Below are 57,671 nucleotides of genomic sequence, written 5' to 3'. Positions count from 1 at the left end.
TTTATTCAACTTGTCGTTGAAAATGTAGGCGGTTATATTAACCCCGGCTACAAAAAAAGCCACAGATAAGAAGCTGATCAGCAACTTGCTTCGGATCGTAAACCTCATGTACGCACCTCGCCTATTATTTCCTATATTTTACTACCCCTCCACAGTTGTGAATATAGCAAAAATTAGAAGTAAACATGCAAATTTCAATTGTCACAAAGTTGTCACATTTAACCAAGGGGTTTCGACATACAACCATATCGTCCCTGAACTATACTGGCTGTGTTATCCAATATCAGGGAATGCTTACTTCTCATAAATGGATTAAGGAATAAAGAACAATGGAGGGATATTGAAGTCATGGCCATGCTAATGATGAAGGATAACATGAACCAGCTCTTCGCTGATTATGAACACCCGGCTTTTTACGACGAAATGTTTGAAGGGCGCGGGAAAGGCAGAGTTCATTACGGTACGATGCTGCAGAGGCTGGCCAAAATGGGGCTGGAAGAGTTACAGGAACGCGACGCGATGATGCAAGCTGAGATGGTTACCCAAGGCATCACCTTTACCTTATATAGCCATAATCCCGAGGAATCCGCCCGGGAAAGAACGATTCCTTTCGATATACTGCCAAGAATGATTACTTCCGAGGAATGGGCTCACATGAATGACGGCCTGAAGCAGCGGGTCAAAGCCTTGAATCTATTTATTTGGGACATCTATCATGAGCAAAATATTTTGAAAGCGGGCCTGATCCCAAGCGAGATGGTTCTGAACAATCCTTACTACCTGCAGGAAATGGTAGGCGTTGACGTTCCGAACGGCAACTACATCCCTTTGTCCGGCATCGATATTATCCGCGGACAGTCCGGAGAGTTTTATGTACTCGAAGATAATTTAAGGACTCCCTCGGGATTGTCCTATGTCTATAAGAACCGCGAATTGATGACCAACTTGTTCCCGGAATTATTTTACGATCATCGGATTCGCAGCATTGATCCCGGCATAAATGCCCTGCTCAGCAGCCTTCGCAGCTTAGCTCCGGATTCCAATCCAGACCCCCTTGTTGTCTTGCTAACCCCCGGCATCTATAACTCGGCTTATTACGACCATTGCTTTCTGGCGCAGGAAATGGGCATCGAACTGGTGCAAGGAAGCGACCTAATCGTTCGGGACCAAACGGTCTATCTAAAGAACCGGGATGGACTGCGGAAGGTAGATGTTATTTACCGGCGGATCGATGACGAGTATTTGGATCCGCAAGTGTTCCGCAAAGATTCCTTGCTTGGCGTGCCGGGTCTTATGGCGGCTTACCTCGCAGGCAATGTTGCGCTCGCGAACGCGCCGGGCACCGGCGTTGCCGACGATAAAGCGGTGTATGCTTTTGTGCCGGATATGATCCGCTATTATTTGAAGGAAGAGCCGATCTTAAGCAACGTGCCGACCTATATCCTGACAAGACCTCATGAACGAGAATACGTCTTGTCCCGCCTCGGCGAAATGGTCGTCAAGGAGCGTTCCTTATCCGGAGGATACGGGATGCTGATTGGACCTACGGCTACGGAAGAAGAGATCAAAGCTTTTGCCGATAAGATCGTTCAGCATCCGGAGCGGTATATTGCCCAGCCGACGGTGAAGTTATCCTGCAGTCCTTCGCTTACCGGCGGAACGGTAGCTCCGCGCCATATTGATCTTCGCGCTTTTACCTTTATGGGCCCCGATACGTATGTCGTTCCGGGCGGACTTACCCGCGTTGCCCTGAAGGAAGGTTCTCTTGTCGTCAATTCCTCGCAAGGCGGCGGAACCAAAGATACGTGGGTACTTGCCTAATCTTATTTGATTCCAAGAACTCCATCCCAATATGAGGTGATCCAGATGATAAACCGCTATGCGGAATTGCTGTTCCTGATCGGGCGCTGCCTGGAAAGAGCGGATCATTATGCCCGTGTCATCAATATCTATTACGGCATGCGCCACGAGTTAATGGAGGATGAACAAAGTTACGCCTGGGAACGGCTTGCGGCAGCCGTTGGCTACAGCCATGAGCTTCAGTATTCTCCCGCTAATGAATGGGCGGTCCTGAATGATTTGACCTTTGACCGCGCCAACTCGGATAGCATTTACTCTAGCATTCAGCAGGTTCGCGATTATATCCGTACGTTAAGGCCCCAGCTTCCCGGCGAGCTCTGGGATATTATTAATACCTTCTACTTATGGCTCAAGGAACAGGATGTCAGCAAGCTGATGCTTCAATCGCCTTATTTGTTCTACAAGCACATTAGCGAATCGCTCGCTTTGTTTAACGGCGCAGCCGATTCCACCATGGTCCGGGGACAGTATTGGAACTTGATCCAGACCGGCAAATTCGTGGAGCGCATGAGCGGTACCGTTCGGATTATTTATGCCACATACCGCAATATGAAACAAGACGAGCGGTTGCTAGATGACGAACTTCGCTACAACCGGTTTGTCGTTCTGCTGAAGTCTTGCGGCAGTTACGAAGCTTTCCGCAAGTTTCATGCCCACGAGGTCAAGCTCGCTCAAGTGACCGAGTTCCTTCTCTTGAACGCGGAATCACCGCGCTCCGTCCGATTCGGAATTCATACCTTATCCGGTTATATCGATAGCAATCCCCTTCTGCATCAATCGATCAGAACCTTATCCATCCAGACTAGCGATGTGCTGGCGAGCATCCGGGCGGGCAAACAGCGTTATGGCGAACAGATCACAGATGAAGCACTCACGCTGCTTCGGCAATTAATGCTGTCGCTATCTAGCTTTGCGTTCGCCGATTTCAGCTTTGAGGAAGAGGAACCGGTTACAGCGGAGGTTTGAAGGGGCGATCAATAGACGGATAGCAGAAAGGCTCGGGCAGCGTAGAAGCCCGAGCCTTTTTTGTTCCTTTCATTTTAATCCGCCTGAGGACGGATGACGCTTCCTTCGCATGGGCGATTAACTTGCTACCCGGTTATTTTATAATGAGGGGCAAGTAAAGGCGTTCAAGAAAGGATGGATGATCATGAACGATCATCATGAAGATATTCAAGCCATACACAATGTGTTTCGCAAGCTATATCGGGCTTGGGATCAAGGCGACGGCAAAGCTTACAGCGAGTTGTTCACGCCGGATGCGGATTACGTCACTTTCTTCGGCGAACATCTGAAGGGGCGCAGCGAGATCAATAATGCCCATCAAGCCTTATGGGAAGGTCCGCTACGCGGCTCCAGAATGCTTGCCGATCTAAGGGACATGGAACTGCGTTTCCTCTCGGCGGATACAGCAATAGCCCACGTAACGGGAGCCGTGCTTATGCGATGGCAGAAAAAAGCGCCGGCCAGCCGCGATTCCATCAACACCAACGTGCTCGTGAAGCAGAATGGACAATGGACAATCGCCGCCTTCCACAATTGCCGGATCAAAAAATTCAACTGGCTTACCCGACTCTTGTTCCAACCCAAGCGAGCTCAGACCTAACAAACGAGGCTGCCCCCAAAGGGACAGCCTCGTTTCATCTTACCTCTTGCTATGGAAGGCGTTATGCCAACGCCGAGCTTGTTTCTTGTTTTTTCGCTTTCAGACCAAGCGCTTCATTGGTTGTTTCATTAATCTTTTCGATCAGCGCCGGGTTCTGGAGCAACTTCACGCCGTAAGAAGGAATCATTTCCTTGATCTTAGGTTCCCACTCTTTGATTTGCTGCGGGAAGCATTTGCCGATGACTTCAAGCATAACCGATACAGCGGTGGATGCGCCAGGCGAAGCGCCGAGAAGAGCCGCGATTGAACCGTCCGCCGCGCTGATAACTTCCGTACCGAACTGCAGAGTACCTTTGCCGGCAGCTGTTTCTTTAATAATCTGTACCCGTTGGCCTGCTACAAGCAGCTCCCAATCATCGCTTTTTGCGTTCGGGATGAACTTGCGCAAAGCTTCCATGCGTTGTTCCTTCGACAGCATCAGTTCTTTGATCAGGTAAGTAGTCAAAGACATGTTTTTCGCGCCAGCCGCAAGCATGTTCGTCAAGTTATGCGGTTTGACGGAAGTAATAAGATCCATGTTGGAACCGTATTTCAGGAACTTTGGCGTAAAGCCGGCAAAAGGACCAAAGAACAACGACTCCTTGCCGTCGATGACGCGCGTATCCAAATGCGGTACGGACATCGGAGGCGCGCCAACCGGAGCTTGACCGTATACTTTCGCGCGGTGCTGAGACACAACTTCCGGCTTCTTGCACACCATGAACAAACCGCTTACCGGGAAGCCGCCGATGCCTTTGCCTTCTTCAATGCCGGATTTCTGCAGCAGATGCAAGCTTCCGCCGCCGCCGCCGATAAAGACGAATTTCGCATTGATGCGCTCTGCGCTGCCGCTTTGCAGATTGCGTACTTTCAATTCCCAAGATCCGTCGTTCGCACGTTTAATATCATCTACATTATGGTTGTAGTTTATGTCTACGTTTTGCTTCTTCAGGTGACTGAACAACATACGTGTCAAAGAACCAAAGTTGACGTCCGTCCCGGACTCAATTCTGGTTGCTGCGATCGGGCTGTTTACTTGACGATCTTTCATCATAAGCGGAATCCACTCTGCCAGCTTCGCAGGGTCATCGGAGAATTCCATGCCTTCAAACAATGGATTGCCTGACAAAGCTCCAAAACGCTTCTTCAGGAACGTAACGTCTTTTTCCCCTTGCACAAAGCTCATATGAGGAACGGGTACAACAAAATCCCGAGGATTACGGATCAGATTGCTGTTCACCAGGTAAGACCAGAATTGCTTCGATACCTGAAACTCTTCATTGACTTTGATCGCTTTGCTAATGTCGATGGAACCGTCCGGCTTCTCCGTCGTGTAGTTCAGTTCGCATAGGGAGGAGTGTCCCGTCCCGGCATTGTTCCACTCGTTGGAGCTTTCTTCACCGGCTGTTGCGCGGCGCTCGAATACGGTAATTTCCCACTCTGGTTTCAGTTCCTTCAGCAAAGCTCCCAGAGTAGCACTCATAATTCCGGCACCGATCAAGATTACGTCTGTTTTCGTTTGTTTGCTCATGTTAACCGTCCTTAACCTTTCGATTTGCAGAAAAGATGTTCACGCTCGTGAAATTTCTCACACATCTTCCTGTATCAAAAAATGTACTGCCTCTATTGTTACAAATCTGATAAATAGATAAATGTCTTTTTCTATTATACGACAGTTTGAAGCTAGAATCGACGTTATTTGCTTATGATTTTTTATCCATTCCCTGAACAATTCTCCACATAAGGGGTGTCTAGTTTATCGCTTCATTCGGAATATTCCAGATAAAGTAATGTTTCTCCTCTTACATAACTATTCAGACGGATAGTTATGCGTTAAGGTTCCGGCTATTTATTGCGCACCCCATATTTCTTGCCCCATTCCCCCATCTTTTCAAGGATAGGAAAAAATTGCAGCCCCGCTTCGGCGAGGGAGTACTCTACCTTTGGGGGAACCTCTTGATACACCTGTCTGTGGATCATCTGGTCCCTTTCCAGTTCTCTTAACTGACTGGTCAATATGGCTTTGGAAATGCCGGGAACAAGCCGTTGAAGCTCGCCAAACCGTCTGGTCTCCCTCAAATGCCATAAAATAATAATTTTCCACTTGCCGGCAATCATATTTTGGGCGTCCGTTACAGGGCATACCTCGATTTGCTCCGCCGGAATTTCCCCTTCAAATGAACTGCGTGCCATTCTTATCCCACCATTCGTCTATGGTTATGTTTTTATGACTAGGTAATATAATTATGCCTACTTTAAAAAATCGAACTAAGGAAATAATATAAGAATAGCACGAAACGCACAACTAAATCTTGCAGAAAAGGAAGGGAATTATATATGAAAATCGGTGTTATCGGAGCAAACGGACAAGTCGGAAGCCTGATTCTGAAAGAAGCTGTAGACAGAGGTCATGACGTGACCGCAATTGTAAGAAATGCTTCCAAATTAACGGACGCCAGCGTCAACATTTTGGAAAAGGATATTTTCAGTCTTACGGGTTCCGATCTGAATGCATTTGACGTAGTGGTAAGCACGTTTAAAGCGGCTGAGGGCGAAGAGCATTTGTACGTCGATGCCGGAAAAGCTCTGACGCAAGCCCTTAAGGATGCGCCGGGAACAAAGCTGATCGTGGTTGGCGGCGCGGGCAGTCTGTTCGTGGACGAACAAAAAACAACCAAGCTGATGGACACTCCCGAATTCCCGGCTTTCGTCTACCCGACGGCTTCCAATGCCGGCAAGCAGCTGGATGACCTAAAGAACACGGATTCCATTGCGTGGACTTATATCAGCCCGGCCGCTTTCTTTGATCCAAACGGAAAAAGAACCGGCGCATATACGAAAGGCCTCGATCATGTCATCGTCAACAGCCAAGGCCAAAGCTACGTCAGCTATGCCGACTATGCGATCGCCGTGCTGGATGAAATCGAGAATCCGCAGCATGTCAACGAGCGCTTTACTCTTGTAAGCGAAGCAGAATAAGCGGTTCCTGTTCAGCTGCGAAAAATTCAGAAAAAAAATAAAGAAAGCACCCTAAACGGGTGCTTTCTTGCGAATGATATAAGTAAAGTGATGATTACTTAAAAGCAACGAACGTTAAGTCTTTGCTTTTCAAATATTTGATGATAGCGGGAAGCGCTTCTAGCGTGTTTTTGTCCTCGTGCAGGACATAGATCCCGCCTGCGGCTTCAACACGATGGAAGTAGCGGATAATGTCCTCCGGCTGCTTCGCATTCCAGTCTTCCGGATCCCGATTCCAGAGCAAGGTCTTCATATCCTGCCCGTCGGCCGCGGTGACCAAATTGTCGTTAACCGCGCCATACGGCGGACGGAATAACGTAACCGGCTTATGGGTCAGCGCCTCAATAGCCTTGTTCGCTTTGGACAGATTCTCGCTCTGCTCCTCTAACGTGAACTTGGTCAACACGCCATGGTCCCAGGAATGATTGCCGATGGACATGCCGTGCCCGGCTGTGTATGTAACGGCGTCTTTATGGTGCGCAACATTTTGCCCGATGAATAGAAACGTTGCCGGCACCTTCTGTTCCGTCAGAATATCGACAATTTGTTTGGTTAGCTTGGAAGGACCGTCGTCAAAAGTTAAAGCGACGTATTCCTTCTGCAGCCCGAAAAACTTCTTGTCCCCGTCAATATCGATAACGGTGTACGCGGATTTCTCCTCGGGAGCTTTCGTATGCACCGGCTCTTGTGCGGAAATCTTCTGATCGGCCGTAACAATAACTGCAGCTGACTGGGAGTTATCCCCGCCCGTTACAGCTTCGGAGACCTGCGCATCCGTATTCGTATTTGTGACCTCTGCTTTTGCAACTTGACCGCCAAACAATCGGGCGGAGTCTACCTTGCCTCCTGTTGCGATGGACAAGATGGCAAGCAGGCCAAACATGATAAGCATAGCTACCGCAATCCTTGGCAGTCTTGATGACAGTCGGCTTCGGAGTAGCGGCTCTTTGTTCATAGACGGCTGCTCTGGCGTTATGGCTTCAATCTCAGGCTCTTCCGGTTCGGGTTGCAATTCTCCCTGCCTGAGTTGTTTGATCGACTGGATATAGGCTTCGCTGCTAGCAAAATATAGCGGCACCTTCGTATGGCCCGTCGTGCGAATGATAGAACTATAATACGACTTGCGGAAGGGATCCCACTTGGAGTAGGGAGAGATGCGAATCCTGTCTCCATGCAATGGCCCCAGTGCTTCAATTTCAAGGAACGTTAACTCGTCAATTTCGATCACGTATGTTGCATACTTGTCGTCTTGGGTGACGGCGATCTTCATTTGGCAACTACCCTGCGTGGTCCTCCCAAGAGACAGCAGCTCCATTACCTGCGTGCTGTATGTCTCCATCCCCATCGTCCTTCTTTTCCCGTTTCCGGCCTAACTTTAATCGGATGAACCTCCATCTATGGAGCCTGATTGCGGTGCAAACGGAGACGTCAGCCGGTTCGTAAAGTCATTTACAATGTTTAGAAGATGCGTCTTCTCCTGGCGGAGAGCATCGAATTTCTGTTTCATTTGGGAGAGCTCGGCTTCCAGCCTTGTATTCTTCTCCTCGAGATCATTGATTTTCTTGTTCTTATCGGCAGTCGTCTCGTTGTGTTTCTGCAAGAGTCCCGCATAGTTCTGGCGCTCCAGTTCGATAACGCCTTTAAGCTCCTCTATTTCGCCGGATAAAGCGGAATGAAGCTCGCGGTAGTCATCCATCATCTGGTCGACTTTCAGATTCTTGTCGCTAAGTCTTTTTTCCAGATCGAGAATGCTCTTCTCACGCTCTTCAATAACCTTGCCGAGGTTCTTCAAATCCCGGTTCAACCGGTCGATCTGACCATTCGCGTGACCTAGACGGTCCTGCAGATCGTTATGGCTCATTTCGACAGTCTGCTTGGCCTTAATCATCTGCTCAACGGCAAATACGAGATCAAGCGAACGCTTGTCCAAATGGCCCTTATTGACCAGAACCGAGCTTGTTTGCTCTTCGTTATATTCGGCGCTAGCCGAACTGACCGACACTTCCTCCTGAGATTCCTCCACGTCCCTCCTTACCCCAAGGTCCTCACGCGTCTGCTGTTGCTCTTTCTTCTTTTGGAAAGGAGAAAACATAGATCAACTCACCTTTTCTGAGAAAATATGTCGATTACTATCGAAAAATGTTTCCTTCATTATAGATTAATTTTCCAAGTTAATATGCGGGGCTAAAGTACCTAATTGCGACAATGTAACTAGGCTTAAAGGAGTGGTAATGCAGGAGGATATACACAATTCGTGTTCCACGTGAAAAAAATGCAGAAAAAAGGCACCTCCTGTAGGTGCCTTTTTCTGCTTAATAAATTATTTTTGCGGAACCATATTATTGTAAATACGAGTGGCATTTACTTTACCCGTGCTCAGATCGTCCGTCGTAAAGCCGGATACCACATTGCCCACTTTAAATTCCTTTTGCAGCAGCTCATCCGAAGGTTCTGCTGCAGTCGGGCCGTCGATCCCCATAATCGTATCCGGCGTTACGGTTACCCATACATCGTTTACTTTGAAGCTTTTGCCGTCCTCGCTTACTTCGCTAATAACGCCGTCAATGTTAACTTGTACTTTACCCGTTGTAGCAGGCTTCGATGTGCTCGATGCGTCTGGCGTGTTAGCTGCCTGCTCCTGCTGTGTTGGCACCGATGCAGGAGCATCGTGTTGTTGGTTGACGCTAATAATTCCTGCCGCAATAAAGGCGCATGCCGCGATTCCTACTGCCCAGCCGGTTAATTTCTTTTTGCTTTTTTCCATTTGTATCCGCTCCTCTTTAATTGTAGGGTTATGTGAATTGTTTTCTTGTTCCATCATTAATTTCTGATAGGTTGCCTCTTTGAAGTCCTCGCTCGTTCGCACGCGGGACATCGCGGATTTATAAACAGATTTCTTCATCCTCCAGGCCTCCAATCTTATCTTTTAAGAGGGCGCGTCCCCGGGCTAGCCAGGTTCCTACCGTTGCGGATTTAGCCTGCATAATCTCCGCAATTTCCTGGATGGAATATCCCTCATAATAATGCAGATGAATCGGAATTCGATACTTCTTGTCCAAGGAGAGTACGGCCTGCAGAACCTCGGTTTCTTCCTTGGGGAGGTAGCTCAAGTCTTCGGGAACAGGATTTCTGCTTCTGAACCAGCCGGTCTTCAGCATATTTTTACTTTTATTGATGGTCGTTCGAATCAACCATGCTTTTTCATGTTCGCTGTTTTCAAAGACAGGGCGCTTTTGCAAATACGTCAGAAAAACCTCCTGCGCAATTTCTTCGGCGTCCGCTATGTTTTTCAAATAGGCAAAAGCAACTTTGATCATACTTTGCGAATATAGATCCAAGGCCCTTCGCACAGATTCATTGAGCTCATATGAATTGTACACTTGAAGTACCTCCTTTCACTTGTAATACAACTGAGCACCCTGTTATTTTTCACTTGGTCCCATTTATTTTTTAGTAGACGTAACGAAGAAGGGAAATGACTGCAAGAAACAGCAAAAAGACAAATTCCTCTTTCTGCCAATGCCTGCAGAAATGGAATTTGCCTTTTCTTATAATAGCTCTCTATTATCGAGTACCGCGTTCAGCAATAGCTGCCTTCAAAACCTCTTTCATTCCGATTGGCTCCCGGCCGAGCAGCTGCGCCAGAGTTTTGTCCGTACGGTCAAACTCTCCGTTTCGCGTAGCTAGGAATAGCCCTACAAACATATCCGCTCTTTCTTCCGGAAGTCCGTGCGCAAGCAGCCCCGCCCGATACTCCTCATCGGTAATTACCATTCGGCGAATCGGACGGCCGGTTAATTCCGATGCCATCGCTGCAATTCCCGCCAGATCAACCGTTGCGGAACCGGTTAGAACCGGAGTAATGCCCTGCGGTCCTTCTTCACTCATCATAATTGCAGCCGCCTCCGCCAGATCCGCGTGCGTTGTCCAAGCTACCGGACCGTCCTCCGGCGCTGCGAGCACTCCGGTCTCCAGAGCATCGCCAAGCATCATAAGCGCCGAACCTGCGTAAAAGCCGTTGCGAAGCGAAGTGAATGCCACGCCCGAAGTTCGGAGTACCTCCTCGGTAACAGCATGGTCCACCATTGGCGGGAACAAAGACGCCTTAGAAGCTCCCATTTGGCTGGAGTAATAAATGTGCTTGGCACCTGCCTTTGTCGCTACCTCAATGGCTGTCCGATGATGCTGAAGTGCCGTTTCGCCAAGACTGTCGGATGACACAATAAGAAATTGCGAAGCACCCTCAAAGGCATGCATGAGACTGTCCGCATCATTATAGTCACCGCGTCGTACCCGTACTCCCCGCTCTTCCAGCTCTTTTACCTTACTCGTATCCCTAACGCTTACCCCGAGTTGCTCCGCAGGAACGCGTTCCAGCAATTGATTGACGACAAGCCGGCCAAATTGACCGCTTGCTCCTGTAATAATTATCATGATAATACCTCCCGTTTGTTCTACTATAATGATCAATGCAACACTGTTGTTTAACGGACATCGTTGTGTATACTACATTGTAGTTATCATAATAGGCGGTCTAAACACCCCGAACAATCAGCAATAAGGCGTTTTGGTTGCTTACGCAACACGGGTGCCCGTTTGTTGGTTTTTGACCAGATAGGAGGCCTGGTGAAGGTTGCCGGTTAACATGAATGACCCGCGCGTTAAACGTACGCGCCAGCTGATGATGCACGCTTTTATGGAAATTCTTGAAGAAAAAAAGAACATCTATTCTATCTCCGTGCAGGATATTGCGGCAAGGGCAACGGTCAACCGCGCCACTTTTTATGCACACTTCGAAGACAAATACGCGTTTTTGGAAAGCTGGATGAGGGAGAAATTCCAGAAAAAACTCGAGAACGAGCTGCCAAACGGCCTATTATCAGATATGTTAAGCCTAAGAGCACTGATTACATCGGTATTTGACTTCCTTGTCCGTACCCGGCAATATATGACCCCCGCGGACAGTCAGTTTGAACCTCTATTTGAGGTAGCGATGCACAAAGAGCTGTATCAGCTTCTGTACAACTGGCTGAATAAAGAAAAAACAGCTGCTTCAACACAAATCGTTGAAACAACTGCATTAGTTGTCAGCTGGGGTATATTCGGATCAGGAGTACAGTGGAGCCGCAGCCCGCAAAGACGCCCAATGGACGCCATGGTACAAGATGTCCTTGTTGTAGCGGCGGCAAGTCTTGCTCCGGTTATCGAATAGCTCGCTCTTGCTTGCGCAGTTCACGGTATTCGGTAGGCTGCATGCCCATTACTTCCCGGAATGCCCGTGTAAAGCTTTTATAATTTTCATAGCCGACCATATCGGTTACTTCCACGATCTTGTACTCGGTATCGGCGAGCAGCCGCCGAGCTTTATCAAGACGCACGTCACGCAAGTATTCGGCGAACCCTTTGCCGACATTTTTTTTGAACAGGTTGGAGAAGTAAGCGTAATTGAGCGACACATGGTTCGATACCATCGCAAGGTCTAGCGGCTTGTGGTAATTCTCATGAATAAACCGGATCGCCTCATTTAAATCCTGCGTATTGCGATAGCTGCATTTATAATCATAATAGAATTGATTCAGCCTAAGCAGCTGCTGCTGCAGCGCCTGAATATAGTCCCGGATGCCCGGGTAATCGAACAAATTGCGCAAGCAATCCAAATCAAGAGCTTCTTCTCCCATATAGGGACGGATGAAGCGTTCATATTCTTCTAGCATCTCCACGGTCGCGCGGCACAGCTGCTGGGTATACCGGACGTGGTAACGCCGCAGCACGTTTTTATGAAAAATTTTGGAGATGCCTTCTGCGATTTTGCCGCTGTTCTTCGTACCGATCTGATGAAAGAGCTCATACAGCTCCTCATAAGGAAGCTGCCATTGCTGCTCGAGACCTTCTATATGTGCGGGCGTGATGCAGCGCTTATCCGGGAACAAGTAGCTATGACGATGCAATTCCATTAAGCCAGCATAGCCGTCCGGGAGTGATTGGAGCCCCTGCAGCGGCGCTGTCATAGCCAGGATTGCATCAATCTGATCAGCCTGAAGCGCAGCTTGCAGAACACTAGAATCGACAGACGCGTCAACGGCTAGAATCAAATGGCGGCCATGCTGAAGGCACAAGCATCCTTGCCGCCCATACACCCCGTAAGCTACCGCTTCCATGCCATGCGTGCTGCTTGCGCCCGACTGGTTGATCCACCGTTCCTCCCGCAACAAGCATAACCGATAGCTGTTCCACAGCCGCGGATTGTGCCGCTCGGTTTGATCAATCCAAGCCTCGTCATAACCTGCTCCCTGCATGAACGTTAACAGTTCCTTACGGTCCGTCTCTTGGGCGCGCAGCGTTATGCTGCTTGAGATTTCCTGCCTCGTCCGCGCCTCCTGTAATACATGTCCAACAACCGTCTGCAGATCATCCCGTTTCACCGGCTTGAGCAGATAGCCCTTTGCCCCGAGCTCGATCGCCCTTTGCGCATAGTTAAACTCCCCGTACCCGCTCACGATAATGAAATCGACCTTCATATTATTTTCTTTGGCCGAAGCCATAAGCTCAAGTCCGTCCATATCCGGCATCCTAATATCCGTAATCACCAGCTGAATGGGATGATCCCGCAACAGCTGCAAGGCTTCAAGACCGTTTGCTGCGGTAAAAAGTTGGTTAAATTCGAACGGAAACTGGCTTATCATAGCTTGCAATCCTTCGCGGATGTTCTTTTGATCGTCGATGATCAGCATGTTTGTCATCTTTACCAGCCTCCCAAGTTCTCGTTTTCCCAAGGCAAGCGGACGGTTACGCAAGTATATTCGCCTTGTACGCTGTCAATCCAAAGCCCGCAGCCGCTGCCGTAATGAAGCTGTAACCGCTTATGTACGTTTTCTAGGCCAAGACCATTTTTGCTTGCTGCAATAGTGACGTCGCTGTCCCCGGATAATACGGCCTGCAAGCCCGCAAGCAAATGCGGGTCAACGCCCGCGCCATCGTCGCGGATTTCGACAAGCAGCAAGCAATCCTGTTCAACGCGTACATTCATTTCAATATTTACGCTCCCGCCTGCGGATGTCGCATGATGGACCGCGTTCTCGACGATTGGCTGCAAACACATCTTCGGAATCGCGTAGTTCAGCACCTCCGGCGGAAGATCCGCCTTCAATCTGAGGTTCCCGCTTTCCATAAAATTAATAAAAGCTATGTAGCTTTCGATGTTTGCTAATTCTTCGCCCAAGGTGACGGTATCGCTTCGCCACTTCATGCTATAGCGCATCAGCGAACCTAAGGACACAAGCGCATCGGCAATTGCCGGCCGCTTCTCAACCTCGGCCAACATGCGGATGGACTCAAGCGCGTTGTACAGGAAATGCGAGTTAATCTGCGAGTGAAGCGAGTGCAGCTGCGCGTTTTTGGCGATAAGTTGCTTATCAACGACCTGCGTCATCAAGCGCTGGATCTCATCTAGCATATTGTTATAGCTGACCGCCACTTCGTCGATCTCGTCGCCGGTTTCGCTTTCTTCGAGTCCAACCGCGATTTTGGCGTCAAGCTGGCCCTTCCTGACCTTTCGCATCGAGATCAGCACGCTGTCCAACCTTCGGAATATAAGCCTTGTCGTACGGGAGACAAGCAGCAGCATAAGGAGCAGACCAGACAAGGTAATGACGGTGACAAAAGCGTACCAGCTTCGCGGACCTTCCATTAACGCTTGATGGGATGCGATATCCACGACATACGCGTTAAGAGGCGCTATATATCGGTACAACGCATAGTACGTATGGTCGCCGCTTCTGACCTTAATCGGTTTGTCTTGCTGAAGCGCATCCATCTTCCCTTGAATACGGGTAAAAATTTCGCTAAGATGCTCGCCCGCCTTCTGGGCAAATTCATGCTGCGGATTGTAGACCAGCCGTGCCGGGTTCGACGCGTCCATGACAACGGAGAAAAAATCTCCTCCCGTATCCTCTAGCAAATCATTGAAAAAATCATGATGAGAAGACCGGATTTCCATAATGCTAGGACTCCGTTGCTGCCCTTGGAGCCGCACAAGCCGGTAATAGGCTAACGTGTGCTCCCCGTCCTTCAGCGCAAACAGGCGAAAGGCCCTTCCCCCTTCGGTCCGGAGCGTCATCCAGTAATCCTGCGGATAAAATTTGTCGTAATGGTAGATCTCCGGCCATATCTCGTACAAATTAGGATTATCGACATAAAAGCTCAATTGGCTAATGATTTCGTTGCTTTGAATGAATTGATGCATCTGCTCATATTGATTATTTCTGAATTTAATCAGATTAAGGCCGTCCCCGATCATATCGGAATGAATGAAATCAACAAAGGATTTCTGGGTCAAGGCATTGGAGGAAACGTTTTCAATCGTATTCATCTTGCTGCGGATTTGATCGTTCAACCGGGAAACGTGGCTGCTTCCGGCGGTCATTGCATCCTTGTATAATTGGGTCTCTTGAGAACGGACAAATAACACCGATACCACGATGGTAGGAATTACAATCATTAAGCTAAAAGCAAAAATCAGCTTTTGCGAGATTCTGGCGTTTCGGTACATTCTTTTAACTCTCATGTATAAACCTTTCATACGAGTACCCTCCCCTCTGTAATATAACAAATAGCCGTTCCTATTACAGTCGGGAAGCACCAGATTATTCAAAAAAAAGCAGGCAATACCGGCCGCCATTCCGGCGACCGGTATTCCAAACACGTTACTCCGCCATTTTGGCTTTGCGTGCATCAAGCTCGGTCTGGCGGTATTCCATTACCTTGCCGTAGCCATCCTTGTCGCGATCGGCAAGGAACTTGTCGAACACTTTATTAAAGGCCTCATCGCTTTTTGCCGTAATCAGCTCCGGCATAACTTCTTGCCAATTTTGCGAGATCCGCGCCCATGCAACCGCAGCTTCCGAGTCGCCCATCGGATCGAGCCCTTTATAAATACCGCTGTCGATATCCGCTTGCGCGTTCGCGAAATCTTCCATTTGCTTCAGAACCGGCGCTTTCTCCGGTCTCCACTGATTGACGATAACCGGGTTGCGCATCATCCAATACGTATCCAGAACGCCAACTTCTTTCTCGAGCTTCTCAATATCCGTGCCAAGCATCGTAACGAGGTCTGCTTTGAGTTGCGGCTTGCCGTCTTTCATTTCCCATGTCTCGCCTTCCTTGCCCAGGAACACATCGCGCTGCCCTTCTTCGCTTGCGAGGTAGCTTAAGAAGCGGATCGCGCGCTCGGGGTTTTTCGTCGATTTGCTGATCATGGTAACCATCCAGCCGTCCATATTGCCCGGGAACAGCTTCGCGGTATCGCCTTTGCTGTTTTGCGGTCCGTCTACCGCAATATAGTAGGAATCCGGATTGTCGCTTGCAGCAAGCATCGGGTTAACGGCAGCCATGCCATTCCATTCGCGAACCATCATAAAGTATCTTGCGTTGTTCGTTTTTTCTTCGACTTGCGTGTCCGAATCGACCAAGAAATCAACATTGAGCAGTTTACGCTCGTACGCCGTGCGGAACGTTTTGAGCCAAGCCACATAATCCGGGTCCGTAATACGGTCATTTACCTTGCCGTCCTTCTCGTGCGGTACAGCAAGCAGGTTCTGCAGGTACTCCGTCATGCCGTATGGAACGTTGCCTTGCGCGAAGGAACGGGCTAATCTTTTGTCCTTTGTACGTGGAGTATTTATCCTTGATCAGCTGCAATGCGTTCAGAAATCCTTCCGGCGTAGTCAGGTCAGGGCTGCCCATCTCTTCATACAAGTCTTTGCGTACGAGGAACGTTTGGTTCGCTGCGGTCATCCCGGTTTCATGCATCAGATTAGGGCTGTAGGAATCGTTCGGGATCGCATACGTATTGCCGTCCTCTTGTTTATACCACTTCAGCGTACCGTCGCCGGCTACCTTGAAGAAGTAAGGATCATATTGCTCCGCAAGCTCGTTCAGTGCGTAGACTTGGTCGCCTTCCCATAGCTTCTTGACCGCGGTTTCCCATGAACCCATGCTGATTAAATCCGGCAGCTTGCCGGAAGTCATCATGAGGGTAAGCTGCTCGTTGGCATCGCCGGAAGGGACTTCAACCTTCACGTTAACGCCTGTTTTCTCTGTAATATACTTCGAGTTCAAGCTTTCTCCCCAAGTATGCACATACCAGGAAGCCCCTACGAACCAGGACAAATCAACCGGGCTGGTATCCAGCTTCCACGCCGGCTCGTCCGGATTCAGCGCTGCCGCTGAAGGCGATGCTTCGGCATTCTGGCTTTCTACCGGATTGTTGGCAGGCTTGTTCGCGTTGTTGACGTTATTATTGCCGGAGTTGCTGCATGCGACTGTGCCGAGTGCCAGCATAACGGTTAACGACATCGTCATTAACGTTTTGATGCGTTTGTTCCCCTTCATCTTATAATCATCCTTTCGTTACCCCTATTGTCTCTTATTTTTTATCTATTGAAATCACATGTTTTGCTTCTGGGAGGGAGCAAGCCATATGAAGATCAACCTTTAATCGCGCCAATCATAACGCCTTTGACCAAATAACGTTGAATAAACGGATAGAAGAGCAGAATCGGCAGCGTGGCCACCATCATGGAAGCAAACTTGATCGAGTTAGCCGGCAGTCTGGCTCCAAATTGCGCCATCGCTTGCTGCTGCATGAAGGTCATGGAGTTCTCCGCAATGATCTTGAACAACATGGTTTGCAGAGGCACAATATCTTGCGAACGAATGTATAATACGCCTTGATAATAGTCGTTCCAATGGTAGACGGCTGAGAAAAGCGCGATCGTAGCGATAACCGCCATGCTGTTTGGCAGGACGATCTTGAACAGCACCCCGTAATCCGATGCGCCATCGACCTTGGCGGACTCCTCCAGGCTATCGGGAATGGTGCGGAAGAAGCTCATAAAGATGACCATATCAAAAAACGTATACATCGCCGGGATAATAAACACCAGGAAGTTGTCGTATAAGCCAAGCTTTGTCATTAGAATAAACGTTGGAATAAGTCCGCCGGAGAACAGCATCGTAATCAAGGCGATCTTCATGTACACCTTGCGTCCGATCAGGTTGGTTTTGCTAAGCCCGTAGGCGATAATAGCGGTAAACAACACGTGCACAGCCGTTCCTATGACTGTACGAAGCGTCGTAATGTAAAAACCGTTCATCAGATTATCGTTGTTAAACACGACCCGGTAGCTCTCAAACGAAATCGCTTTCGGAAACCAGTTGGCCGTTCCAAGCGTGGCATACTCCGGCGCATTCAGCGAGTTCACCAGCACAAACCACATCGGGTACAGCGTCATAAAACATACGGCCAGCATTAGCAGCGCATTCATGACTTCAAACACGCCGATGCGCCGCAATCCACTGCGCTTTTCCATATTTCTGCCCTCACCTTTTGTTATCAAAATATCCCGTCACCGCTTAGCTTCTTGGACGCATAGTTGGCCATGAAGAGCAAAATCAGCGCCACGATGGAACGGGCGAACAGGACAGCTGTCGAGAAGGAATGCCGGCCGGACACAAGGCCCATATTGTAAATGTACAGATCCAGGCTCTCCGCCATCTGCAGGTTCATGTTGTTTTTCAGCATAAAGATCTGATCGAAATTACTGCCCAGAATACCCGCTACAGCGAGAATGAACAAAATCGCAATCGTTGGCCGTATGCTCTGAACCGTAATATGCCACATCCGCTGCCAGCGGTTAGCCCCATCCAGCTCAGCCGCTTCGTAAAGCGCCGGATCAATGCCGGCAATCGCCGCGATATAAATAATCGCGCTCCACCCGGTTTCCTTCAGAACATCGGAGAAAAAGGTAATCCACCAGAAATACTTCGGTTCGCTGTTGAACAATATATCCCGGTCTTGCAGACCAAGCCCCATCATGAGCTGATTGATGACGCCGCCTTCGCCAAGCCAGTTCAGCATTATGCCGCCAAAGATCGTCCAGGCGATAAAATGCGGCAAATAAGATATGGTCTGCACCGTCCGCTTAAACCGGAGACTTCTTATTTCGTTAAGCAGCAGGGCAAACACAATCGGAATCGCAAAGCCAAGCACCAGCTTAATGCTGCTCATCCCAAGCGTATTGCGGATTGAACGCCAGAACCGGTCGTCCGTCGCAAACTCCTCAAAGTACTTCAGTCCAATAAAAGGCGACTCGAACAAAGGTTTCGCAATGCTGTAGTCCATAAACGCAATGATGAGCCAAAACATAGGAATGTAACAAAAGATAAGCATCCACACGATTCCCGGAATGACCATGCTTTGCAGTTGCCATTGCCGGAAGAAGATTCGTATACGCCCTTGAAACATTGATGACCGCTCCTTTCCCTCTCATCGTATGAAAACGCCACCAAAAATAAAAGGTCACCTATTTTTGACTCTATCCCAATTTTTTGGGTTTAGTTGATCGGGTTAAATTTCTTTGTATGCTTAAGCTAATCTGAGGATAGGGGGAGTTTTCGGGATGAACCAATTAATATGGCACCAGGATTTTACGAACGGCACTACCGACTTAAGCCAGTGGAACAAACGAATCGGCAACGACCTGCTTGACGACAACGGCAATGCCATTTATCCGGGCTGGGGCAACAACGAGCAGCAGTACTACACCGATCTGGAGAACAACTTATATGTGGATGCTTCCGGGCTCCATTTGTGCGCGCGGCGCAAACAGGTTGAAGAGAACGGACGGCAATTCGCCTATACCTCCGCTCGCATTGATACCAGGAATCTGTTTTCCTTCTGCTATGGCAAGCTGATTGTAAGGGCAAAGCTGCCGACGGGACAGGGCATCTGGCCGGCAATCTGGATGCTTCCGCAGGACAAATCCCATGGCGAATGGCCGGTTTCCGGAGAGATTGACGTCATGGAGGCGAAGGGACGTTTGCCGGAACATATTTTTGGCACGCTTCATCATGGTAAAGATATGGGCGAGAACAAAATTACGGAGGAGTTTTCGTATCGGTTCGAGGACAGTACGATAGAGGAATATCATGATTACGGCCTAGAATGGACGGAACATTCCATGAAATGGCTGGTCGACGGGCATGTCTTCGCCGAGAGGCGTCTCGAGCCTGGCGTTACGCCGTTCGACAAAACTTTCTATTTGGTGCTTAATCTAGCAGTAGGAGGTTGGTTTGACAACGTACCGATCGATAACGATGCATTTCCAGCCGTTATGACGGTGTCCGGCATTTGGGTGTATCAGTAAAAAGACAAAAAATTGGGCTATAACAAAAAATAATGTGCCTTTTCAGTCGAATACGGGTTTCGATACAATGATGGTGTCCCTAACATGAAAGCGGTTTCCCTTAAGTTTTGCAACACTTTGGGAAGCCGCTTTTTAGCGGGGAACACCATTTTTGTATTGGAGGATCATTATGAACGGTTTTGATAGGCCGGCATCCCGGCATGCTCGGAAAGTATTCCTTCTGTTCCTGGCTTTGATCATGGCAGCCGGCATCAGCCTGATGCCGGATTCGAAGACGCGAGTGGCGGAAGCCGCCGGCACCAGCGTTACCTCAATGACTTATTTCTCTTCGAATGACGGTCCCGTTATTTCGAAATCCGGCGTAGGATCAGCCAGCTACGGCTTTGTAATGCCGGTCTTCAACGGCGGCGCAGCGACATGGAACGATGTTGCCGATGATATCGGCGTGAAGGTGAAGACAGGCGGCAACTGGGTCGATATCGACAGCGCCGGCGGTTATGTCTACAACCAGAATTGGGGGCACTGGAGCGACAGCGGCATCTACGGCTATTGGTTCATGGTTTCCCAAACGACCGAGATTCAACTTTATTCCAAGACAAGCGGCGTTACGCTGAACTACACCCTGCAATTCCAGAACATCAACAAGCAGACGATTACCTCCATGACTCCACAGCAAGGAACTCAAATTACGGCGGGTTATACGGGAGGCGCGGGAATCAACTATCCGACCTTCAATAACGATTCGGCGGTTCCTTATGCGGCGGTAGCGGACGATTTGAAAGTGTACATTAAATCCGCTAACAGCAGCACATGGACAGATCTTGAGAACAATGCGGCAAGCGGCTGGATTTACGACAATAACTTTGGTCAATTTACGGAAGGCGGCGGCGGCTTCTGGTTTACGGTAACCGAATCGGTGAACGTCAAATTTGAATCCAAGACCTCCTCCGCAAGCGTCGTCTATACGATTGTGTTTAACCAACCGTCCAGAAATTCGTATGTGCTTAGCTCATTTGACGGCACAACAACCTTTACGGCCGGTACGAACGGTTCGATCGCTATTCCGCTGCCAAAGATCGACGGCACGCCTGCTATCGGAACCGAGCTTGGCAAGTTTGTGTATCAGATTAACGTAGGCGGACAATGGGTTGCGTTAAGCGACTCCAGCCTAAGTCAATTCGTCTACGCAAACAACGGCTACAATAACATGTCCGACGCCAATCAGTGGGGTTACTGGGCGGATTACATTTATGGACTCTGGTTCCAGCCGATACAAACCGATATGCAAATCAGGATTGGCTATCCGCTTAACGGACAAACAGGCGGTAGCGTAGGCAGCAACTACGTTACCTACACCTTTATCGGCAACCCGGACGCCCCTCGTCCGGACGTATCGGGCCAAGAAGACATTACGGTCGGGACGCCAAGCAATTCGTCCATCGATGGCATGGATCTCTTCTGGCAGGACGAATTTAACGGGACGGCGCTTGATACGAGCAAATGGAATTACGAGACCGGCTACTATATTACGGACGATCCGAATAGCTGGGGCTGGGGAAATGCGGAGCTGGAGCATTATACAAGCAGCACGCAAAACGTGTTTGTGCAAGGCGGCAATCTGAATCTGAAAGCGATTAGCGATCCGAAATCCTTCCCTCAGGATCCGACGCGGGTTGCTCCCTATTCTTCGGGCAAAATCAATACAAAGGGCAAGTTGTCCCTTGAGTACGGCCGGGTAGACATTCGCGCTAAGCTGCCGACAGGCAACGGCTTATGGCCGGCGCTTTGGATGCTTCCGGAGGATTCCGAGTACGGCGCATGGGCGGCCTCCGGCGAGATTGATATTATGGAAGCCAAAGGACGTTTGCCGGGCACGACGAGCGGCGCCGTTCACTTCGGCGGACAATGGCCGGTGAACAAATATCTCGCAGGCGAATACCATTTCTCTGAAGGACAGACCTTCGCCAATGACTATCATGTCTACTCCATGGTTTGGGAAGAGGATAATATTAAGTGGTACGTAGACGGCAAGTTCTTCTTCAAGGTTAGCCGCAGCCAATGGTATTCCGTTGCTGCGCCCAACAACCCGAACGCGCCATTCGATAAGCCGTTCTATCTTATTATGAATCTGGCTGTCGGCGGGTATTTCGACGGCAGTCTGTCACCGGATGCTTCCGATATCCCCGCAACGATGCAAGTGGACTATGTGCGCGTATATAAAGAAGGAAACGGCGGTACGACGCCTGTCAACGAGCCGGTTACCGGGGTAACGGTGACTCCATCCGCAACACAGGTAGAAGTGGGCAAAAGCGTGCAATTGAACGCTTCCGTTACTTCTTCCAATGCGACCAATAAAAATGTAACTTGGTCCGTTTCAAACAGCAGCATCGCTTCGGTTAACGCTAGCGGCCTGGTTACGGGACTCTCGGCGGGTACGGCAACCGTTACCGCTACTACCGCGGACGGCAATAAAACCGCTGTGTCTACGATTACCGTAGTCCCGGCTCCGCCAGTCGTTTACATCATCGGCGATGCGGTGCGCGGCTTGAAGAAGTCCGGCAATAATCTGCAGTTTTACGTGAACGGCGCGACTTTTGCGGATCTGCATTACAAAATCAACAACGGTCCCCAGCTGAATGTCGCGATGACCGCAACCGGAAACGGCAATTATACTTATCCGGTCAATAATGTGCAGCCAGGGGATACGGTTGAATATTTCTTCACCTATAACCCGGGGCAAGGCGCGCTCGATACGCCTTGGCAAACTTACGTGCATGGCGTAACTCAAGGAACGCAGGAGCAATAAGCAAAAAGGCCAGGCAGGTTGAATCCTGCTTGGCCTTATTTTCTATTCTATTCCGGATCAAAATTGCTTAGCAGCGCTAGAGCTTCATCATGATCGGGCTCGAGTCGAACTAATTGCCGCAAATATTCAACGGCCTGCTCTTCCAGGTCGAGATCAAAGCAGCATATCGCCAGGCAGTAATAAACCGTGGATACCGTCTCTTCTTGGTCTTGCTCGACCGAGATCTCGAGGAACCGCTTGGATTCGCCATACCTTTCCATTTCAAACAGAAGCAGCCCGGCCTCAAGCGCCAAATCATATTGCTGTTCCATCACATAATAAGACGACCACATGAGCTCAATTCCGCGCACCAGATCTTCTTTCTCCTCGTCCAGCGCATCCTCAAGCAGAGCGGAGATCCGCTTTGTGCTTTGCATGAAAAATTCCGCATCATACCCGCCCAAGCGCCAGAAGCTCAAAACTTGCCGCAGCCCCATCTGATCAATGTAGCCGTCGATCCACCATTTCAAGCTATAGAAATCATCCGGGCCAAACCGGCCGACGGAACGGCGGTAAGCGAGCTTGGTTTGAACATAGTCCTGGGGCGAATCCACATGGAGCATGCAGCCGACATTGATGTTCTCGTAATGATGCGGAGGGAATAAGACGAGAGCGCCTTGTCCTTCCAGCACTTCTTGAATGGCATGATAGTTAGCCGTTAGCGAAAAGCTGTTTCCCCCGTGCAGGATCAGCTCCGGCGGATCCAAGAACCGCCAGTACTCGAGCAAATGATCTCCTTTGTCCGCTGTCAGCAAGACGGACCCCGCTTGGGACAATTGATTCAACCGCTCGAGACATGCTAGCCCGGCTTCCGGGAATAAAATATGCGAGTCTTCAAGTTGCTCCCGATATAACGTGATGATCTCGCGGTAGGGATAGGTATCCGCCTCATATTCCGGCGCATGCCGAAGCTCATAATTCATGGCGATTCCAGCCACTATATCCGAGGTGGTGAGCGTATCCTTATGCTCCGGATACTCCACGATTACATCGGCTTCGTGGATGCGGCCGCCGCCCACATACAACAGCTCTTGCGGAATGCTGTCAAAGAAATAATTCGCCACAATCACCAAGGGCTGCCGCAAATCACCCTTGCTAATCGTTTCTCCCGATTCAGCTAGGATTAGTTCCGTATCTTGAACCGCATCAAACCGCGCAAAATCAACCATTCCCCGCTGGATATAAGTTTGCAGGGCAGGATGCTTCCGCCATGCTTCCACGTTGCTCCCGGCAAGATCCGTCATGACGTAACGGAACGGCGGCAACGCTATTCCCGCGTAATCCACTAGCTGGCATAACTCATGCAGCACCTGAAAAGCAAGTCTGCCCGCTCCCGCTCCAAGCTCTACGATATTTACCGTTTCGGCATGCTCGCCTTTGGCTGCCCGGTCCTGCAGGAAGCCAAACAACATCTCCGCATAAGCCGCCCCAATCATCGGATTGCTCGTAATATATTGAGGCACCTGGTCATTGTTCCAGGCACTCAGGCCCTTCTCTTCATAATACGCCCTCTGAAGCTCCCAGATCGGCGCTTCGCTAAAGCGGTAACGCTGTTTTTTTTCAACTGTCATTTGATCGTTTCCTGTTCTCCAAGCAAAATTTAATTATCACTACTCTTATAATAACCTCAAGAGGCCGAATCCGCTAACGCGGACCGGCCTCTTGTCTGGAAAGACGTATCTTAAGGAAGTTAAGCCTCGGCCTTCTGAGGTTTCTTGGTAGGCGCAAACCAACCGAGAAGAGCGACAGCCACCAGGACGCCATAAAAGACGATCGTCCATCCGGTGCTATGAGGGAAATGATGATCCAGCACTCCAATGTCTTCATGAGCTAACGTAATGACTGCAAGCTTAACGCCTACCCAAGCCACGATCGCATACGCCGTTGTCTCAAGTGCCGGGCGTTCCGCGAGCAGCTTCACAAACCAGCTTGCCGCAAACTTGATCAAGACAAGACCTGCAATTCCGCCCAATAAGACGACCAGGAATTGTCCACCGTCCATTCCGCCGAATTCGCGAAGCGGCGAGTCCGGCAATCCAAGCGCAAGAGCGACTGCCGCAAGAATAGAGTCTATGGCAAACGCGAGATCGGCGATTGCGATCTTGCTTACGGTTGGCCAGAAGCCTGAACCGGCTTTTTGTTTCTCGTCTTTATGAACATCCTCGTTTTTCTTGCCGAAACGGGCCTGAATGATATGCTTTAAGCCCAGATACAATAAATACGCTGCACCAATCGCCTGAATCTGCCATACGTTTGCAATGAAGGATATCGCAAAAAGAGCGGCGAACCGAAACACAAACGCCATAATAATTCCGTAGTTGATCGCCCTTTTCTTCTGTTCCTCCGGCAAATTCTTTGCAATAACCGCAAGCACAAGTGCGTTATCTGCTGACAATAAGCCCTCCAATCCAATCAGGATCAGTAAAGCCCATGCATACTCCAGCCAGATTGAATCCAACGTAGATTCCCCTCTCATCGTACATAATCGGTATGAGTAATTTTCTCTTGTCCGTTAATGCATATACGTAAGAAACGGTCAAAGGAGTTCATTTTTTTCATAAGAAGAAAGAACTCCCATTAAGTAGGCATCCGCATATGATGGAACGGTGAGCACATCGTTGCCGAGAGGAGAACATGGATGTACAACTATCCTTACCGTTATTATCAATGGCCTAGCAGCCAATGGAGTTATTATTGGGATCCCCGTTATTACAATTGGAGTTATTATGCTCCCCGCCCGTACCATCGGGATATCGTTCTTCAGGATTACGGATCAAATCCGTTCGTCGTGGACCTTAAGGATGCCGCGGAGCAAAACCATAATTACCGAGTCGCCTTGTGGTCGGGACATTACTTCCAGCTAACTCTAATGAGTATTAAAGTTGGCGAGGATATCGGCCTTGAAGTGCACCCGGCTACCGATCAATTCATCCGGATTGAAGAAGGCAAAGCGCTGGTGCAAATGGGAGACAGTCAGGATCATCTGGATCTTCAAGTCATGGCTTATGAAGGGTACGCGATTATTGTCCCTGCGGGCACATGGCATAACGTAACGAACACCGGGAACAAGCCGCTGAAGGTCTCCTCGATTTATGCGCCGCCGCAGCATCCATTCGGGACGGTGGAAGAAACGAAGCCGTTAAATGACTAATATGCGCATGCACAAAAACACCCCCGCTCCGACCGCCGGAGTGAGGGTGTTGATCTTATCGAAACATATCGATCAGAATTACCGATGCCACACTAATTCTGAAGTTCAACAACCGTGACATAAGTAACTTCCTGGATGAGAGGAAGCAACTTCTCAATCTCAAAGTTAATAGGCAGTTTGATTGTAATATCCAGAGCAAGTTCGGAAGAGTCATTAAGCTTCTCCGTATGGAACTGCAAGATCGTGATCTCCCTCTCCTGGAGAAAATTCAAAATCAAATTCAGAACATCCGGCTCATTGCGCAAGCGGATCGACAGCTGTTCCGTTCTAGGCGATGCTAACCAATTGATCTTGCTATGCAGCAGCTTTTGCGCGGCCAAGATCAGAATAGTCGTGCCGATCCCAACGATGTACAGCCCTGCGCCAATGGCCATGCCAATCCCCGCAGTCAGCCATATACCTGCAGCCGTAGTCAAACCTTTCACGGTCTGCCGCTGCATAAAGATCATGCCGGCTCCCAGAAAGCCAACACCGCTTACCACTTGTGCCGCAATCCTCGACGGATCAAGCGCAATATCGCCTTGTCCTATCATGTCATCAAATCCATACTTAGAAATCAACATCATAAGAGCAGCTCCGGCAGCCACTACAAAATGCGTTCGAATGCCTGCCTCTTTCATTCTGCTCTTGCGTTCGTAGCCGATAATGGCACCGCAAACGCCTGCCAACACAATGCGCAACAAGAACCCGTATTCCATGATGTTTCCTCCTTTCTAATCATAGATGCGAATGATAATGGCATTCCTCCTTATTAAAAAATTCCTTGCCGCCCGCCATTCCCCTGCCTCTAACCAGACATTTGGCAAGAAGAAAAGGCACCCCGCAGGGCGCCTTTTCTTTATAACAGCTTATACTTGCAAACCTGCGAGTCTTTTAAAATGATCCACCGACGGCGTCGCGAGACCCAAATGCTCGCGGAGCGTAGAGCCTTCGTAATCTTCGCGATAAAGTCCGCGTCGCTGAAGCACGGGAACGACATGGTCAACAAAGTCGTCCAGATCTCCCGGCAATACCGGCGGCATGATGTTAAAGCCGTCGCAGCCGTAATTGTCGAACCATTCCTCCATCAGATCAACAAGCTGCTCCGGCGTTCCGACGAATTGCATATGACCCCGGGCCCCCAGCAGTCTGCGGCCAAGCTCAATGATGGACAAGTTGTCTTTGCGCGCCAGATCCATAATGAGCTGCACGCGGCTCTTCATGCCGTTGCTCGCTTCTACCGGATCCGGAATGTCCGGCAATGGCTCGTCGGCCGGATATTGGCTGAGATCCGTCTGCAACATGCCCGATACCATCATAACGGCCTCTTGCGGATCAATAAGATCGAGCAGCTCCCGCTCTTTGCGGCGGGCTTCCTCCACCGTCGAGCCCAGAATTGGAGACAATCCCGGCATAATGAGCAAGCTGCCCCGCTCTCTTCCGGCGGCAACCAGCTTCTCGTTCACGCTTCGGTAGAAGCCTTGCGCAGCGGCCAGCGAGGTTTGCGCCGTGAAAATAACTTCGCCGATACTCGCCGCAAAATCCTGGCCCGGCCCCGACGAACCCGCTTGAATAAGAACCGGGTAGCCTTGCGGCGGACGCGGCACGTTAAGCAGCCCATGCGCGGAATAGAACTGTCCGCCATAATCCGCGGCGCGAAGCTTCGACTCATCCACGAATGTCCCCGATGCCCGGTCCATCACGATCGATTCCTGAGGCCAGCTGTCCCACAGCGCCGTAACAACGTCCACGAACTCCTTCGCCATCTCATACCGCGTGGCATGCTCGGGATGTTTCTCCCTGCCGAAGTTGCGGGCTTCCGTGTCCACCTGCGAAGTCACGATATTCCAACCGGCACGGCCGCCGCTCAGGTGATCCAGCGTTGCGAAGCGGCGCGCCGCGTTGTAAGGCTCGTTATAAGTGGTAGAGAGCGTTGCGGTTAGGCCGATTTTCTCCGTCACGGTAGACAACGCGGACAGCAGCGCGACCGGATCCAGCATCCCCGCGGCCGCACGGCCAGGGTAGATCAAGTGCAGAAGATCCGCGAAGAAGATCATGTCGAACTTCCCTTTTTCCGCCGTCTGGGCAATCTTCTTATACCAATTCAGATCGAACATCCGCTCCACGCCTGATTCAGGATGGCGCCAGCCCGCATGATGATGTCCCGTAAAATAAATAAACGCTCCTAGATGAAGCTGCCCTTGTCGTTGACGAGTCATGCAAATTCCCCCGCTTCCCCAATGTTAATGTTGATTGATCGAAATTAACCTTTATAATTGTTGTTCCATTGCAGGTATCTTCTCTCCACGAGCCGAACAAGCGAATCCGATAGCTTGCCGACCAGCGCGAACAAAATAATGCCGACAAATACAATGTCGGTCTGCCCGTACACGCGGGCATCTTGAATCATATAGCCAACCCCCGCGCTCGCCCCCATCATTTCCGCTACGGCGAGCAGCAGCCAAGAGGCGCCAACCGATAACCGGATGCCAAGCAGAATATTCGGAAGCGCCGCGGGAATAATCAGTTTCGTCAACAAATGAAGTTTGGAATATTGAAGGATGCGCGTCACCTCGTATAGCTTGCGGTCCGCGCTGCGCACCCCAAGATGCGTATGAAAATAAACCGGAAAGAAGGAACCCAGGGCGATAAGCAGCACCTTCGAGAATTCGCCTACTCCAAACCAAAGAATAAAGAGCGGAATGACCGCAAGCAGCGGAACCGTACGCAACATTTGAATCGAAGGGTCAAGCGTCCTCTCCGCCCATTTGCCAAGGCCGGTGAACACGCCTAGCAACAATCCCGTCGCGCCGCCGAGCAGGAAACCTCCTCCCGCCCGAATGGCGCTTGCGGATACATGTTTCGCCATATCGCCGTTAACGCAAAGCTTCCAGAAGGCCTCGGCAATCCGGGAAGGAGCCGGCAATGCCGATTGAGACACCAGTCCAAGCGCCGATGCCGCTTCCCATAAGCCCAGCACGATCACCGGAATGACCCAGCCGTACAGCCACTTGGGCATTCCGGCTTTGCGCTCACGGCTAACCGCCGATTGCCTTCCGCCAGCTTTGGCGCCTAATGCCACTTCGTTTGTACTCATCCCATTATCCCTCCCCGTCTAAGGAATCCCGCCAGCGCAGCAGTCGATTCTCCGCTAGTCTGACCAGCGAATCTGTCGCTTTGCCAACTACGGCAAACACAATAATGCCTACGAAAATAACGGACGTCAGCGAGAAAGAACGCGCATCGTTAATGATATAACCAATGCCTGAGCTGGATCCCATCATCTCGGCTACAACAAGCCCCAACCAACTGACGGCAATTGAGAGCCGTATTCCAAGAAACAATGAAGGAAGAGAGGCAGGGAGAATAAGCTTCGTAACCGTCTGCCATCTCGTAAATTGCAATACGCGGGCTACATCGAACAAATTCCGGTCCACCGAACGAACGCCCAGGAAGGCATTCACATAGAGAGGGAAGAAAGCGCCTTTGGCGATCAGCAGAATCTTCGATGTCTCGCCAAACCCGAACCATAAGATGAACAGCGGCGCTACAGCCAGGTGAGGCAAAGTCCGGAGCAGCTGAAGCGATGGATCAAGCAGCCTCTCGGCTTTAAGCGAGAAACCTACCCATAATCCCGCTGCGAGGCCTAGCCCTCCTCCTATTAAGAACCCGATTAGCGCCCTCCCCGCGGAGACGCGCAGGTTGGTCAGAAGCTCGCCCGAGGAGAGCATGCGTCCGAACTCATCCGCGATATCCTTGGGCGGAGGAATCAGCACCGCATTCACCCAGCCGTTCGAGGATGCGAGCTGCCAGATGACCAGCACCGCTACCGGAACCGCCATTCCGATCAAGAAATGAACCGTACGAAACGCAAGCCTATTCCTCGTTATCTGCATGAGAGCACCTCTCTTTATTTCAATGCTTTTTCGATATACTGATTGTCGAACACATCGGCCACTTTAATCTGCTTGCGGATCGTGCCTAACTGATATTGGAAATCTGCCGTTTTTTGCTGCTCGGCAATGGTCTCATCGCTTACCGGCGAATTAATCATGGTCGAACGGGATTGGATGCCCTTCACCAGCTCAAGCGGAATGCTGCGTTCGTCGGCGTAACGCTGGAACGCTTCTTCCTGATTGCTTGCTTCCCACTTGCGCGCGTCTTCAAAGGTTTTCAAATACAGCGTCACAAGTTCAGGGTACTTCTTGGCGAATTCCGAACGTACCAGCTGGAACGACGGAGACAACACGCCCTCGCTCTCGCCGTCCGCAAGCACGCGGGCTTTGCCGCTTAACGTATTCAAGGAAATGTAAGGATCCCATACCGCCCATGCGTCTACTTTGCCGCCTTCGAAGGAAGGCTGCGTCTCATCCGGCTGCAACTGGATTTCTTGAATATCGGATTGCTTCAAACCCGCTTTATCCAGTACCCGGTACAGGAAGTTATAGGCGTTGCTGCCTTTTGTAACAGCTACTTTCTTGCCCTTCAGATCGGCAATGCTTTTAATCTCGCTGTCTGCCGGAACGATGATGGCAACGTTGTTCTTACCGTCAAGAATTTGCGAAATGATCGTAAAATCAATGCCTGCCGCTTGCGCGGAGATTGGAGGCATATTACCCATGCCCGCGAAATCGAGGTGATTGGAAGCCATCGCTTCAATCATTGGAGGGCCGCTTTGGAACTCTACCCATTCCACCTTCGCCCCAAGCGCCTCGAAAGCCGTTTCGAACCATTTCTCTTCCTGTGCTTTGCCAAACAATCCGCCTTTGCCCTGCACGCCAATCTTCACCGTCACGCCATCGTAAGAAGCCGGAGCACCGGCGGCATTGCCTTCCGCGCTAGCCGATGCATTCTTGCCGGCATTGTTATTGCTGCCCGCGTTGTTATTGGAATTGCCGCAGCCTGCGGCTATAAGAACCAAAGCGATAAGTGCCGTAATCAAAACGTAAGTTTTTCTCATTTCGATACATCTCCTTTATGTTTCCGATTAAATGCCGGCTCCCTGATCAAGCAGGGGCGGCTGTTCCACCTTTTCAAACTCGCCAAGCACCTTGGAGCGAAGCTCTTGGAAGGAAACTCCCGTCCGTTTGCGCGGATAAGGAAGATCAACGTTTATGATATTGCGGATATGGCCCGGACGAGGATTCATAATGACGACCTTCTCCCCGAGAAATACCGCTTCATCCAAATCATGCGTAACGAATAACATCGTGGTCTTACTGTTCTGCCAAATATCGAGCAGCGCCTCCTGCATATGCGTGCGGGTGAAGGCGTCAAGCGCGCCAAATGGCTCATCGAGCAGCAAAATCTCCGGCTTGCGCAGCAGCGCCCTTGCAATAGCAACTCGCTGGGCCATCCCGCCGGACAGCTCCTTCGGATACGCCTTCTCGAAACCTTTCAGACGTACTAGCTCAATCAACTCTTCTACCTGACGGCGAACCTGCGCGTTGCCAAGCGATAAATTGGCGGCAATATTTTTCTCTACGGTGAGCCATGGGAACAACCGGGGTTCTTGAAAAATAAATCCCTTATCCACGCCAGGTCCCGTAATGGACTTGCCGTTTAACTCCACCGTTCCTTCATAAGCGGTATCCAGCCCAGCCACGATCTTGAGCAAAGTACTTTTGCCGCAGCCGCTTGGTCCGATAAAAGTAATAAACTGTCCCCGCTCCACCTGCAGTTGTATGTTGCTAAGCGCTACAACCGCACCCGCAGGAGCAGCAAACGTCTTGTTTAATCGCTCAATCGTCAGCATGATAGACCGCCTCCAGCTTAATCTAATTTTTCATACCTATTTACTAGGGATTATGGTTATAAAAAATGGGGCCTATGCCCGCGTCGTTTGTACCCTCGCCAATCTCCGGATGTCCAGTCGATGTTCCGGCGTACACTTTCACAAACCGAATAACCGCTCGGTTTGTTGTTGGATAAATTGTAGCAGTGGCGCCCATTAATTGTCAACGATTTCTTGCGAATCAAAAAAGCGAGCTTCGCGCTAGCCGCATAACCCGCATTTTAATGGTCTTTTTTTGCCGTAAACAAAGCAACAATCGAGCTCGCGCGCGCAGGAATAGGCACTTCGGCGCCAGGCATCTTCTGAAGCGTTAAGCCCTGAATCAAACTGACGAAATAATAAGCGAGCTCCAGCGGATCGCCGCTTACGATAAGCCCCTCCTGCTGCCCCTGCTTCATAACGGCCGCAACCGGTCCGAGGTTATTCGTAAAACGCTCCGTTACGGCCTTGCGTACTTCCTCGGAGGAAGCATCGGACAAGCGCGACGTATGTATAAGAATCGTATAGGCCCAGCTGTTCTCAAGCGCAAGCCAAGATTCGGCCAACATAAACAGCTTCTCCAAAGCCGTACATTCCTGCTCGGCAATTCGGGTGACATGGTCTCCGTATCCCGTCTGTCCCCTTCGCAGAATCTCGCTTATAATCTCGTTCTTGGACTTGAAATAGTGATACATATTGCCGATGCTCATGCCCGCTGCCGCGGCAATGTCGTTAATGCTGACCGAACCGATCCCTTTTACGGCAATCGTCTCCAAGGCAGAGTCTAGAATATGGTGGATTCTTTGCTCCCGTTGCAAGAGGTCCTTCTCTACGTTTCTAGGCGACATAACAATATAGCAGCCCCTTTCTTGACCTCCATTATAACAGAGGCTAATCCTTACCTGAAGGTGCCTATAGGAGTTGAAAGTGCGTACTTCACGGCTCCTCTCTTCTGATTCACAATGATAATCAAACGAAGAGGAGGAATGAGAGATGAACGCGATGGCATCAAAAACCGCTCTTGTTGTGGGAGCAAACGGGGTAATTGGACGGAATCTCATCGAATATATAAAGACGCTTCCCGAATGGAATATTATCGGATTATCTCGGCGGGGCGGAGAAGATAGCGGACGAACAAGGTATATTGCGGTTGATCTTCTGGATGAAGAGGATACTCGGGAGAAGCTTCGCAGCCTAACCGGCGTGACTCACATCTTTTACGCCGCTTACCAGGATCGGCCAACATGGGCGGAACTGGTTCCTCCTAACCTTGCCATGCTTGTGAACGTAGTGAACGCAATCGAACCGATCGCTGCGAACCTTCAACACATCAGCTTAATGCAAGGCTATAAGGTGTACGGAGCGCATCTGGGTCCGTTCAAGACGCCGGCGCGCGAGACGGATGCTTATCATATGCCGCCTGAATTTAATGTGGATCAGCAGCAATTTCTTGAGCGCCGGCAGCCCGGAAGCAGCTGGACCTGGTCGGCTCTGCGTCCTTCCGTCGTATGCGGCTTTGCACTAGGCAATCCGATGAACCTGGCGATGGTGATCGCCGTCTACGCCGCCATGTCCAAGGAGCTTGGTCTGCCGCTTCGTTTCCCGGGCAAGCCGGGAGCGTACAACAGCCTGCTCGAAATGACGGACGCAAGCCTGCTTGCCCGCGCCACCGTATGGGCGGCCACCGACGAGCGTTGCGCCAACCAGGCTTTTAACATTACGAACGGCGATCTCTTCCGGTGGAATGAGCTGTGGCCGAAGATCGCCGCCTATTTCGGGCTTGAGACCGCCCCTCCCCTGCAAATGTCGCTAGAAGTTGTCATGGCTGACAAAGAAGCGCTCTGGAACGCCATGATCGAGAAGTACGATTTGCAGACAATCAGCTACGAGGACGTGTCTTCTTGGCGATTCGGGGATTTCGTCTTTTCCTGGGATTACGATTTCTTCGCGGACGGCACGAAAGCCCGGCGGTTTGGCTTCCATGATTTTATCGATACGGAGCAGATGTTTATGGACATCTTCGACGACTTCCGGAGCCGCAAAATCATTCCGTAATCTCTTCTTCAGGTCCCGGAGGCTGGAACAATACCTTCCCTTTGTCGCCGTATTTTTTATCGATATACCCGTCACCCCAACGGCACATGGCATGCAAAATAGCCTTCAAGCTCCACCCGTATTCCGTTAACTCGTATTCAACCTTCGGGGGCACCTGATTATAAGAAATGCGGTTGATAATGCCATCCCTCACTAACTCAAACAGCTGCTGCGTCAGCACTTTCTGCGAGATGTCGGGGATTAGCCTCAGAAATTCGCCGTTGCGCTTCTTGCCAAACGTGAGATGAAATAAGATGACCGGCTTCCACTTGCCTCCCATCACTTCAAGAGTAGCTTCCACGGCGGTATTGAACACTTTTTCTTCATTTTGCATACAACAGATCGCCTCCCATGTATAACTTTACCATTTCAACTGCCTCAGGAGTACTGTCCGCTAGTTGATCTGACTATTTACGTTTATAGTCATTTTAGCCTTTGCTCTAGCCGCGTCAGGTTGATATGATCGAGGTACTGCAACAACAAGGATACATCGATCAATCCATGAAAGAGGCGAAGATGTGATGGAGATTACGACTGAACTGGTACGCGGACTTATTAGCAGCCAATTTCCGGAGTGGCAGAATCTTGAGATCAAGCCTGTAGAAAAAAGCGGCCACGATAACCGGACGTACCATCTCGGCAACGACATGACGGTACGGCTTCCGAGCCATAAACGTTATGCCTCGGCCGTGGAGAAGGAGACGACCTGGCTTCCTGTATTCAAGCCGTTATTGTCTTTACCTATCCCCGCCCCCGTTGCTCAAGGCAAACCTACGGAGGACTTCCCCCTTCCTTGGTCCGTGAACCGCTGGATTGAAGGCGATACCGTCACGTACGCCAACATCCGCAATCTGAACGAATTTGCCGAGGATCTGGCTGGATTTCTGAAGGAGCTGCAGGCGATCGATGCAACAAATGGCGTACCTGCAGGCGTCCAGAACTTCCATCGCGGAGGAAATCTGGCCGTGTACGATCAGGATACAAGATCCGTGATCGAGAAGCTGGACGGCTCCTATGATCGGATACTGCTAACGGAAATCTGGGAGCTCGCTCTTGCCACAAGATACGAAGCCGCTCCTCTGTGGCTTCACGGCGACGTTGCCGTTGGCAATCTACTTGCGCACAATGGCCGCTTGTCGGGCGTAATCGATTTCGGCACGATGGGCGTTGGCGACCCCTCTAGCGATTTGGTCATGGCTTGGAACTTTTTTGATGACGAGAGCCGCTCCGTGTTCCTTGAAAGCATGAAGGCGGATCAGTCTGCCATAGATCGCGCGCGCGGCTGGGCTTTGTGGAAAGCGCTCATCACTTATGCCTGGAACGAGCAAGGTTCGGAAGCTTCGAACTGGGGAAAACACGTGATCGAGGTCATTGTTCGCGACTATACAACCGCTGCGGAGTTATAATGGACTAGTCTAGTCATTTCGCAGGTGGAGGAGTTGTTAGAGAGAATGAATCTAGGATTGCACGGCAAAATAGCGATTATCACGGGCGGCAGCAAAGGGATTGGATTTGCGACAGCGATGCTGCTTGCTTCGGAAGGCGCCCAAGTCGCCCTCGTCGCCCGGCATGAAGGGCCGCTTAGGGACGCTGCGGCACGGATTAAGGAAAAGACAGGCACCGAGCCTTTGGTCATCGCGGCAGATGTATCGGTTGAAGCGGACGTGTACCGCGCGGTGGCGGCAACAGCCGAGCGTTTCGGCGGCATAGACATTCTCGTTAACAACGCGGGGACAAGCGCGGGGAAACCTTTTGAAGCGCTGGATTCCCCGGCATGGTCGGCGGATCTGGACCTGAAGCTGCTTGGCGCCGTTCATTTCGCCAAAGCCGCTCTTCCTTATTTGCGCCAGAAGGGCAACGGCGCGATCGTTAACGTCACAGCCGTTGGAGGAAAGACCCCTTCCGGCTCGTCGATGCCAAGCTCCGTCAGCCGTGCGGCGGGACTTGCCCTAACGAAAGCCATGAGCAAGGATCTAGCCGCAGACGGGATTCGCGTCAATGCCGTCTGCATCGGCTTAATCAGAAGCGATCAGATCGAACGGGCGTGGCAGGCATCCGCCCCCGACTTGTCTTGGGACGAATTCGCCGCCGATCCGCGTCACGACATCCCGCTTGGCAGAATTGGCCGCGCGGAAGAAGCCGCCAACGTCATCGGCTTTCTTGTATCGGAAGCCGCTTCGTATGTCACGGGTACAGCCGTTAATATTGACGGCGGCAAATCGGCTGTTCTGTAGCACAGGGCTAGTAAAAAGACCACCTAACGCCATGATACAAGGCGATAGGTGGTCTTTGTCTATGCATGAAACCTAAGGATTCGTTGACCATAGTCCGGCGTGCTTAAGCACGACGCGAGGATGAAGCTTGAGCTGGGCAACGATGAATTCCGCGAAATCTTCCGGCTGCATGACCTTGTCCGGATTGCCGTCGGTCAAATTCATCTCGATGGCAAGATCGGTAGCGATTGTACTTGGCGTTAAAGTCACTACTCGAATGTTTTTCTTGCGAACCTCGAGCATTAAGGACTCGCTAAGACCAATGACAGCTGCCTTGGAAGCGGTATACGCGCTTGTGAGCGGCGCCCCTCTCTGACCCGCAGTGGATGCAACGTTAATAATATCTCCGGTGTTCCGTTCCATCATCTCCGGCAGTACCGCCCGAGTCGTGTAATACACGCCCTTCACGTTAACGTCGATAATGTTGGTCCACTCTTCAGGCGTCAGCTCCATGAAACCGCCAAACTTGCCGATCCCCGCGTTATTGACCAGAATGTCGATTGCGCCCAGCTCGCCGCGAATGTGTTCAACCGCCGTTGTAATAGATTCCAGATTGGACACGTCTCCCGCCGCAATGGCTACTTTCACGTCATAGGCCTTCAGCTCTTCCGCCACTTGCTGCAGATTGGCTAATGTGCGCCCCACGAGACCAACATGGATGCCTTCCTGTGCAAACGCGATCGCAACAGCCCGTCCGATTCCGCGCCCCGCTCCCGTAATTAACGCTACTTTGTTTTGTATATTCTGCATCATTTCGCTCCTTATCCTAATGCTTTAATATTCCCCTTTAATGACAAAATACGAACCGCGAATCGTTCCGGCAAGCTTCGACTTCTGTCTGGCGAACTTGAATTTCTTCTCTTCCAATTCCTTCGGAATCTCCATTCCTTCGGAAAGCTTGAAGCCAACCGCCCGCTTCTTAGGATCATCCACCGTATACATGACGTTGAGAGCAAGGCCATCCTCGTAAAAAACGAACGCGAAACGAATGTTTTCTACTTGAAAACGCGAGGTTTCAAGCGGCTTGGCGGCAAACGCGATGCCGCGCTCCTCTTGTAAAACCCGGTTCACGTAATCAAGCGTCTCCTGGCTTTCGCTTGCGGGAACCACCTCGAACTCATGCTTGTACTTGGTCATGAAATACCGTGCTTCATTCGCCCGCAATCCGGCAAGCGCATCAACGACAGGAGAAGATTCCAACCCCGCCGTGGACACGTTCTTAAAATCAACGATATAAGACATTTGCATCCTCCTTAAAAGCATCTTAATTCGTAAGGCTTCACTTAAATCTATTATCTACCAATTAGTATACTTCTAAAAGGATTCGAATGGAAAATATAATAGAGAATGAAATAAATAACGGGAGCAACCGGCATTACGCCTGTTTCTTGCGGTTAGACAGCAAGATCGCCGGAATAAAAGAAATCGCCGCAAACCCGACCGACCACCAGAAAGCAACCTGATAAGCATCCGCCAGCGAAGCGAGGTTTTCTCCTTTTCCGCCTGCCAGTTGATGTCCGATCACCGTTGCCAAGACGGCCGAGCCAAATGCCCCTCCAATCGTTTGAAAAATTCGCGTGGATACGCTCGCATGCGGAATTTGCTCCTTGCGTAGCCCTTCATACGCCGAGACCATAAGCGGAATAAAAATGCCGTTCATGGCCGCCCCCCGCACTAACTGCGCGGCGCTCAGCAGAATATGGCTTGTGTCCGTTCCGGCAAAAGCGAAAGGAATTGATGCCGCCATCGTTACCGCAAGGCTGACCAGCACAATGCTCCGCGATCCAATCCGGTCTGCCATTTTCCCGATCCAACTTCTCGTCAGCAGCATCCCGATCCCTTGCGGAATCAAGAGCAGCCCGGTCGTCAGCACGCTTTCGCCTCGAACCTGCTCGTAATACAGCGGCAGCAGAAGGAGCGCCCCGTTCATGACCATGCCCGTGAAGAACAAAATAACGTTCGACGCCAGGAAATGCCGGGAACGGAACAGATGCAAATCGAGCATCGGAGTTTGCTTCGCACGCCAAGCGTACACGATATAAGCTCCCGCTAATAGGATGCCCGCCACCAGAGGAACCAATGTCCCTGCCGCGAACAATCCCCCTTCAGAGCTCAGCTCCGAGATCCCGTAGATAAGCGCTGCAAAAGCCGGAGACAGCAGCAGGAACCCGGTAATATCAAACTTCGGCTTGCTAGCCGCTGCTTCGCTCCTTGGAATATGCCGCCAGGACAGCCAAATCGCAACGGCCATAACCGGAATGTTCACGTAAAAGATCCAGCGCCAGCTCATGTTATCCATAATTAATCCGCCGATGACCGGACCAAGAATCGGACCAATCAATGTCGGGATGCTGATTAGCGCGATCAGCCTGCCCAGGCCCCGTCCTCCAGAAGATTGAACTAGGATGTTCTGAATCGTCGGGACAAGCAGCCCCGCCCCAACCCCTTGCAATAACCGGAAGCCAATCAAGCTGCCGGTATTCCACGCCAAGGAACATAAAAGCGAGGACACGAGGAAAACCACGAGCGAGAACAAGTATAAATTTTTCCCGCCGAACCTTTGTATCGCCCAACCAGAGACCGGAACGGCAAGCCCCATGGTTAACACATAACCCGTAATGACCCACTGCGTCGTCGACACCGAGCTGTGCAGATCGACCGCAAGCGTATTGATCGCCACATTGATCATCGTTGAATCCAATAAGGGCACGATTGCCCCAAGAACAAGAATAAGCGCGATTTTTAAAATACCGGGATCCATCTTTTCTTTGGCAGGTTTGACTGCCTCCGCTTGGCTTCTTGCCATAACTGTTCACCTCTTCGCTCATTTAAGGTACGGTACGTACCGTACCTTATTGCAATACAATATTATAATTCTAGCGAAAATGCAATATACTATTTACAAGAGTCTAATTGGACGTGCACACGAACACGATGCGGGAGAAGGAACAAGAGATGACGGAATCGCCGAAAGATCGCAATCAGGATAAAGAAGAACAACAGCCCGGCGGAGCGCGGAGACGCGGGGATGTTCTGGAGAGCGCTATTTTGTCCGCCGCCTGGGACGAACTGCAGGAGACCGGCTATTCCAAGATGACGATGGAAGCCGTGGCCATCCGGGCAAAGACCAATAAAACGGCCGTATACCGGAGATGGCCAAACAAGGCGAAGCTGGTTATCGCCACGATGATCAAATTTATGCCAAAGCCTTCCCTAGATGCTCCCGATACGGGTAGCCTGCGGGAAGACGTGCTAGCGTTGCTCGACCGCATTATTAAGCCGATGCAGATGATCGGAGCGGAGACCATTCACGGTTTGATGGTTGATATGCACGGCGACGAGATGCATGCCAAGATGGACTTATCATCGCGAGACAAAGATCCGCTTGCGATCGCCATGACGGACATTTTGCGCCATGCCGAGCAGAGAGGCGAAGTCGTCCTCGAGGAGTTGTCCGAACGAATCATTAGCCTTCCGATCGACTTGGTACGGTACGAGCTGCTTACGACACACACGCCTCTGACCGACGAAGCCATTCTCGAAATCGTGGATACGATTTATTTGCCGCTTATAAGAAAAGAACAAGGCTGAACCGTTTGCCGCGGTTCAGCCTTTGTTTTGCAATAAAGTCCCCATAAATGCGATTCAATCCTAGCTAATAGGGTACCTTATGAACATAAGCCTTGCGCGAATACAATTGGCTAGGAGGGTTCGTATGGACAATAAGAAGACCGAACAATTAAAGGAATATACGATAAAGAACGAGTCTAATCACGGCTTAACGACAAACCAGGGACTGAAAATGGCGGAGGACGAGTTTTCTTTGAAAGCGGGACTACGGGGCCCTACTCTTATGGAGGATTTCCACTTCCGCGAGAAAATGACTCACTTCGACCATGAGCGCATTCCCGAGAGAATCGTACATGCGCGGGGCGTAGGGGCTCATGGTTTTTTCCAACTGTACGAGTCTTTAGAGGAATTCACCAGGGCAGATTTCCTGACGGACCCGTCGAAGATTACGCCCGTATTCGTGCGGTTCTCCACGGTACAAGGATCAAGAGGTTCGAATGATACCGTTCGCGACGTGCGAGGTTTTGCGACGAAGTTCTATACGGATGAGGGCAACTATGACCTCGTGGGCAACAACATCCCCGTATTTTTTATTCAGGATGCGATCAAGTTCCCGGATTTCGTCCATGCCGTCAAGCCGGAACCAAATACGGATATTCCGCAAGGCGCGACCGCGCATGATACGTTCTGGGATTTTGTCGGACAAAATCCGGAGACCGCCCATATGGTCATGTGGGCGATGAGCGACCGGGCCATTCCGCGCAGCTTGCGCATGATGGAAGGCTTTGGCGTACATAGCTTCCGTCTGGTGAATGCGGCTGGACGAGCCCATTTCGTGAAATTCCATTGGAAGCCGGTCTTGGGCGTACACTCCATGGTCTGGGATGAAGCGCAGCAAATAGCGGGCAAGAACCCGGACTTTCATAGAGAGGATCTGTATGAGGCCATAGACAAAGGGCAGTACCCGGAGTGGGAGCTAGGTCTCCAGCTTATTCCCGAAGAAGAGGAGCACCGATTCGACTTCGACATCCTCGATCCAACCAAGTTATGGCCGGAAGAGGAAGTTCCCGTGAGACGGGTGGGGAAAATGACCTTGAACCAAAACGTCAGCAATTTCTTTGCCGAAACGGAGCAAATCGCCTTCCATCCCGGCCATGTCGTGCCCGGTATCGATTTCTCGAACGATCCCCTCCTGCAAGGGCGGTTATTCTCGTATACCGATACGCAGCTGTCGCGCCTTGGCGGACCTAACTTCCATCAGATTCCGATCAATCGGCCCGTGTGCCCGTTCCATAACAATCAACGGGACGGCATGCATCAAATGACGATTCATGAGGGGCAGACAAGCTATCACAAGAACGGCTTAAACGCCAACCAACCTGCGCCGGTTCCGGCTGAGCAAGGCGGTTATGCGCATTATCAAGAGCGGGTTGACGGCCGCAAGATCAGAGGACGCAGCGATAGCTTCCTTGACTTCTATTCGCAAGCAAAGCTGTTTTACAACAGTCTGGCTCCTTACGAACAAGAGCATGTAAGAATGGCGCTTCGCTTCGAGCTTGGTAAATGCAAATCGAGTATGGTCAAAACAAACGCCGTCGCCTTGTTGAACCAGATCGATCGAAGCTTGGCGCAAGAGGTAGCCGACCATATCGGAGCTCCTCTGCCGGCGGAGAACCTAGAAGTGAAATCGGACAAGAAATCGCCTGCGCTTAGCATGGCCAATACCGTCCTCTTGCCGGACACGAAAAAGGTCGCCATCGTACGCGTAGGCGATCCCGATGTGGAACTATTCGCCGAATGGACGACGGCTCTAACGGAGCAGAAAGTCAATTATACGATTGTTGGCCCTAAACTTCATGACCTGCCGAACCCGCTGAAGGTAACGGCTACTTATGAGACGACCGACCCTACTCTATTCGACGCCGTACTATTGGCAAGCAGCGAACCGGTTATTCCTCCAACCGCCTTGGCGTTTATCGAAACCACCTTCAAGCATTACAAACCGGTTGCGCTGGCGCTCGGCAATCCGCAAGCTCTAGACGCGGTAAGAATAAAAGCGGACGAAGCCGGCGTGTACGATTTGAACAATTCCAACATTCAAGCGTTTATTAACGGCGTCGCGCAAGGGCGATTCTGGGAACGGAATTTATAAACGCTGCGCTTATAACAATAGCGTTGCCGGGAGTAATCCCGACAACGCTATTGTTTGTTTTACTCCAAGTTACAACAAGAGGTTCGAGCGGTACAGATTAGCTACCGCTTCCGTCCTATTGCGGCTGGACGTCTTGGTCATTACGTTGTTAATGAAATATTTAACCGTTGCTTCCGCAATGTTCAAGAGAGGAGCAATCTCCTTGGTTGTAAACCCGTTTGCAATATATTGCATCACGCGCAATTCCTTCTCGCTCAACGTAAAGGCCGGCGGTCCCGGCGGGGAATGCTTCAAGTGGAGCAGCTGCTTCATCTGCTCGCCAAAGCCCTGGAGATACCGGTCCATCTCATCGTTGAATTCGAAATGGATGTTAATCGCGCACATAAAGGCAATAATAAGGTTGTTTACGACGATCGGCAGAACGATCATATTTTCCACAGGTTCATTAAGCGTATATTTCGAAGATAAACGAATCTGAAAGGATTCTCCGTCTAGGCAGACAACTTGCTTCCGTTGAAGAGCATCGTATAGAACGGGAATGGTACGAACATCATCATGCCAATGCGAGATCGCTTTGATCGCGCCTTGCTCGCAGGTGAATATACCGTCAATTCGCTGATCGAAGATCGAATACCGAAACAGATGGACAAGCTGGCACGGAAAATGATGGCGGAACGCCTTCAACAATTCCGATAATTTCTCGTTAACAGAGTCCATTGATTGAATATAAGCAAGCTCCTTATCCAAGCCTCCAGCCATGTACAATCCCCTCTCATATTCCTGGAAAAAACTATACTAAAGTATAGGGTAACAATCAATTTTATCCTTTTGATTAGGGCTTATTTATACTTTTCTCTAACTGTCTGGATACGGACAAACTCCTTATAATTGAGATAAATCAGTTGAAAGGGGTTGCAAAATAAGTGAAAATCACAGCTGCATTAACGAAAGAAATCGGTTCGCCGTTTGAGCTTGAAGAGATTGAATTAGCTGCACCCAAAGCGAGCGAGGTCCTTATCAAGATTGTTGCTTCGGGTGTATGTCATACAGATGCTACAGTCCGCGATACGGGTATGACGCCATTCCCCGCCGTTCTAGGCCATGAAGGTTCTGGTATTGTAGAGGCAGTCGGAGACAACGTTCATCATTTTGCAAAAGGCGACCATGTCGTGATGTCCTTCGCTTCCTGCGGAGAGTGTAAAAACTGCAAGGAAGGCCATCCCGCTTACTGCTATCAGTTCATGCCCCTTAATATGGGCGGCAAGATGGAGGATGGAACTTCCCCCCTTCACCATCATGGTGCCGAAATCTCGAACTTCTTCGGGCAATCTTCATTTGGCACATTTGCGATCGTCCATGAGCGCAACTTGGTGAAGGTCGACCAGGAGGTTGAGCTTGCTCTGCTCGGACCGTTAGGCTGCGGCATTCAAACGGGCGCAGGCTCTGTGCTTAACGTGCTGAAGCCGGCGTTTGGATCAAGCATTGCCGTGTTTGGCGCGGGAGGCGTTGGTTTAAGCGCGGTTATGGCCGCCAAAATCGCGGGCTGCGAGAAAATTATCGTAGTGGATGTGCACGAACAGCGTTTGAAGCTGGCGCGGGAGTTAGGCGCAACGCATGTCATTAACGGCAAAGAAGCAAATGCCCAAGAAGAATTGATGAAGATTACGGGCGTTGGCGTGAATTATGTCGTAGAGACGACCGGCGTTGGCCCTGTCGTACTCCAGGCCATTCGCTCGCTGGCTCAGATGGGCGAAATGGTAAGTTTGGCCGCGATGGCAAATATTGAGGTTCCGTTCATGGAGATTACGGGCTTCGGACGAAAAATCATGGGCGTTACGGAGGGCGATTCCGTTCCCCATACTTTTATTCCTAAGCTAATCTCTTATTATAAGAACGGACAATTCCCGTTCGATAAGCTGGTGAAATACTTCGAGTTCGATCAAATTAACGATGCGTTTGCCGCATCCAAATCCGGCGAAGTCATTAAACCGATCTTGAAAATGAACTAATTCACGCAAAAACCCGGATGGCGTTATGCCATCCGGGTTTCTTCATGCTTGAACGTCTCTTCAGTGTTTATCCCAGTCTCGTTGTCGCCACGACCGGATAATGGTCCGAAGGATATCCTCCGTCTATCCGGCAGCGGTCGACCTCCACCGACAGCACTTCGAATTCATCCGTGGCAAAGATATAATCGATTGGTTCTCCGGTATCCCCGCCTTTAAATTCATGGAACGTTGAACCCGGGGCACCATTGATCGGCAAGTAAGCATCCGTCAAATTCAAACCGCTTTCCTTCCCGTTAATCCCGATCTCGCCGCGCAAGAATTGGATCGGCCTTTCATCCGGATAAGAGTTGAAGTCCCCGGTGAGCAACGCCGGAAGTCCATCCACGGCGCGTTGCCTTGCTATACGTTCCTCGACAACCTGAATTCCGCGGTCTTTCGCTTCCTGGCTATGATGGTCCAAATGGGTATTGTAGAGATAGAAAGATTGACCGGATTCGCGGTGACGGAACCGCGTCCACGTACAGATTCTCGGAAACGAGCTCTCCCAGCTAACCGAAGCTTCCACATCCGGCGTTTCCGATAGCCAGAACTGTCCGCTTTCTTCCATGGCCAGTTCGTCGCGGTTAAAAAAGATCGCATTATGCTCATTCTCATGTTCGCCGAACCGGCCTTGTCCAACCCAATCATATTCATTCAGGCGGGGCTCCAAATCTTTGAGCATCGAGTGATAACCTTCTTGCGTGCCGATTAGCATAGGTTGATGTTTGTTGATGACGGCGGTCGCCCGCTCGATTCGCTCCGGCCAATAATTAGGTCCGTCATTGATTTCCGGATAACGAAGATTAAATGTCATGACCTTCACTTCCAACATGCCCGTATCCCTCGTCTCTATGGTTTACATGCCCCTGTAACGCTTCGCATTACCCGGTAATACATAGTAATACTCAGTAATACTTAGTGATGCTTGGTGATTCTAGGTAATACCCGGTAGCGCCTGAGTCTCATTCGGTATTACTCGGTCATACTTAGTCATACCAGGCAACGCCTTGTCCAACTAGCTCCACGCTTCGATATCCTCATCGTCAATTTCCTCTTGCGGAAGTTCCTCTTCTTGCTCATGGACCACATGGACGACAGCGCTTGCAACTTCAACCGGATGCCCGTCATCCGCCTCTATCGCGGCCGCAACTTGCTGATGGATCAGCGGTTCTTGTCTTAGAGCGCCAGCCCGCTCCATCGGAATAAACATTTGCAAATTTCGGACGCCATTCTGCATGATTTCGTTCTCCATAAGATAACGAAGGGAGTCCATCAGGTTCGTTTGCGCATTCAGCCATGCCATGACAAGCGGATCTTCGTTTTTCTTCGTCTTCAGGCTAATATTGTCGCCCGCCATCTTGGTCTTCTTCATTGCCATCGCCATCACCTGCTTGCTCCGTTAAATTACGCGGGCTGCTCCGCTTTGTTTTTGAGCGCCTCAAAGATTTTGCCGCGTACAAAAGCATCCAGTCCCGTCGCGTTCAGCTCCACGGCGAATTCGGCCGGAATATAGAACAGCTTGATTTCGCGCACGTCGCATAACTCTCTTAGATAAGGGTATAGAATCGTCTGCATGAGAATGCTGCCGCCGCCGTACACGCACACCAAATCAATCTCGTTGCGCGCTTTGGTCAGCTGCTTCTTCACATGTTGGACGATCTGCTTCACCTGGCTTTCCAGCGGCCGCCGAAGCGTCTTAAGCGCCCTCGCATGGTACTTGTGTTTCGGGTTCTTCAGCACGTCGCTGAAGAATTGTCTCGGACTGTCGGGCAGATGGATCAGGCGGTTGAACTCCTGCAGCGCCTCCTCAATCGCGTAACCCGCTCCATGATGGCTGCCATGCACGAATTGCCGCAAGAACCGGTTGCCTTCCGTGATCGGATATTCCGTCGATCCGTCACCAATATCGACATGAAGAATCCGTTTATCTTTGAAGAAGCTGCCGTTGAATTTTTTCTCCATCCCGTAAGAGGCGGCAAATTCGTTGAAAATCTCGCCTTCCCGCCAATTGCCCGCAGCATCTTTTTGCAATGTAAAAATAACGGGCGTCGCTTCCGGAACAACCTTCACGAAAGGAAACACGATGTTGACCGATACCCGCAGAATGCCAAGGTGGACCGTCACATGATGCCTTCCGGAAGTGAACCGCTTCTCGAACTTCGCGGAAGTCTCATCCGTATGCTGCGTAACCGGCAATGCTGTCGCCATATCCACTTCGATGTCGAGTTGTGCCGGAATCTGTTTTTCCTCTTCATAGGCTTTTTGTACCGCTACCGCGGCAATTTGCGCCAATGTGTTCACGACCGGCAAATCCATCTCGCTCTTGGAGTCGATCCCGATCTGAATATTATCAATGATCTCGCCGCTCTCGAGCGCAAACTTCCCTATATAATACATACCCGGCTGCGCGGACGGGGAGTCGATCGTCACAACCAGCTGGTCCTGCAAGTTCTTAATGAAGCCCTCCGGCGCTTGTTCCTCCCGCCATGGAAGCTCGTCCACTCTACAATTCACGTTGGGCTGCTGAACCAATCTACCGTCAATCATCAAATCATGCTCGCTATTGCCATTGTCATTACCTACAAAGAAGTGATAGTTCATTCCTGCATCCTCCTAACAATAGGTTTTGTGTGCCATGGTATTACTTTGACATACCAAGTGTTAGCGAGCATCATGCCATAGTCCTAAGATAGATTAGGTTTCTCTCATAGAAAATTGTCGAACAAACGAAGAAGAGTACCGACCATCGATCGGCACTCTTCTTGTCTATCCTTTCAATTCATTAGAACGTCTCTTCCGGCTTTACTTTGCGCTTGCGCCAAGCCAGTTCATAGATAACCGGCATAACGACCAGCGTAAGCAGCGTGGAGGTAAACAACCCGCCGATCACCGTAATCGCCAGCCCCCCGGAGATCAGGTTGGTTGTCGAACCCGATAACGCAAGCGGAAGGAGCGCCAGCATCGTGGCGAACGCCGTCATCAGAATCGGGCGCAGACGCGTCTTGGACGCCTCAACGATAGCTTCGCGCAGTTCCATGCCGGACTTGCGATTCTTCTCTACTCGATCGAGCAATACGATAGCGTTCGTTACGACGATGCCTACAAGCATCAGCATGCCGATCATGCTGCTCATCGTCAGCGCTTGCCCCGTAATCAGCAAGCCGCCAAGCGATCCGACCGGAATAAAGATGAGCGAGCACATGATGATAAGCGGCGTAATCAACCCGCTGAATGTCATGCTCATGACAAGGAATACGAGCCCTACGGCAACGGCCATCGCGATGCCAAGGCTGATGAAGCCATCGGTGATCATATCCATGCCACCGCCGGTTTTGACAACAACTCCTTCCGGCAGCGTCAAGCTATCCATATCCTTCTGTACCTGCTTGGTCACTGCAGACACGTCATCCGGATTTTTCGTTTTCCCGCTAACCTTTGCGTACATCTTGCCGTTATCATGGTTCACTTGGATCCATGCGTTCTGCTCCTCAATGTCGGCAAACGTTCCAAGCGGCATCATTCCCCTATCGGTCGGAATTTGTACGTTTGCAAGCTCGGCCTCCGAGGTGATCTGCTGCCCGTACGAAAGCATCACGGCTTGCGTCTTGTTGTCGATCGTGTACGTGCCAGCGTCAATCGGGCGCAGCTGCTCACCGGCAAGCTGCATAATGGCCATCGGACTGACACCCGCGTCGATGCCCTTCTGATTAAGCGTCAGCACCCACTTGGGCGTTGTCTCGTTCATATTGTTGGAGACGCTCTTTATATCCGTCTTTGCCTTCATCAAATCCTCGATCTGCTTGGCGGCTTGCGCCAGCTTTACGGGATCCTGCGCATATAGGCTTACATCAATCGTATCGCCGGACGGCGGGCCGTCCCCTTCAGCCGCCTTTACCTCCACGAGCGTGCCCGGTACATCGGCCGAAGCGATTTTTTGAAGCTCGGTGCTCATCCGGTCGATCAAAGGCAACATATCCGTTCCTTTGGCAAACTCCGTATTGATGGTCGCCCTCGTGGCATCGTTCGTCGCGGCAAACTCATTATCCCCTAAGCCAATCGTCACGTCATAACGCACGATGCCGGTCTGGCTTTTCAAATATGCCTCGACCTTGCCGGCCAGCTTGTCCGTCGATTCCAAACTGCTAGTAGGCGGCAGCGAAAGCGAGACGGATGCCTTCGGAACGGAACCGGCGGGTAGGAAACCGACGCCTAGTGCCGGGATCAAACATAACGATCCGATCAGAAGGGCAATCGATAACGCGATGACCGTTATTTTGCGCTTAAGAGCCCCCCGAACGACTTTCTCGAACGCATTCGCAAGCCGGCTTTCCTCTTTGTGCGGCTTCACTTGCTTGAAGAACTTGCTGCCAAGCACGGGAATTAGCATCATGGCAACGAGCAGGGAGGTTAGGATCGAGATGACGACCGCAAGCGAGAACGGACGGAAAAACTCTCCCAGAATGCCACTGACGAATGCAAGCGGCGCAAACACGACCACCATCGCTACCGTGGAAGAACCAACCGCGCTGATGACCTCTTTCGTCGCCTTATACGCTAGTTCTTTTCCTGACAGCTCCTCGCCTTTCTCTTGCTTCCACCTGTAAATATTCTCGATCACGACGATACTGTCGTCCACGATCCGTCCGATGGAAACGGCGATGCCGCCCAGCGTCATGATGTTAAGCGTATAGCCCATTTGATTCATGATGGCAATCGTGGCAAAAATCGAAATCGGTAGCGACACGATCGAAATGATCGTTGCCCGGACATTGCGTAAGAATAAGAAAATGATAAGCACGCAGAACAACGTGCCATATAGTCCTTCGCGGACGAGTCCGGACACCGACTCCTTGATTTCTTCGCCTTGATCTTGAATGATGTGGAATTCAATGCCTTGCGACTCATAGCTGGCCAATGTCTCTTTGACTAGGTCCGATACATCGGCCGTGTTGGCGTCTTGCGCGTTAACTACGCTCAGAATGAGGCTTGGATCGTCGTTAAAGCGAGCGATTTGATCCTGCTTCGTCTCCTCCGCAATCGTCGCGATTTCGGACAGCAGAACCGGCGTTCCATTGCCCCCGTCGCCCATCTGGGCAGGATTTATTCGCAAATGCTCCAACTGCTCCCGCGCCGTGACTTGACCGTTCAAGCGAATCGGAATCATCGTGTTATCCTTCATGACCGATCCAAGCGGAAGCGCGTAATTATTATCTTCCAACGCGGATTGGATCGCGCTTAGCGTAATACCGCGTTCTTGCGCTTTGTTCTTATCAACTACAATGCCAAGCGTTTCGGAGCTTGTCCCCGTCAGTTCAACAGAGCTGACGCCTGCCAGTTGCTTGATCTTGGGCACGATCTCGTCCTGCAGCTTCTGCTGCAAGGCAGCCGCTTCCTTGCCTTTGGCGAACACAGCGGCCTCGAAGCTGGCGCTCGCGTTAATGGACATGCGTTGAACGTTAACCTCCGCCTTCTCCGGCAATTGCAGCTTGTTCACGGCCGCTTCAACTTCGGCGCTACGCTTCTCCATGTCCGAACCAAACGGGAATTGAATAATAACGTTTGCGGCATCCTCCATGGATGTACTCGTGAGCGAGTCGTAGCCTTTAATGCTCTTTAGGCTGTCTTCCAGCGGAGACGTAATTTCGGTCTCGATCTCTTCCGTCGATGATCCCGGGTCAACAACTTGCACGAATACGGCCGGAAACTCAAGATCCGGGAACGTCTGCTGCTTGATTTGGGTCGAAGCGTACAAGCCATACCCCAGTACAAGCACGCATAAAATGACGACAGCAACGCCGTTTTTCAAACTAATTTTCGTTAATCCACTCACTTGCTTCTCTCCTCTCCCTATCTAAGGAGCATTATAGGGTCCGAATTTGTACGGACTGTGTCGGAGAGAAAATTAGCGGCTAGCGATGTTTGGGCAGACTTACCGTGACAGTAGTTCCTTCCCCCATCCGGCTTGAAATCTGAATCTCACCTTCATGAAGATCAACGATACGCTTTACGATCGACAGTCCAATGCCATTACCGTGAATCGCACGGTCTCTAGCCTTATCCACCTTGTAGAATGGTTTAAAAATATTCCCGAGCTCATCCTCCGGAATGCCCTGGCCGCTATCCTTGATCGTGGTCAGTACGTGGTCGCCTAAATCCCGAATGGCAATAGCGATGTTATCGCCGTTATCCGTGAATTTTACGGCGTTGCCGAGCAAGTTCATCCATAACTGATTCAATCTGTCCCTGTCAGCGGATAACAGGAGCGGCTCCGCCTCCAGCGAAACAACAAGCGACTTGCCCGACCATTGCGGCTCAAGGGCTATGATGACTCCCCGAACCTGCTCATCCAGCCGATAGTTGCTCACGTTCAGCTTCAGATGCTCGTAATCGAGCGAAGACAGCTGCAGCAAATCCTCGCTTAGACGCGACAATCGGTCGCTCTCCTCGGCAATGATGCCTAGCAGCCGCATGCGGTTCCCCTCATCCATTTGCTTCTGCATAAGCGCATGGGTGAACCCTTTGATCGAAGTGAGCGGCGATTGAATCTCGTGCGAGACATCGGAGACGAATTGTCTCCGCGTTTGCTCAATGGCGCCAAGCTCCTGAGCCATCTGATTAAAACTTGCCGTGAGCTGGCCAATCTCGTCTTTGTGCTTCGATTTCAACCGGACGTTGAAGTCGCCTTTCGCCATCAACCGCGTCGCGCGGGTTAACCGCTGCAGCGGACGGACGACATACCGGGCGGCGATCGCGATAAAAAGGCTGCCGATTCCTAGTATGACAAGCATCTCATTGCGTATCGCATGAGCAAATATTTGGTCGATGTCGTCGTAGTTGGTTTCGACGAACAGCGCAAAATGCTTATCATTAATCGTAAAAGGAAGTCCAATCGTGGGATTTTTGGACTTGTTCTGCTGGCGCTGAAATATACCGCCTTGAAGAACATACTCAATTGCTTTCTCATGAAATTCCGGAGGTTTGTCCTTCTTCGCTACCGATTCAAACAGTACCGTTCCTTCTCCATCTAACAGGCGGATCGAATAGTTCGGGAATGCCGAAAGCCCCAGCAACACGGCATCCGTGTTGTTGGGGTAGGCATTGATATAAGCTTGAATAATCTTTTTTCCGGTGAGGATCATGCTATCTTGAACAGAATAACGAATCTGATCGGTGAAACGTCCGTTTAGCATTAATCCGAGCAGCATGCTGACGATGACCGCTCCCACAAACGTAATGACAACGCGCACATACAACGATTTAGTCACGGCACACCTCCAGCCGGTAACCAAGTCCCCGGAGCGTTACGATTCGAAAATCCTGCTCGTACGCCTGGAACCGTTCACGCAGCCGCTTCACATGGGTATCGACGTTCCGCTCGTCACCTTCATATTCATAACCCCAGATTTGCTCGATCAGCATATCCCGGGTAAACAACTTGCCGGGCTGGCTGCCCAGTACATAGAGCAGCTCGAATTCCTTGGGCGGGATGGATTCCTGCTCGCCGGTATTTCTGTAGCGCACGGCGTAACTCGTCTTATCGAGCGTAACGCCGCCAAGTCTAACCGTCTTGGAAATGGAAATCCGGTACCGCTTAAGCAGTGCCTTCACCCGCAAAACAAGCTCAAGCGGCTCAAACGGCTTCACCATATAGTCATCCGTGCCAAGCTCGAAGCCTTTAATGCGATCGAGGGGTTCACCTTTGGCCGTAATCATCAGAACCGGTTTATCTCCCGCTTCCCGCAACCGGCGGCACAATTCCCAGCCGTCCATCTTCGGCATCATGACATCGAGTACCACCAAGTCTACGACATGATTCGAATAATATTGCCAAGCTTCCGCGCCGTTCCCCATCTCCACGACGTCCATGCCCTCGTCTTCCAAGTACAAGCGAATCAATTCGCGTATATGTTTTTCGTCGTCTACTACCATCACCGTTGTCATTCATGTCGCATCCTTTGTCCCTATTATGCGTACTCCGCTTATCTTTCATTATATCGGCCTAATTTGTACGGAGTTTGTACGACTAGGCGACTAGGATGCTTGCAAGGCTAGTTTATGGCTTAACTCTTATCGTCCGGACGTTGCCCTTGGCCCATCGCTCCGCCAGGACCTCCCTTACCGCCGCCGCCTTGAGAACCAAGTGCCTCCAGGTTTACGGACGATGCGTCAACGAGAGTGCTTGAATCTTCTTTCTGGCCTTCTGTCGTTGATGGGATAGTCCCGTCGAGCTGGCCTTGAATACTCTCGGCGCGAAGGGCTCCCAGTTCTTTCAATTCCGTCACTCCGGCATTAAACTCATCAAGGCTGTAGAATGCCGTAGGATCATCACTTACGTAGCTGGAAATCATAGAGCTTAATTGGTCAACGGTCTGCTCGAACTTCCCGTCGGCAAAGTAGCCATCCATAATCTCTTGCATGTACTCGTGATATTGTTCAAGATACTCGGGATTCTCAAGCAGCTTGCCAAGCAGCGGACGATCTTCCATGCTCACACCGGATACGGGGGTGTCGATCGGGAAGTTCACGACATCCGACGCGCTGCCCGACTGGAAACCGCCAAACGCAAGATTATAATCCCAAGGAAGGATATTGATCTGCCCTTCGTTCTCATAGAGATAATAGTTGTGCGCCATACCGGAAACATAGCTGTCGAGATTAACAACAACCGTATGCGCCGCAAAATATTTAAGCACCGCATCTACATCTACGCTGGATTCAAGGTCTTTGCCTTCGCTTAAGTTCTTCAAGGCATCAATTACCCGCTGCTGATCAGTCTCGTCTGTTTTGGTCTTCGCATTGTCAAAGATAGCCGAATAACTGCTAATCTGATCATCTTTATATTGCAGGGAGGTTCCATTGTCGGCTCTGTTGCCCATACCGCCACCTCCCATACCGGCGCCCATACCGTTACCCATCTGACGGTCCGGCATCGTACTGCCGTCTGCATCGGGAGGCGCAAAGCCTTGTCCCTCCTTCGCATCGCCAGGCATTTTCCCTCCGCCCATTTCCGATTCGGGCTTATACAGTTCGCCTTCATCGTTTTGCGTGCGTTCCATATAACTATTGTCGAGATCTTCGACCGCCAGATAGAAGCCCCACTTCTCGCCGTTCAGCGAAATGTCGGCATAAGCAAATAGCGGTGCATCTACGCCGATGTAAGACATAATGTCATAAGACAAGTATTCCTTCATGCTTGTTGCGTCGGAGAAATTGTTATTAAGCACGATCTTGTCCAAACCTTCCCAGGTTTGTCCATCTACATACTCGTCAAACTTGATCTTGAAGCTATACCTGTCTGTCGTATCGTCCCGCACAATGGCAGAGAGACTCGAATTTCCTTTCGGGCGGATACCCACATTGGTAATCGTTGTGCCATTGATCGTAATGTCCGCTGAAATGTATTCTTCTTGATCCGCATTATCGAGCATTTCTTGCCATTTAGCTTCATCTACCGAAATACTGAAAGTCATCACTTTATTTTTGTCGATATCATCCGCATATTTAAGCGATGCCGTCTGCGCTTCACCGCTCTTTGTTTGAGTAGAAGACTGATTATCCGACGATTGCGTTGATTCACAACCGGTTAACGCGGTAGTAACCGCAATAACTGACGACAATAATATAATGAATTTGGTTTTTCTTAACATATGCTCATCACCTAGCCTTTTCGTTTAGAAGTTGAATGGATTCATAATAGTTCGGAAACCTTTAACGAAGCTTAAGCACAAAAAAAGAGGCTGCAATTTAAAATTGCGCCTCTAGTTCAACGTCATTTAGACCAAATATAAATATTATAGACTCAATGGTTCATTATCCGAGAACAAATCCGGATTGTCCTTCAGCATAGCCGTAATGACTTTCTCCACCGCGGCGGCATCGCATACGCGTACGACGGCATCGCCTAGCTGTCCCTTATGCATCGCGCCTTTATTCTCAAGAACCTCGTCCACTTTCCAAAAATGCTGCGACCACGACAACCCGCAATGTCTGCGGGAAGGGACCGAAATTTCGGTACCACCGGGTAATACCGTGATCAGCATCTCATGGTCATCCGTTAATCTGCCTTGTATGTCGACCCACTCTTCCACGCCATGGATAAAGGTGTTGCGCTTTAAATCGACTCCAATGAGCAAGATAGTCGCCTTGCGATCAAGCAGCTTCCCCCAAGATGAACCTCTTGCGCACGGCGTATCAAATAGATGGTCGTCTTTCGTAAACTCGGCGGCATCCGCGCCTAATGCGGCCACCGAATGGGTCGGGTGCCATGACCGCACGACACCGGGCCTTTTGCGAAACAGTTCGGGCAGGATCCCCACGCACACGGGAGACTCGTCCACGTGAAATTTCGGATTATCCGCTTTGATATAGGACCATGTATGCGTAGGCAATACCAGAAGCCCATCCTTCATATACTCGGACAGCGCATCTAACACCGTATCCGCTCCGCCTTCAACCGGCCCCATGCTTTTCATGGAAGAGTGAACCAATAAAGTTCCCTTGCGGTCTATGCCCAGCTGCTCTAATTGCTTCATTAAGCTCTCTTTTGTAAACATGATGATGCTCTCCTCCTCACAAGATTATCCTGTGTTCCAATATATTTTTTAAGCTAATATGAGACTTTGATGGTCCAAGCTTGACAAGGGAGTCTTGAAATTCGGCCAGTTCCTCGACAGAAGCCGTCTGGACTTTGATTAAATAATTATATTCCCCGCTAATGCGGTATAAATCCGTTACTTCCATCGCTTTGTCGCAGAAATCAACAAATTCCTGACAATGCTCGGTTTTGAGTAAAATAAACGTCGTCATGCCCCGACTCAGATTCTTCAAACTCAATTCGGTCGTATAACCGTTAATGATTTGTTTGTCTTCCAGCTTCAAGATCCTCTCCTTAACCGACGGCTGGGACATGTTCACTTCTTTGCTGATTTGGGAGATCGGCATTCGCGCATTGTGTTGAAGCAGCTGCAGGATCTTTTTATCAATATCGTCAATTGGATGCTCCATCCTCACAAGACCTCCAATATATAAGTTTAATCGGCAAAACTACCTTATATTTATTAACCATCATACCACGATATTCTCATATAACTTATGTATTTCAATGACCTAACCTTTGTATACTAATATCAACTTTTTAGATAAGGGGAAAATTGAATGAGCGTAAACGGTCTTTCTCATGTAGCGATTCAAGCCAAGGATTATAAAGCAACCATTACATTCTATACGAAAGTTTTAGGATTTAAGGTAGGTCATCATTGGAGTCTTCCATCCTTCCGCATCAAAGAAGCGTCCATGCTCGTTTCGCCTGACCGGAGAACCTGCCTTGAAATTTTTGATAACGATGCCGTCATCCCTGCTCAAGGAAAAAAAGCATCCTCCGAACAAGAAATAGCACACGGAGCGTTATTGCATCTCGCCTTTTACGTGGATAACGTCAATGAGATGTACGAAAAAGCCCTTGCTCATGGAGCAAAAGCTTTTGTAGAACCGGATCGTCTGTCACTCGGCGAGCCGCCTCTTGTCGTACGAAATGCCGTCATACATAGCCCAAACGGAGAAATAATTGAGTTTATAGAAGAGGTGGACTTCGATCGGTCTTCAGCGTTTATTCGCTAAACCGTTTATTAATACGCCTAACCCAAATTGAAACTCCTTCTCCCACTCCGGTCTTGTTACAATTGGAGCCAAACGAATCATATTCGGAAATTTATCTTCCGGCAATTGACTATAGAAATGGTCATAATGCTCGCTCATATTATCAGATGAGGTGAATTGATCGTTCGCAATCGTCATAAGTTGAACATTTTCGCTCACGAAACTAAGCACATAATTTTTAAGTATGGATGAGATCCACGGAATATAAGCGTCCTGGAATCCTGCGGCAACAAGCAGCTGGTACAGCTTCTCGATCTGAGTAAGTCTCTCTACGCCTCTTGCGATTGTCTGCTTAAACAATTCTACGGCATCCCTATGCGTAAGAAGAACTCTCCGGAACTCCTCCGCCCAAAGCTCGATTTGCTCTTGCCACGGTACGGAGGACTCCGGCCACGCCATATCTCTGCATATTCGATCAGATAGCATCTGCATGAGCTCTTCCTTGTCTTTGACGTGATAATAGAGGGAAGCTGTTTTCACATGTAATTTATCCGCAATCTTCTTCATGCTTAGATCTCTTAACCCAACCTCTTTCAGCACTTCAAGTGCGGCCCCCAGGATCCGATTCCGATCAAGCGGCACATGGCCTAAACGGCCTTCTTCATTAATTCCATCTGGGTGTTCCATGTTAATTCGTCTTCTTGCCACACTCCTCACCTCTTTAACATGAAGTATAGCATGACTTGACAATCTAATGGGCTTAGATTAATCTAAGCCCATTAGATTAAAGGTTTTCCATACCAATAGAAGGGGATGTAATACATGAAACTTAACCATTTAAACCTCTGCGTTAACGATTTATCCGACGCGGTTGTATTTTTTCAGAATCTATTTGAATTCCGACTTATCGAGCAAAAAGGAACCGCCATCGCAGTTATGGATGACCTTAATGGATTTACCTTGGTTCTTAGCAGCATGCCGGCTCGATCAGATGACAATAATCAATACCCAAAGGATTTTCATCTAGGTTTCTATGTCAGTACTACTTCCGAGGTAGATGAATTCCATAAAAAGCTAACAGGATTCGGAATTGGTACCGACACTACACCAAAAATGATTAGAGGCGGATATACGCTGTATTTCACTGCGCTTGAAGGAATCCTTTTCGAAATCACCTGTTTTGAGAAATAAAACTTGCAGCCTTATGTTGACATGTGCACACGAATGCATATAATTAGATCAGGCGGTGAGACAATGGGACTTAATCACGATCCGAATAAATGCAAACAGCTAATTAAAGACAACATCGATCTTGAGTTCTACAGAGCTATATTCGATCCCGTCCGAAGCGAGCTGGTCATATTCCTGAGCATATACGGCGAAATGACGATTGGCGAAATAGCCGAGCATTTCCCGCAGAATCGCTCCGTCATCTCACGCCATCTGGATTTCATGAACCGATTCCATATCGTGAACAGGAGAAAAGAAGGCCGGGAAATTTACTACAAAGCCAACAAAGAATTTATTGTCGATACATTTGAAAAAACGTCGAATAACATGAAAGCACTCATGAGCTTGCAATAACGGGGTGCTTTTCATTTTATTAAATACGTGCATTTGTGTGCACATAAACACAATAAATATGGAAGGGGTTTTTATTTTGGAACAATCCAATCGGAAATGGTGGGTGCTCGTCACCGTCAGCTTAGCCGTATTTATGGCCATGCTGGATATTACAATCGTGAATGTGGCATTGCCGGACATTCAAAAAAATTTTTCATCTTCTTTTTCAAGTTTGCAATGGGTATTAAACGCTTATACGTTGGTCTATGCCGCGATGTTATTGCCGGTCTCGAAACTAGGGGATATCATCGGACGCAAAAAAGTTTTTCTGCTTGGTTTAGGCATCTTTGTGGTAGGCTCTCTAACAAGCGGATTGGCAGGCAATGATGTTTGGTTGAACATCTTCCGTGGGCTCCAAGGCATTGGCGGAGCCGCGATGATGTCTTTATCGCTAACCATCGTTACGGCTTCATTCCCCGAGAAGCAGAGAGGACTGGCATTAGGCATTTGGAGCAGTGTCGTTGGTCTCGCTATTTCCGGCGGTCCGCTGATTGGCGGGGCTTTGGTGGATAGCTTTGGCTGGCGGTCCATCTTCCTCGTGAATATCCCATTTGGCGTTCTTGCTATCGTATTGGGCATCGTCTTTATTCAGGAAAGCAACAGAAACCGTAATGAAAAGATTGATGTTTTAGGGTTTATTTTCAGCACAGCAGCGATTTTCACTTTGGTATTAGCCCTTATTCAGAAAGAAACGCATGAAGCCTACTCATGGACCAATTGGCATGTATTAAGCCTCTTTGTTGCTTCGGCGGCTTTATTCATTGCTTTTATTGTCACGGA

At 50.1% G+C, this 57,671-nt stretch carries 56 protein-coding genes (2 of these 56 running past the window's edge); 18 read left to right on the top strand and 38 right to left on the bottom strand.

The features are described 5' to 3' along the window. Positions 1-108, bottom strand: partial view of an ATP-binding protein gene (locus QQK89_RS20850; protein WP_284240598.1) — the 5' portion only. Its footprint begins 2,565 nt before the window's first position; only the first 108 of its 2,673 coding nucleotides appear in the window; it begins with the start codon at positions 106-108; its stop codon lies beyond the left edge, outside the window. Positions 109-348: 240 nt separating this feature from the next. Between QQK89_RS20850 and QQK89_RS20845 the strand changes: the two genes are divergently transcribed. The 3 genes from QQK89_RS20845 (at position 349) to QQK89_RS20835 (ending at position 3,466) form a co-directional block, all read left to right on the top strand. Next, entirely contained in the window at positions 349-1,821 is a 1,473-nt protein-coding gene (locus QQK89_RS20845; RefSeq protein WP_284240597.1) for a circularly permuted type 2 ATP-grasp protein, read from the top strand. A gap of 45 nt (positions 1,822-1,866) precedes the next feature. Beyond that, the gene (locus tag QQK89_RS20840) at positions 1,867-2,826 is read left to right on the top strand and encodes an alpha-E domain-containing protein (protein WP_284240596.1); all 960 of its coding nucleotides are present in this window, start codon (positions 1,867-1,869) and stop codon (positions 2,824-2,826) included. Between the two features lie 184 nt (positions 2,827-3,010). After that, the gene (locus tag QQK89_RS20835; RefSeq protein ID WP_284240595.1) at positions 3,011-3,466 is read left to right on the top strand and encodes an SgcJ/EcaC family oxidoreductase; all 456 of its coding nucleotides are present in this window, start codon (positions 3,011-3,013) and stop codon (positions 3,464-3,466) included. Positions 3,467-3,527: 61 nt separating this feature from the next. Here the strand turns inward: QQK89_RS20835 and QQK89_RS20830 are convergent, their stop codons facing one another. Continuing rightward, positions 3,528-5,036, bottom strand: coding sequence for a malate:quinone oxidoreductase (locus tag QQK89_RS20830; protein WP_434481733.1), 1,509 nt, complete (start codon positions 5,034-5,036; stop codon positions 3,528-3,530). A 314-nt stretch (positions 5,037-5,350) separates the two neighbouring features. Further along, positions 5,351-5,698: a winged helix-turn-helix transcriptional regulator gene (locus QQK89_RS20825; protein WP_284240594.1), complete on the bottom strand. Its 348-nt coding sequence runs from the start codon at positions 5,696-5,698 to the stop codon at positions 5,351-5,353. 144 nt (positions 5,699-5,842) lie between these two features. Between QQK89_RS20825 and QQK89_RS20820 the strand changes: the two genes are divergently transcribed. Beyond that, positions 5,843-6,484, top strand: a complete 642-nt coding sequence (locus tag QQK89_RS20820; protein WP_284240593.1) for an NAD(P)-dependent oxidoreductase — start codon at positions 5,843-5,845, stop codon at positions 6,482-6,484. A gap of 94 nt (positions 6,485-6,578) precedes the next feature. On the opposite strand, the gene QQK89_RS20815 is transcribed toward QQK89_RS20820, so the two are convergent. The 5 genes from QQK89_RS20815 to QQK89_RS20795 form a co-directional block, all read right to left on the bottom strand. After that, the gene (locus tag QQK89_RS20815) at positions 6,579-7,862 is read right to left on the bottom strand and encodes a polysaccharide deacetylase family protein (RefSeq protein WP_284240592.1); all 1,284 of its coding nucleotides are present in this window, start codon (positions 7,860-7,862) and stop codon (positions 6,579-6,581) included. 36 nt (positions 7,863-7,898) lie between these two features. Further along, positions 7,899-8,546, bottom strand: a complete 648-nt coding sequence (locus QQK89_RS20810; RefSeq protein WP_284240591.1) for a hypothetical protein — start codon at positions 8,544-8,546, stop codon at positions 7,899-7,901. A gap of 297 nt (positions 8,547-8,843) precedes the next feature. Next, positions 8,844-9,425 carry a hypothetical protein gene (locus QQK89_RS20805; protein ID WP_284240590.1) on the bottom strand — a complete coding sequence of 194 codons (582 nt, stop codon included), beginning with the start codon at positions 9,423-9,425 and terminating at the stop codon, positions 8,844-8,846. Then, positions 9,406-9,903: an RNA polymerase sigma factor gene (locus tag QQK89_RS20800; RefSeq protein ID WP_284240589.1), complete on the bottom strand. Its 498-nt coding sequence runs from the start codon at positions 9,901-9,903 to the stop codon at positions 9,406-9,408. The genes QQK89_RS20805 and QQK89_RS20800 overlap by 20 nt, the downstream gene beginning before the upstream one ends. A gap of 184 nt (positions 9,904-10,087) precedes the next feature. Next, positions 10,088-10,957 (bottom strand): SDR family oxidoreductase, encoded by an 870-nt coding sequence (locus tag QQK89_RS20795; protein WP_284240588.1) that lies wholly within the window; start codon positions 10,955-10,957, stop codon positions 10,088-10,090. 199 nt (positions 10,958-11,156) lie between these two features. Here QQK89_RS20795 and QQK89_RS20790 point away from each other — a divergent pair, with 199 nt between their 5' ends. Beyond that, positions 11,157-11,735 carry a TetR/AcrR family transcriptional regulator gene (locus QQK89_RS20790; RefSeq protein WP_284240587.1) on the top strand — a complete coding sequence of 193 codons (579 nt, stop codon included), beginning with the start codon at positions 11,157-11,159 and terminating at the stop codon, positions 11,733-11,735. On the opposite strand, the gene QQK89_RS20785 is transcribed toward QQK89_RS20790, so the two are convergent. From QQK89_RS20785 to QQK89_RS20760, 6 genes are all read right to left on the bottom strand, one after another. Continuing rightward, positions 11,725-13,263, bottom strand: a complete 1,539-nt coding sequence (locus QQK89_RS20785; protein WP_284240586.1) for a response regulator — start codon at positions 13,261-13,263, stop codon at positions 11,725-11,727. The two genes, QQK89_RS20790 and QQK89_RS20785, sit on opposite strands and share 11 nt — an antisense overlap. Before the next feature lie 2 nt (positions 13,264-13,265). Then, positions 13,266-15,101: a sensor histidine kinase gene (locus QQK89_RS20780; protein WP_284240585.1), complete on the bottom strand. Its 1,836-nt coding sequence runs from the start codon at positions 15,099-15,101 to the stop codon at positions 13,266-13,268. Positions 15,102-15,225: 124 nt separating this feature from the next. Further along, positions 15,226-16,134, bottom strand: a complete 909-nt coding sequence (locus tag QQK89_RS20775) for an extracellular solute-binding protein (protein ID WP_284240584.1) — start codon at positions 16,132-16,134, stop codon at positions 15,226-15,228. Further along, complete coding sequence (locus tag QQK89_RS20770) at positions 16,073-16,912, bottom strand: extracellular solute-binding protein (protein ID WP_284240583.1); 840 nt, start codon at positions 16,910-16,912, stop codon at positions 16,073-16,075. Before QQK89_RS20770 ends, QQK89_RS20775 begins: the two co-directional genes overlap by 62 nt. Before the next feature lie 95 nt (positions 16,913-17,007). Continuing rightward, positions 17,008-17,892, bottom strand: coding sequence for a carbohydrate ABC transporter permease (locus QQK89_RS20765; RefSeq protein ID WP_284240582.1), 885 nt, complete (start codon positions 17,890-17,892; stop codon positions 17,008-17,010). Positions 17,893-17,915: 23 nt separating this feature from the next. Further along, a complete protein-coding gene (locus QQK89_RS20760) occupies positions 17,916-18,827 on the bottom strand; it encodes an ABC transporter permease (RefSeq protein WP_284240581.1) in 912 nt (303 codons plus the stop codon). Between the two features lie 154 nt (positions 18,828-18,981). Between QQK89_RS20760 and QQK89_RS20755 the strand changes: the two genes are divergently transcribed. Continuing rightward, positions 18,982-19,728 (top strand): glycoside hydrolase family 16 protein, encoded by a 747-nt coding sequence (locus QQK89_RS20755; RefSeq protein WP_284240580.1) that lies wholly within the window; start codon positions 18,982-18,984, stop codon positions 19,726-19,728. A gap of 169 nt (positions 19,729-19,897) precedes the next feature. After that, positions 19,898-22,534 (top strand): family 16 glycosylhydrolase, encoded by a 2,637-nt coding sequence (locus QQK89_RS20750; RefSeq protein ID WP_284240579.1) that lies wholly within the window; start codon positions 19,898-19,900, stop codon positions 22,532-22,534. A gap of 47 nt (positions 22,535-22,581) precedes the next feature. On the opposite strand, the gene QQK89_RS20745 is transcribed toward QQK89_RS20750, so the two are convergent. Both QQK89_RS20745 and QQK89_RS20740 read right to left on the bottom strand, forming a co-directional pair. After that, positions 22,582-24,144, bottom strand: coding sequence for an SAM-dependent methyltransferase (locus QQK89_RS20745; RefSeq protein WP_284240578.1), 1,563 nt, complete (start codon positions 24,142-24,144; stop codon positions 22,582-22,584). A 119-nt stretch (positions 24,145-24,263) separates the two neighbouring features. Then, positions 24,264-25,031 (bottom strand): TerC family protein, encoded by a 768-nt coding sequence (locus QQK89_RS20740; protein ID WP_284240577.1) that lies wholly within the window; start codon positions 25,029-25,031, stop codon positions 24,264-24,266. A gap of 180 nt (positions 25,032-25,211) precedes the next feature. Between QQK89_RS20740 and QQK89_RS20735 the strand changes: the two genes are divergently transcribed. Next, entirely contained in the window at positions 25,212-25,724 is a 513-nt protein-coding gene (locus tag QQK89_RS20735) for a cupin domain-containing protein (RefSeq protein WP_284240576.1), read from the top strand. A gap of 92 nt (positions 25,725-25,816) precedes the next feature. On the opposite strand, the gene QQK89_RS20730 is transcribed toward QQK89_RS20735, so the two are convergent. From QQK89_RS20730 to QQK89_RS20700, 7 genes are all read right to left on the bottom strand, one after another. Next, complete coding sequence (locus QQK89_RS20730; protein WP_284240575.1) at positions 25,817-26,482, bottom strand: MgtC/SapB family protein; 666 nt, start codon at positions 26,480-26,482, stop codon at positions 25,817-25,819. Positions 26,483-26,632: 150 nt separating this feature from the next. Then, the gene (locus QQK89_RS20725; RefSeq protein WP_284240574.1) at positions 26,633-27,982 is read right to left on the bottom strand and encodes an LLM class flavin-dependent oxidoreductase; all 1,350 of its coding nucleotides are present in this window, start codon (positions 27,980-27,982) and stop codon (positions 26,633-26,635) included. Positions 27,983-28,026: 44 nt separating this feature from the next. After that, positions 28,027-28,860 (bottom strand): ABC transporter permease, encoded by an 834-nt coding sequence (locus tag QQK89_RS20720; protein WP_284240573.1) that lies wholly within the window; start codon positions 28,858-28,860, stop codon positions 28,027-28,029. A gap of 4 nt (positions 28,861-28,864) precedes the next feature. Continuing rightward, positions 28,865-29,659, bottom strand: coding sequence for an ABC transporter permease (locus QQK89_RS20715; protein WP_284240572.1), 795 nt, complete (start codon positions 29,657-29,659; stop codon positions 28,865-28,867). Positions 29,660-29,673: 14 nt separating this feature from the next. Beyond that, on the bottom strand, positions 29,674-30,723 hold the full coding sequence (locus QQK89_RS20710) for an aliphatic sulfonate ABC transporter substrate-binding protein (protein WP_284240571.1): 1,050 nt from the start codon (positions 30,721-30,723) through the stop codon (positions 29,674-29,676). A 27-nt stretch (positions 30,724-30,750) separates the two neighbouring features. Further along, a complete protein-coding gene (locus tag QQK89_RS20705; RefSeq protein WP_284240570.1) occupies positions 30,751-31,518 on the bottom strand; it encodes an ABC transporter ATP-binding protein in 768 nt (255 codons plus the stop codon). Between the two features lie 260 nt (positions 31,519-31,778). Further along, entirely contained in the window at positions 31,779-32,384 is a 606-nt protein-coding gene (locus tag QQK89_RS20700) for a TetR/AcrR family transcriptional regulator (protein ID WP_284240569.1), read from the bottom strand. A gap of 145 nt (positions 32,385-32,529) precedes the next feature. Here QQK89_RS20700 and QQK89_RS20695 point away from each other — a divergent pair, with 145 nt between their 5' ends. Further along, entirely contained in the window at positions 32,530-33,591 is a 1,062-nt protein-coding gene (locus QQK89_RS20695; RefSeq protein WP_284240568.1) for an SDR family oxidoreductase, read from the top strand. Here QQK89_RS20695 and QQK89_RS20690 read toward each other — a convergent pair. Next, entirely contained in the window at positions 33,581-33,964 is a 384-nt protein-coding gene (locus QQK89_RS20690) for a winged helix-turn-helix transcriptional regulator (protein WP_284240567.1), read from the bottom strand. The genes QQK89_RS20695 and QQK89_RS20690 overlap by 11 nt on opposite strands. Positions 33,965-34,151: 187 nt before the next feature. Here QQK89_RS20690 and QQK89_RS20685 point away from each other — a divergent pair, with 187 nt between their 5' ends. Next, the gene (locus QQK89_RS20685; RefSeq protein WP_434481732.1) at positions 34,152-35,036 is read left to right on the top strand and encodes an aminoglycoside phosphotransferase family protein; all 885 of its coding nucleotides are present in this window, start codon (positions 34,152-34,154) and stop codon (positions 35,034-35,036) included. A 45-nt stretch (positions 35,037-35,081) separates the two neighbouring features. Continuing rightward, the gene (locus QQK89_RS20680) at positions 35,082-35,864 is read left to right on the top strand and encodes an SDR family NAD(P)-dependent oxidoreductase (RefSeq protein WP_284240565.1); all 783 of its coding nucleotides are present in this window, start codon (positions 35,082-35,084) and stop codon (positions 35,862-35,864) included. A 72-nt stretch (positions 35,865-35,936) separates the two neighbouring features. Here the strand turns inward: QQK89_RS20680 and QQK89_RS20675 are convergent, their stop codons facing one another. The 3 genes from QQK89_RS20675 to QQK89_RS20665 all read right to left on the bottom strand — a co-directional run bounded on the left by QQK89_RS20675 (position 35,937) and on the right by QQK89_RS20665 (position 38,709). Then, the gene (locus QQK89_RS20675; protein WP_284240832.1) at positions 35,937-36,653 is read right to left on the bottom strand and encodes a 3-ketoacyl-ACP reductase; all 717 of its coding nucleotides are present in this window, start codon (positions 36,651-36,653) and stop codon (positions 35,937-35,939) included. Between the two features lie 24 nt (positions 36,654-36,677). Beyond that, complete coding sequence (locus QQK89_RS20670) at positions 36,678-37,145, bottom strand: phage tail protein (protein ID WP_284240564.1); 468 nt, start codon at positions 37,143-37,145, stop codon at positions 36,678-36,680. Positions 37,146-37,278: 133 nt separating this feature from the next. Further along, complete coding sequence (locus QQK89_RS20665; protein ID WP_284240563.1) at positions 37,279-38,709, bottom strand: MDR family MFS transporter; 1,431 nt, start codon at positions 38,707-38,709, stop codon at positions 37,279-37,281. Between the two features lie 113 nt (positions 38,710-38,822). On the opposite strand from QQK89_RS20665, the gene QQK89_RS20660 reads away from it, so the two are divergent. Together QQK89_RS20660 and QQK89_RS20655 are read left to right on the top strand one after the other, a co-directional pair. Continuing rightward, entirely contained in the window at positions 38,823-39,494 is a 672-nt protein-coding gene (locus tag QQK89_RS20660) for a TetR/AcrR family transcriptional regulator (protein ID WP_284240562.1), read from the top strand. A 124-nt stretch (positions 39,495-39,618) separates the two neighbouring features. Then, entirely contained in the window at positions 39,619-41,625 is a 2,007-nt protein-coding gene (locus tag QQK89_RS20655; RefSeq protein WP_284240561.1) for a catalase, read from the top strand. A 69-nt stretch (positions 41,626-41,694) separates the two neighbouring features. Here the strand turns inward: QQK89_RS20655 and QQK89_RS20650 are convergent, their stop codons facing one another. Next, positions 41,695-42,384 carry a LuxR C-terminal-related transcriptional regulator gene (locus tag QQK89_RS20650; RefSeq protein ID WP_284240560.1) on the bottom strand — a complete coding sequence of 230 codons (690 nt, stop codon included), beginning with the start codon at positions 42,382-42,384 and terminating at the stop codon, positions 41,695-41,697. Between the two features lie 164 nt (positions 42,385-42,548). Between QQK89_RS20650 and QQK89_RS20645 the strand changes: the two genes are divergently transcribed. Continuing rightward, positions 42,549-43,634, top strand: coding sequence for an NAD(P)-dependent alcohol dehydrogenase (locus tag QQK89_RS20645; protein WP_284240559.1), 1,086 nt, complete (start codon positions 42,549-42,551; stop codon positions 43,632-43,634). A gap of 67 nt (positions 43,635-43,701) precedes the next feature. Here QQK89_RS20645 and QQK89_RS20640 read toward each other — a convergent pair whose 3' ends face one another. From QQK89_RS20640 to QQK89_RS20600, 9 genes are all read right to left on the bottom strand, one after another. After that, positions 43,702-44,505 carry an endonuclease/exonuclease/phosphatase family protein gene (locus tag QQK89_RS20640; protein WP_284240558.1) on the bottom strand — a complete coding sequence of 268 codons (804 nt, stop codon included), beginning with the start codon at positions 44,503-44,505 and terminating at the stop codon, positions 43,702-43,704. Between the two features lie 183 nt (positions 44,506-44,688). Then, the gene (locus QQK89_RS20635) at positions 44,689-45,051 is read right to left on the bottom strand and encodes a hypothetical protein (protein ID WP_284240557.1); all 363 of its coding nucleotides are present in this window, start codon (positions 45,049-45,051) and stop codon (positions 44,689-44,691) included. Between the two features lie 26 nt (positions 45,052-45,077). Continuing rightward, entirely contained in the window at positions 45,078-46,274 is a 1,197-nt protein-coding gene (locus QQK89_RS20630; protein WP_284240556.1) for a ParM/StbA family protein, read from the bottom strand. Positions 46,275-46,455: 181 nt separating this feature from the next. After that, positions 46,456-49,503: an efflux RND transporter permease subunit gene (locus QQK89_RS20625; protein ID WP_284240555.1), complete on the bottom strand. Its 3,048-nt coding sequence runs from the start codon at positions 49,501-49,503 to the stop codon at positions 46,456-46,458. Positions 49,504-49,582: 79 nt separating this feature from the next. Then, positions 49,583-50,938, bottom strand: coding sequence for a sensor histidine kinase (locus tag QQK89_RS20620; protein WP_284240554.1), 1,356 nt, complete (start codon positions 50,936-50,938; stop codon positions 49,583-49,585). Further along, on the bottom strand, positions 50,931-51,614 hold the full coding sequence (locus tag QQK89_RS20615) for a response regulator transcription factor (RefSeq protein WP_284240553.1): 684 nt from the start codon (positions 51,612-51,614) through the stop codon (positions 50,931-50,933). Before QQK89_RS20615 ends, QQK89_RS20620 begins: the two co-directional genes overlap by 8 nt. A gap of 119 nt (positions 51,615-51,733) precedes the next feature. Continuing rightward, on the bottom strand, positions 51,734-53,320 hold the full coding sequence (locus QQK89_RS20610) for a CotH kinase family protein (protein ID WP_284240552.1): 1,587 nt from the start codon (positions 53,318-53,320) through the stop codon (positions 51,734-51,736). Between the two features lie 144 nt (positions 53,321-53,464). Beyond that, a complete protein-coding gene (locus QQK89_RS20605; protein ID WP_284240551.1) occupies positions 53,465-54,226 on the bottom strand; it encodes an AAC(3) family N-acetyltransferase in 762 nt (253 codons plus the stop codon). A gap of 16 nt (positions 54,227-54,242) precedes the next feature. Then, positions 54,243-54,677 (bottom strand): Lrp/AsnC family transcriptional regulator, encoded by a 435-nt coding sequence (locus QQK89_RS20600; protein ID WP_284240550.1) that lies wholly within the window; start codon positions 54,675-54,677, stop codon positions 54,243-54,245. Between the two features lie 150 nt (positions 54,678-54,827). On the opposite strand from QQK89_RS20600, the gene QQK89_RS20595 reads away from it, so the two are divergent. After that, entirely contained in the window at positions 54,828-55,289 is a 462-nt protein-coding gene (locus tag QQK89_RS20595; RefSeq protein WP_284240549.1) for a VOC family protein, read from the top strand. On the opposite strand, the gene QQK89_RS20590 is transcribed toward QQK89_RS20595, so the two are convergent. Next, the gene (locus tag QQK89_RS20590) at positions 55,272-55,955 is read right to left on the bottom strand and encodes a TetR/AcrR family transcriptional regulator C-terminal domain-containing protein (RefSeq protein WP_284240548.1); all 684 of its coding nucleotides are present in this window, start codon (positions 55,953-55,955) and stop codon (positions 55,272-55,274) included. The two genes, QQK89_RS20595 and QQK89_RS20590, sit on opposite strands and share 18 nt — an antisense overlap. 135 nt (positions 55,956-56,090) lie before the next feature. Here QQK89_RS20590 and QQK89_RS20585 point away from each other — a divergent pair, with 135 nt between their 5' ends. From QQK89_RS20585 to QQK89_RS20575, 3 genes are all read left to right on the top strand, one after another. Beyond that, the gene (locus QQK89_RS20585) at positions 56,091-56,459 is read left to right on the top strand and encodes a VOC family protein (RefSeq protein WP_284240547.1); all 369 of its coding nucleotides are present in this window, start codon (positions 56,091-56,093) and stop codon (positions 56,457-56,459) included. A 63-nt stretch (positions 56,460-56,522) separates the two neighbouring features. Further along, a complete protein-coding gene (locus QQK89_RS20580) occupies positions 56,523-56,852 on the top strand; it encodes an ArsR/SmtB family transcription factor (protein WP_284240546.1) in 330 nt (109 codons plus the stop codon). Positions 56,853-56,928: 76 nt separating this feature from the next. Then, positions 56,929-57,671, top strand: partial view of an MFS transporter gene (locus QQK89_RS20575; RefSeq protein ID WP_284240545.1) — the 5' end (the start) only. The gene runs 811 nt beyond the window's last position; 743 of the gene's 1,554 nt are visible here — the first part of the coding sequence; the start codon lies at positions 56,929-56,931; its stop codon lies beyond the right edge, outside the window.

The sequence above is a fragment of the Paenibacillus glycanilyticus genome, from assembly GCF_030161375.1.
Taxonomy (GTDB): Bacteria; Bacillota; Bacilli; order Paenibacillales; family Paenibacillaceae; genus Pristimantibacillus; species Pristimantibacillus glycanilyticus_B.
The sequence above is the reverse complement of the archived record's forward strand: the minus strand, read 5'-3'. Positions and strand labels throughout refer to the sequence as shown.

Bases quoted from the DNA above. Each gene is read 5' to 3' on its own strand.
- QQK89_RS20845 (WP_284240597.1), top strand. From the start codon at position 349: ATGGCCATGCTAATGATGAAGGATAACATGAACCAGCTCTTCGCTGAT.
- QQK89_RS20840 (WP_284240596.1), top strand. From the start codon at position 1,867: ATGATAAACCGCTATGCGGAATTGCTGTTCCTGATCGGGCGCTGCCTG.
- QQK89_RS20835 (WP_284240595.1), top strand. From the start codon at position 3,011: ATGAACGATCATCATGAAGATATTCAAGCCATACACAATGTGTTTCGC.
- QQK89_RS20830 (WP_434481733.1), bottom strand. From the start codon at position 5,036: ATGAGCAAACAAACGAAAACAGACGTAATCTTGATCGGTGCCGGAATT.
- QQK89_RS20825 (WP_284240594.1), bottom strand. From the start codon at position 5,698: ATGGCACGCAGTTCATTTGAAGGGGAAATTCCGGCGGAGCAAATCGAG.
- QQK89_RS20820 (WP_284240593.1), top strand. From the start codon at position 5,843: ATGAAAATCGGTGTTATCGGAGCAAACGGACAAGTCGGAAGCCTGATT.
- QQK89_RS20815 (WP_284240592.1), bottom strand. From the start codon at position 7,862: ATGGAGACATACAGCACGCAGGTAATGGAGCTGCTGTCTCTTGGGAGG.
- QQK89_RS20805 (WP_284240590.1), bottom strand. From the start codon at position 9,425: ATGAAGAAATCTGTTTATAAATCCGCGATGTCCCGCGTGCGAACGAGC.
- QQK89_RS20795 (WP_284240588.1), bottom strand. From the start codon at position 10,957: ATGATAATTATTACAGGAGCAAGCGGTCAATTTGGCCGGCTTGTCGTC.
- QQK89_RS20785 (WP_284240586.1), bottom strand. From the start codon at position 13,263: ATGACAAACATGCTGATCATCGACGATCAAAAGAACATCCGCGAAGGA.
- QQK89_RS20780 (WP_284240585.1), bottom strand. From the start codon at position 15,101: ATGAAAGGTTTATACATGAGAGTTAAAAGAATGTACCGAAACGCCAGA.
- QQK89_RS20775 (WP_284240584.1), bottom strand. From the start codon at position 16,134: ATGACGGAGTACCTGCAGAACCTGCTTGCTGTACCGCACGAGAAGGAC.
- QQK89_RS20770 (WP_284240583.1), bottom strand. From the start codon at position 16,912: ATGAAGGGGAACAAACGCATCAAAACGTTAATGACGATGTCGTTAACC.
- QQK89_RS20765 (WP_284240582.1), bottom strand. From the start codon at position 17,892: ATGGAAAAGCGCAGTGGATTGCGGCGCATCGGCGTGTTTGAAGTCATG.
- QQK89_RS20760 (WP_284240581.1), bottom strand. From the start codon at position 18,827: ATGTTTCAAGGGCGTATACGAATCTTCTTCCGGCAATGGCAACTGCAA.
- QQK89_RS20755 (WP_284240580.1), top strand. From the start codon at position 18,982: ATGAACCAATTAATATGGCACCAGGATTTTACGAACGGCACTACCGAC.
- QQK89_RS20750 (WP_284240579.1), top strand. From the start codon at position 19,898: ATGAACGGTTTTGATAGGCCGGCATCCCGGCATGCTCGGAAAGTATTC.
- QQK89_RS20745 (WP_284240578.1), bottom strand. From the start codon at position 24,144: ATGACAGTTGAAAAAAAACAGCGTTACCGCTTTAGCGAAGCGCCGATC.
- QQK89_RS20735 (WP_284240576.1), top strand. From the start codon at position 25,212: ATGTACAACTATCCTTACCGTTATTATCAATGGCCTAGCAGCCAATGG.
- QQK89_RS20730 (WP_284240575.1), bottom strand. From the start codon at position 26,482: ATGGAATACGGGTTCTTGTTGCGCATTGTGTTGGCAGGCGTTTGCGGT.
- QQK89_RS20725 (WP_284240574.1), bottom strand. From the start codon at position 27,982: ATGACTCGTCAACGACAAGGGCAGCTTCATCTAGGAGCGTTTATTTAT.
- QQK89_RS20720 (WP_284240573.1), bottom strand. From the start codon at position 28,860: ATGAGTACAAACGAAGTGGCATTAGGCGCCAAAGCTGGCGGAAGGCAA.
- QQK89_RS20715 (WP_284240572.1), bottom strand. From the start codon at position 29,659: ATGCAGATAACGAGGAATAGGCTTGCGTTTCGTACGGTTCATTTCTTG.
- QQK89_RS20710 (WP_284240571.1), bottom strand. From the start codon at position 30,723: ATGAGAAAAACTTACGTTTTGATTACGGCACTTATCGCTTTGGTTCTT.
- QQK89_RS20705 (WP_284240570.1), bottom strand. From the start codon at position 31,518: ATGCTGACGATTGAGCGATTAAACAAGACGTTTGCTGCTCCTGCGGGT.
- QQK89_RS20700 (WP_284240569.1), bottom strand. From the start codon at position 32,384: ATGTCGCCTAGAAACGTAGAGAAGGACCTCTTGCAACGGGAGCAAAGA.
- QQK89_RS20695 (WP_284240568.1), top strand. From the start codon at position 32,530: ATGAACGCGATGGCATCAAAAACCGCTCTTGTTGTGGGAGCAAACGGG.
- QQK89_RS20690 (WP_284240567.1), bottom strand. From the start codon at position 33,964: ATGCAAAATGAAGAAAAAGTGTTCAATACCGCCGTGGAAGCTACTCTT.
- QQK89_RS20685 (WP_434481732.1), top strand. From the start codon at position 34,152: ATGGAGATTACGACTGAACTGGTACGCGGACTTATTAGCAGCCAATTT.
- QQK89_RS20680 (WP_284240565.1), top strand. From the start codon at position 35,082: ATGAATCTAGGATTGCACGGCAAAATAGCGATTATCACGGGCGGCAGC.
- QQK89_RS20675 (WP_284240832.1), bottom strand. From the start codon at position 36,653: ATGCAGAATATACAAAACAAAGTAGCGTTAATTACGGGAGCGGGGCGC.
- QQK89_RS20670 (WP_284240564.1), bottom strand. From the start codon at position 37,145: ATGTCTTATATCGTTGATTTTAAGAACGTGTCCACGGCGGGGTTGGAA.
- QQK89_RS20665 (WP_284240563.1), bottom strand. From the start codon at position 38,709: ATGGCAAGAAGCCAAGCGGAGGCAGTCAAACCTGCCAAAGAAAAGATG.
- QQK89_RS20655 (WP_284240561.1), top strand. From the start codon at position 39,619: ATGGACAATAAGAAGACCGAACAATTAAAGGAATATACGATAAAGAAC.
- QQK89_RS20650 (WP_284240560.1), bottom strand. From the start codon at position 42,384: ATGGCTGGAGGCTTGGATAAGGAGCTTGCTTATATTCAATCAATGGAC.
- QQK89_RS20640 (WP_284240558.1), bottom strand. From the start codon at position 44,505: ATGTTGGAAGTGAAGGTCATGACATTTAATCTTCGTTATCCGGAAATC.
- QQK89_RS20635 (WP_284240557.1), bottom strand. From the start codon at position 45,051: ATGGCAATGAAGAAGACCAAGATGGCGGGCGACAATATTAGCCTGAAG.
- QQK89_RS20630 (WP_284240556.1), bottom strand. From the start codon at position 46,274: ATGAACTATCACTTCTTTGTAGGTAATGACAATGGCAATAGCGAGCAT.
- QQK89_RS20615 (WP_284240553.1), bottom strand. From the start codon at position 51,614: ATGACAACGGTGATGGTAGTAGACGACGAAAAACATATACGCGAATTG.
- QQK89_RS20610 (WP_284240552.1), bottom strand. From the start codon at position 53,320: ATGTTAAGAAAAACCAAATTCATTATATTATTGTCGTCAGTTATTGCG.
- QQK89_RS20605 (WP_284240551.1), bottom strand. From the start codon at position 54,226: ATGTTTACAAAAGAGAGCTTAATGAAGCAATTAGAGCAGCTGGGCATA.
- QQK89_RS20600 (WP_284240550.1), bottom strand. From the start codon at position 54,677: ATGGAGCATCCAATTGACGATATTGATAAAAAGATCCTGCAGCTGCTT.
- QQK89_RS20595 (WP_284240549.1), top strand. From the start codon at position 54,828: ATGAGCGTAAACGGTCTTTCTCATGTAGCGATTCAAGCCAAGGATTAT.
- QQK89_RS20590 (WP_284240548.1), bottom strand. From the start codon at position 55,955: ATGGAACACCCAGATGGAATTAATGAAGAAGGCCGTTTAGGCCATGTG.
- QQK89_RS20585 (WP_284240547.1), top strand. From the start codon at position 56,091: ATGAAACTTAACCATTTAAACCTCTGCGTTAACGATTTATCCGACGCG.
- QQK89_RS20580 (WP_284240546.1), top strand. From the start codon at position 56,523: ATGGGACTTAATCACGATCCGAATAAATGCAAACAGCTAATTAAAGAC.